General features: G+C 68.5%; 60 protein-coding genes and 1 pseudogene (2 of these 61 cut by a window edge). 18 read left to right on the top strand and 43 right to left on the bottom strand.

All coding sequences use genetic code 11. The annotated features are described in order from the left end of the window. The 3 genes from ABN401_RS02260 to carB form a co-directional block, all read left to right on the top strand. A protein-coding gene (locus ABN401_RS02260) for a TonB-dependent receptor domain-containing protein (protein WP_349683187.1) crosses the window boundary here: on the top strand, positions 1 to 1,105 show its end. 2,045 nt of this gene lie to the left of the window's left edge; the window shows 1,105 of its 3,150 coding nt (coding positions 2,046-3,150); the start codon falls outside the window, past its left edge; it ends in the stop codon at positions 1,103 to 1,105. A gap of 184 nt (positions 1,106 to 1,289) precedes the next feature. Continuing rightward, positions 1,290 to 1,604: a hypothetical protein gene (locus ABN401_RS02255; RefSeq protein ID WP_349683186.1), complete on the top strand. Its 315-nt coding sequence runs from the start codon at positions 1,290 to 1,292 to the stop codon at positions 1,602 to 1,604. A gap of 12 nt (positions 1,605 to 1,616) precedes the next feature. Continuing rightward, positions 1,617 to 4,919, top strand: a complete 3,303-nt coding sequence (gene carB, locus ABN401_RS02250; protein WP_349683185.1) for a carbamoyl-phosphate synthase large subunit — start codon at positions 1,617 to 1,619, stop codon at positions 4,917 to 4,919. 10 nt (positions 4,920 to 4,929) lie between these two features. Here carB and ABN401_RS02245 read toward each other — a convergent pair whose 3' ends face one another. Genes ABN401_RS02245 through ABN401_RS02235 form a run of 3 tightly spaced genes read right to left on the bottom strand, consistent with a single transcriptional unit; the run spans position 4,930 to position 6,602 of the window. Further along, positions 4,930 to 5,712, bottom strand: coding sequence for a sulfite exporter TauE/SafE family protein (locus ABN401_RS02245; RefSeq protein WP_349683184.1), 783 nt, complete (start codon positions 5,710 to 5,712; stop codon positions 4,930 to 4,932). 4 nt (positions 5,713 to 5,716) lie between these two features. Beyond that, positions 5,717 to 6,265 (bottom strand): rhodanese family protein, encoded by a 549-nt coding sequence (locus ABN401_RS02240; protein WP_349683183.1) that lies wholly within the window; start codon positions 6,263 to 6,265, stop codon positions 5,717 to 5,719. Between the two features lie 4 nt (positions 6,266 to 6,269). Then, entirely contained in the window at positions 6,270 to 6,602 is a 333-nt protein-coding gene (locus ABN401_RS02235) for an ArsR/SmtB family transcription factor (protein WP_349683182.1), read from the bottom strand. A 70-nt stretch (positions 6,603 to 6,672) separates the two neighbouring features. On the opposite strand from ABN401_RS02235, the gene ABN401_RS02230 reads away from it, so the two are divergent. Next, positions 6,673 to 7,563 carry an MBL fold metallo-hydrolase gene (locus ABN401_RS02230; protein WP_349683181.1) on the top strand — a complete coding sequence of 297 codons (891 nt, stop codon included), beginning with the start codon at positions 6,673 to 6,675 and terminating at the stop codon, positions 7,561 to 7,563. On the opposite strand, the gene ABN401_RS02225 is transcribed toward ABN401_RS02230, so the two are convergent. Continuing rightward, entirely contained in the window at positions 7,560 to 8,861 is a 1,302-nt protein-coding gene (locus ABN401_RS02225) for a dicarboxylate/amino acid:cation symporter (protein ID WP_349683180.1), read from the bottom strand. The two genes, ABN401_RS02230 and ABN401_RS02225, sit on opposite strands and share 4 nt — an antisense overlap. 53 nt (positions 8,862 to 8,914) lie before the next feature. Here ABN401_RS02225 and ABN401_RS02220 point away from each other — a divergent pair, with 53 nt between their 5' ends. Then, the gene (locus ABN401_RS02220) at positions 8,915 to 10,576 is read left to right on the top strand and encodes a DNA methyltransferase (protein WP_349683179.1); all 1,662 of its coding nucleotides are present in this window, start codon (positions 8,915 to 8,917) and stop codon (positions 10,574 to 10,576) included. Positions 10,577 to 10,609: 33 nt separating this feature from the next. Here ABN401_RS02220 and mnmH read toward each other — a convergent pair whose 3' ends face one another. From mnmH to ABN401_RS02200, 4 genes are read right to left on the bottom strand one after another with little or no spacing between them, the layout of a single operon-like run. Further along, a complete protein-coding gene (mnmH, locus tag ABN401_RS02215; protein ID WP_349683178.1) occupies positions 10,610 to 11,662 on the bottom strand; it encodes a tRNA 2-selenouridine(34) synthase MnmH in 1,053 nt (350 codons plus the stop codon). Further along, positions 11,659 to 12,699: a selenide, water dikinase SelD gene (gene selD, locus ABN401_RS02210; RefSeq protein WP_349683177.1), complete on the bottom strand. Its 1,041-nt coding sequence runs from the start codon at positions 12,697 to 12,699 to the stop codon at positions 11,659 to 11,661. The genes mnmH and selD overlap by 4 nt, the downstream gene beginning before the upstream one ends. Beyond that, on the bottom strand, positions 12,696 to 13,112 hold the full coding sequence (locus ABN401_RS02205; protein WP_349683176.1) for a type II toxin-antitoxin system VapC family toxin: 417 nt from the start codon (positions 13,110 to 13,112) through the stop codon (positions 12,696 to 12,698). The genes selD and ABN401_RS02205 overlap by 4 nt, the downstream gene beginning before the upstream one ends. Further along, positions 13,109 to 13,354, bottom strand: coding sequence for a FitA-like ribbon-helix-helix domain-containing protein (locus tag ABN401_RS02200; RefSeq protein ID WP_349683175.1), 246 nt, complete (start codon positions 13,352 to 13,354; stop codon positions 13,109 to 13,111). The genes ABN401_RS02205 and ABN401_RS02200 overlap by 4 nt, the downstream gene beginning before the upstream one ends. A gap of 94 nt (positions 13,355 to 13,448) precedes the next feature. On the opposite strand from ABN401_RS02200, the gene ABN401_RS02195 reads away from it, so the two are divergent. The 4 genes from ABN401_RS02195 to ABN401_RS02180 all read left to right on the top strand — a co-directional run bounded on the left by ABN401_RS02195 (position 13,449) and on the right by ABN401_RS02180 (position 16,009). After that, positions 13,449 to 14,114: a glutathione S-transferase gene (locus ABN401_RS02195; RefSeq protein ID WP_349683174.1), complete on the top strand. Its 666-nt coding sequence runs from the start codon at positions 13,449 to 13,451 to the stop codon at positions 14,112 to 14,114. Between the two features lie 56 nt (positions 14,115 to 14,170). Then, entirely contained in the window at positions 14,171 to 14,389 is a 219-nt protein-coding gene (locus ABN401_RS02190) for a hypothetical protein (RefSeq protein ID WP_349683173.1), read from the top strand. 163 nt (positions 14,390 to 14,552) lie between these two features. Beyond that, complete coding sequence (gene greA, locus ABN401_RS02185; protein ID WP_349683172.1) at positions 14,553 to 15,026, top strand: transcription elongation factor GreA; 474 nt, start codon at positions 14,553 to 14,555, stop codon at positions 15,024 to 15,026. Further along, on the top strand, positions 15,017 to 16,009 hold the full coding sequence (locus tag ABN401_RS02180; protein WP_349683171.1) for a mitochondrial fission ELM1 family protein: 993 nt from the start codon (positions 15,017 to 15,019) through the stop codon (positions 16,007 to 16,009). Before greA ends, ABN401_RS02180 begins: the two co-directional genes overlap by 10 nt. Here ABN401_RS02180 and ABN401_RS02175 read toward each other — a convergent pair. Then, positions 16,006 to 16,299, bottom strand: coding sequence for a glycine zipper domain-containing protein (locus tag ABN401_RS02175; RefSeq protein WP_349683170.1), 294 nt, complete (start codon positions 16,297 to 16,299; stop codon positions 16,006 to 16,008). The genes ABN401_RS02180 and ABN401_RS02175 overlap by 4 nt on opposite strands. Before the next feature lie 75 nt (positions 16,300 to 16,374). On the opposite strand from ABN401_RS02175, the gene trxB reads away from it, so the two are divergent. After that, positions 16,375 to 17,382 carry a thioredoxin-disulfide reductase gene (gene trxB, locus ABN401_RS02170; protein WP_349683169.1) on the top strand — a complete coding sequence of 336 codons (1,008 nt, stop codon included), beginning with the start codon at positions 16,375 to 16,377 and terminating at the stop codon, positions 17,380 to 17,382. 28 nt (positions 17,383 to 17,410) lie between these two features. On the opposite strand, the gene ABN401_RS02165 is transcribed toward trxB, so the two are convergent. From ABN401_RS02165 to ABN401_RS02145, 5 genes are all read right to left on the bottom strand, one after another. After that, positions 17,411 to 18,181, bottom strand: a complete 771-nt coding sequence (locus ABN401_RS02165) for a class I SAM-dependent methyltransferase (protein ID WP_349683168.1) — start codon at positions 18,179 to 18,181, stop codon at positions 17,411 to 17,413. A 193-nt stretch (positions 18,182 to 18,374) separates the two neighbouring features. Continuing rightward, on the bottom strand, positions 18,375 to 18,782 hold the full coding sequence (locus ABN401_RS02160) for a response regulator (RefSeq protein ID WP_349683167.1): 408 nt from the start codon (positions 18,780 to 18,782) through the stop codon (positions 18,375 to 18,377). A 62-nt stretch (positions 18,783 to 18,844) separates the two neighbouring features. Beyond that, positions 18,845 to 20,386: a sensor histidine kinase gene (locus ABN401_RS02155; RefSeq protein WP_349683166.1), complete on the bottom strand. Its 1,542-nt coding sequence runs from the start codon at positions 20,384 to 20,386 to the stop codon at positions 18,845 to 18,847. An 84-nt stretch (positions 20,387 to 20,470) separates the two neighbouring features. Next, entirely contained in the window at positions 20,471 to 21,673 is a 1,203-nt protein-coding gene (locus tag ABN401_RS02150) for a cell wall hydrolase (RefSeq protein WP_349683165.1), read from the bottom strand. A 99-nt stretch (positions 21,674 to 21,772) separates the two neighbouring features. Further along, positions 21,773 to 22,252, bottom strand: coding sequence for a Dps family protein (locus ABN401_RS02145; RefSeq protein ID WP_349683164.1), 480 nt, complete (start codon positions 22,250 to 22,252; stop codon positions 21,773 to 21,775). Positions 22,253 to 22,432: 180 nt separating this feature from the next. On the opposite strand from ABN401_RS02145, the gene ABN401_RS02140 reads away from it, so the two are divergent. Then, complete coding sequence (locus ABN401_RS02140; RefSeq protein WP_349683163.1) at positions 22,433 to 26,488, top strand: PAS domain S-box protein; 4,056 nt, start codon at positions 22,433 to 22,435, stop codon at positions 26,486 to 26,488. A 131-nt stretch (positions 26,489 to 26,619) separates the two neighbouring features. On the opposite strand, the gene ABN401_RS02135 is transcribed toward ABN401_RS02140, so the two are convergent. After that, positions 26,620 to 27,198 (bottom strand): nucleotidyltransferase family protein, encoded by a 579-nt coding sequence (locus ABN401_RS02135; RefSeq protein WP_349683162.1) that lies wholly within the window; start codon positions 27,196 to 27,198, stop codon positions 26,620 to 26,622. Further along, the gene (thiD, locus tag ABN401_RS02130) at positions 27,195 to 28,010 is read right to left on the bottom strand and encodes a bifunctional hydroxymethylpyrimidine kinase/phosphomethylpyrimidine kinase (RefSeq protein ID WP_349683161.1); all 816 of its coding nucleotides are present in this window, start codon (positions 28,008 to 28,010) and stop codon (positions 27,195 to 27,197) included. Before thiD ends, ABN401_RS02135 begins: the two co-directional genes overlap by 4 nt. 93 nt (positions 28,011 to 28,103) lie before the next feature. Between thiD and ABN401_RS02125 the strand changes: the two genes are divergently transcribed. Further along, positions 28,104 to 29,078, top strand: coding sequence for a YeeE/YedE thiosulfate transporter family protein (locus tag ABN401_RS02125; protein ID WP_349683160.1), 975 nt, complete (start codon positions 28,104 to 28,106; stop codon positions 29,076 to 29,078). 92 nt (positions 29,079 to 29,170) lie between these two features. Further along, entirely contained in the window at positions 29,171 to 29,737 is a 567-nt protein-coding gene (locus tag ABN401_RS02120) for a hypothetical protein (RefSeq protein WP_349683159.1), read from the top strand. Between the two features lie 15 nt (positions 29,738 to 29,752). Here the strand turns inward: ABN401_RS02120 and folP are convergent, their stop codons facing one another. The 10 genes from folP to tolB form a co-directional block, all read right to left on the bottom strand. Beyond that, positions 29,753 to 30,556 carry a dihydropteroate synthase gene (gene folP / locus ABN401_RS02115; RefSeq protein WP_349683158.1) on the bottom strand — a complete coding sequence of 268 codons (804 nt, stop codon included), beginning with the start codon at positions 30,554 to 30,556 and terminating at the stop codon, positions 29,753 to 29,755. Beyond that, positions 30,556 to 30,858, bottom strand: a complete 303-nt coding sequence (locus ABN401_RS02110) for a winged helix-turn-helix domain-containing protein (protein ID WP_349683157.1) — start codon at positions 30,856 to 30,858, stop codon at positions 30,556 to 30,558. The genes folP and ABN401_RS02110 overlap by 1 nt, the downstream gene beginning before the upstream one ends. Before the next feature lie 2 nt (positions 30,859 to 30,860). Then, positions 30,861 to 31,496 (bottom strand): hypothetical protein, encoded by a 636-nt coding sequence (locus tag ABN401_RS02105; RefSeq protein ID WP_349683156.1) that lies wholly within the window; start codon positions 31,494 to 31,496, stop codon positions 30,861 to 30,863. 59 nt (positions 31,497 to 31,555) lie between these two features. Then, entirely contained in the window at positions 31,556 to 32,761 is a 1,206-nt protein-coding gene (locus ABN401_RS02100; RefSeq protein WP_349683155.1) for an acyltransferase family protein, read from the bottom strand. 113 nt (positions 32,762 to 32,874) lie between these two features. Next, positions 32,875 to 34,821, bottom strand: coding sequence for an ATP-dependent zinc metalloprotease FtsH (gene ftsH / locus ABN401_RS02095; protein ID WP_349683254.1), 1,947 nt, complete (start codon positions 34,819 to 34,821; stop codon positions 32,875 to 32,877). 57 nt (positions 34,822 to 34,878) lie between these two features. Then, positions 34,879 to 36,123, bottom strand: coding sequence for a tRNA lysidine(34) synthetase TilS (gene tilS, locus ABN401_RS02090; protein WP_490424181.1), 1,245 nt, complete (start codon positions 36,121 to 36,123; stop codon positions 34,879 to 34,881). Positions 36,124 to 36,170: 47 nt separating this feature from the next. Then, positions 36,171 to 37,022, bottom strand: coding sequence for a tetratricopeptide repeat protein (locus ABN401_RS02085; RefSeq protein ID WP_349683154.1), 852 nt, complete (start codon positions 37,020 to 37,022; stop codon positions 36,171 to 36,173). 40 nt (positions 37,023 to 37,062) lie between these two features. Beyond that, on the bottom strand, positions 37,063 to 38,187 hold the full coding sequence (locus tag ABN401_RS02080; RefSeq protein ID WP_349683153.1) for a DUF3667 domain-containing protein: 1,125 nt from the start codon (positions 38,185 to 38,187) through the stop codon (positions 37,063 to 37,065). Between the two features lie 76 nt (positions 38,188 to 38,263). Next, positions 38,264 to 38,815, bottom strand: coding sequence for a peptidoglycan-associated lipoprotein Pal (gene pal, locus ABN401_RS02075; RefSeq protein ID WP_349683252.1), 552 nt, complete (start codon positions 38,813 to 38,815; stop codon positions 38,264 to 38,266). 87 nt (positions 38,816 to 38,902) lie between these two features. Next, on the bottom strand, positions 38,903 to 40,315 hold the full coding sequence (tolB, locus tag ABN401_RS02070; protein ID WP_349683152.1) for a Tol-Pal system beta propeller repeat protein TolB: 1,413 nt from the start codon (positions 40,313 to 40,315) through the stop codon (positions 38,903 to 38,905). A 174-nt stretch (positions 40,316 to 40,489) separates the two neighbouring features. On the opposite strand from tolB, the gene ABN401_RS02065 reads away from it, so the two are divergent. Together ABN401_RS02065 and ABN401_RS02060 are read left to right on the top strand one after the other, a co-directional pair. Then, entirely contained in the window at positions 40,490 to 40,714 is a 225-nt protein-coding gene (locus tag ABN401_RS02065) for a CopG family transcriptional regulator (protein ID WP_349683151.1), read from the top strand. Beyond that, a complete protein-coding gene (locus tag ABN401_RS02060; RefSeq protein ID WP_349683150.1) occupies positions 40,711 to 41,151 on the top strand; it encodes a TA system VapC family ribonuclease toxin in 441 nt (146 codons plus the stop codon). Before ABN401_RS02065 ends, ABN401_RS02060 begins: the two co-directional genes overlap by 4 nt. Here ABN401_RS02060 and ABN401_RS02055 read toward each other — a convergent pair. From ABN401_RS02055 to ABN401_RS02005, 11 genes and pseudogenes are all read right to left on the bottom strand, one after another. Beyond that, a complete protein-coding gene (locus ABN401_RS02055; protein WP_349683149.1) occupies positions 41,148 to 41,975 on the bottom strand; it encodes a hypothetical protein in 828 nt (275 codons plus the stop codon). The genes ABN401_RS02060 and ABN401_RS02055 overlap by 4 nt on opposite strands. A gap of 3 nt (positions 41,976 to 41,978) precedes the next feature. After that, positions 41,979 to 42,437, bottom strand: a complete 459-nt coding sequence (locus ABN401_RS02050) for an ExbD/TolR family protein (protein WP_349683148.1) — start codon at positions 42,435 to 42,437, stop codon at positions 41,979 to 41,981. 3 nt (positions 42,438 to 42,440) lie between these two features. Beyond that, positions 42,441 to 43,193 (bottom strand): protein TolQ, encoded by a 753-nt coding sequence (gene tolQ / locus ABN401_RS02045; RefSeq protein WP_349683147.1) that lies wholly within the window; start codon positions 43,191 to 43,193, stop codon positions 42,441 to 42,443. Between the two features lie 131 nt (positions 43,194 to 43,324). Beyond that, entirely contained in the window at positions 43,325 to 43,774 is a 450-nt protein-coding gene (gene ybgC / locus ABN401_RS02040) for a tol-pal system-associated acyl-CoA thioesterase (RefSeq protein ID WP_349683146.1), read from the bottom strand. Then, positions 43,771 to 44,025 (bottom strand): BrnA antitoxin family protein, encoded by a 255-nt coding sequence (locus tag ABN401_RS02035; protein ID WP_349683145.1) that lies wholly within the window; start codon positions 44,023 to 44,025, stop codon positions 43,771 to 43,773. Before ABN401_RS02035 ends, ybgC begins: the two co-directional genes overlap by 4 nt. Next, entirely contained in the window at positions 44,003 to 44,278 is a 276-nt protein-coding gene (locus ABN401_RS02030) for a BrnT family toxin (protein WP_349683144.1), read from the bottom strand. The genes ABN401_RS02035 and ABN401_RS02030 overlap by 23 nt, the downstream gene beginning before the upstream one ends. Then, positions 44,275 to 45,294, bottom strand: a complete 1,020-nt coding sequence (ruvB, locus tag ABN401_RS02025) for a Holliday junction branch migration DNA helicase RuvB (RefSeq protein WP_349683251.1) — start codon at positions 45,292 to 45,294, stop codon at positions 44,275 to 44,277. Before ruvB ends, ABN401_RS02030 begins: the two co-directional genes overlap by 4 nt. Before the next feature lie 11 nt (positions 45,295 to 45,305). Continuing rightward, positions 45,306 to 45,923, bottom strand: a complete 618-nt coding sequence (gene ruvA, locus ABN401_RS02020) for a Holliday junction branch migration protein RuvA (RefSeq protein WP_349683143.1) — start codon at positions 45,921 to 45,923, stop codon at positions 45,306 to 45,308. Positions 45,924 to 46,063: 140 nt separating this feature from the next. Then, positions 46,064 to 46,564: pseudogene (gene ruvC / locus ABN401_RS02015) on the bottom strand (crossover junction endodeoxyribonuclease RuvC); the annotation flags it as partial. Positions 46,565 to 46,654: 90 nt separating this feature from the next. Beyond that, complete coding sequence (locus tag ABN401_RS02010; RefSeq protein ID WP_349683142.1) at positions 46,655 to 47,206, bottom strand: energy transducer TonB; 552 nt, start codon at positions 47,204 to 47,206, stop codon at positions 46,655 to 46,657. A 15-nt stretch (positions 47,207 to 47,221) separates the two neighbouring features. Then, positions 47,222 to 47,995: a YebC/PmpR family DNA-binding transcriptional regulator gene (locus ABN401_RS02005; protein ID WP_349683141.1), complete on the bottom strand. Its 774-nt coding sequence runs from the start codon at positions 47,993 to 47,995 to the stop codon at positions 47,222 to 47,224. Between the two features lie 170 nt (positions 47,996 to 48,165). Between ABN401_RS02005 and ABN401_RS02000 the strand changes: the two genes are divergently transcribed. Next, the gene (locus ABN401_RS02000) at positions 48,166 to 48,354 is read left to right on the top strand and encodes a hypothetical protein (RefSeq protein ID WP_349683140.1); all 189 of its coding nucleotides are present in this window, start codon (positions 48,166 to 48,168) and stop codon (positions 48,352 to 48,354) included. Positions 48,355 to 48,364: 10 nt separating this feature from the next. Here the strand turns inward: ABN401_RS02000 and ABN401_RS01995 are convergent, their stop codons facing one another. Both ABN401_RS01995 and ABN401_RS01990 read right to left on the bottom strand, forming a co-directional pair. Beyond that, a complete protein-coding gene (locus ABN401_RS01995) occupies positions 48,365 to 48,691 on the bottom strand; it encodes a hypothetical protein (protein ID WP_349683139.1) in 327 nt (108 codons plus the stop codon). 97 nt (positions 48,692 to 48,788) lie between these two features. Further along, positions 48,789 to 49,226: an acyl-CoA thioesterase gene (locus ABN401_RS01990; protein ID WP_349683138.1), complete on the bottom strand. Its 438-nt coding sequence runs from the start codon at positions 49,224 to 49,226 to the stop codon at positions 48,789 to 48,791. A gap of 205 nt (positions 49,227 to 49,431) precedes the next feature. Between ABN401_RS01990 and ABN401_RS01985 the strand changes: the two genes are divergently transcribed. Both ABN401_RS01985 and ABN401_RS01980 read left to right on the top strand, forming a co-directional pair. Beyond that, the gene (locus ABN401_RS01985; RefSeq protein ID WP_349683137.1) at positions 49,432 to 50,565 is read left to right on the top strand and encodes a zinc-dependent alcohol dehydrogenase family protein; all 1,134 of its coding nucleotides are present in this window, start codon (positions 49,432 to 49,434) and stop codon (positions 50,563 to 50,565) included. A gap of 75 nt (positions 50,566 to 50,640) precedes the next feature. Next, complete coding sequence (locus ABN401_RS01980) at positions 50,641 to 51,150, top strand: DUF1993 domain-containing protein (protein WP_349683136.1); 510 nt, start codon at positions 50,641 to 50,643, stop codon at positions 51,148 to 51,150. On the opposite strand, the gene ABN401_RS01975 is transcribed toward ABN401_RS01980, so the two are convergent. The 4 genes in view from ABN401_RS01975 to cuyA are tightly spaced (each overlapping or abutting the next) and all read right to left on the bottom strand, a layout consistent with a single transcriptional unit that may run on beyond the window. Further along, entirely contained in the window at positions 51,147 to 51,995 is an 849-nt protein-coding gene (locus tag ABN401_RS01975; protein WP_349683135.1) for a ribokinase, read from the bottom strand. The two genes, ABN401_RS01980 and ABN401_RS01975, sit on opposite strands and share 4 nt — an antisense overlap. Continuing rightward, positions 51,992 to 52,930, bottom strand: a complete 939-nt coding sequence (locus tag ABN401_RS01970) for a nucleoside hydrolase (RefSeq protein ID WP_349683134.1) — start codon at positions 52,928 to 52,930, stop codon at positions 51,992 to 51,994. The genes ABN401_RS01975 and ABN401_RS01970 overlap by 4 nt, the downstream gene beginning before the upstream one ends. Beyond that, the gene (cuyB, locus tag ABN401_RS01965) at positions 52,927 to 53,592 is read right to left on the bottom strand and encodes a cysteate racemase (protein WP_349683133.1); all 666 of its coding nucleotides are present in this window, start codon (positions 53,590 to 53,592) and stop codon (positions 52,927 to 52,929) included. The genes ABN401_RS01970 and cuyB overlap by 4 nt, the downstream gene beginning before the upstream one ends. Next, a protein-coding gene (cuyA, locus tag ABN401_RS01960; RefSeq protein WP_349683132.1) for a D-cysteate sulfo-lyase crosses the window boundary here: on the bottom strand, positions 53,589 to 54,345 show its 3' portion. Its footprint extends 245 nt past the window's final position; 757 of the gene's 1,002 nt are visible here — the last part of the coding sequence; its start codon lies beyond the right edge, outside the window; its stop codon occupies positions 53,589 to 53,591. Before cuyA ends, cuyB begins: the two co-directional genes overlap by 4 nt.

The following is a 54,345-nucleotide window of genomic DNA, read 5'->3' as shown; positions in this document are numbered from 1 at the left end:
CGCCGAACTGCTGAGCTTCAATATCGCGGGCCGCGTCGGCGACTATTCGACCATCGGCGAGACCTCGACCTACAAGATCGACGGCATCTGGGCCCCCAGCCGCGACATCCGCTTCCGCGGCGGCTATTCGGTCGCGGTGCGCGCGCCCAACATCGGCGAGCTGTTCGCGCCGCTGAACTCGGCCGTCTTCCGCCCGAACGATCCCTGCGACATCGGCAATGTGACCCAGGGCAACAGCCCCTCCAACCGCGAGGCCAACTGCCGCGCCGATCTGGGCATCACCGGAACCTACAACTTCGTCGACCCCCTGACCGCGCGGTTCACGGGCCAGACGGGCGGCAACCCCAACCTGCAGGAAGAGGAAGCCGAGACCGTCACCTATGGTGTCGTCCTGACGCCGCGCTTCCTGCCGGGCTTCACGGCGACGATCGACTACTGGGATATCGCCATCGAGAGCGGCATCGCGGCGGTCTCGGCCCAGAACATCGTCGACAGCTGCTATGACGCGCCCGATCTGAACAACCAGTTCTGCGCCCTGTTCTCGCGCAATCGCAACCCGGGCCCGGGCTTCGGCGGCTTCAACTATCTGCTGCAGACCCAGCTGAACTTCTCGGGCATCGAGGCGTCGGGCGTCGACTTCAACCTCGGCTACACCCTGGACCTGGATCGGAACGGCGGCGATCGCTGGGGCACGCTGCGGGCCAATGTCTCGGGCACCTACCTGGAGGACCGCAACAACTTCCCGTTCGTGACCGACCCGACGCTGGCCAACCCGCAGAAGCTGGAGCTCGGCTTCCCCGAGTGGGGTCTCAACGCTTCGGTTCAGTGGGCGGTGCGGGACGTCACCGTGTCGTTCTTCTCCAACTACCAGGGCGAACAGGCGCTGGGCGCGACCGAGATCGAGAACGTCGCCAACTTCAGCCCCCAGTTCCTGGACGAGTTCTGGAGCCACAACGCCTCGATCCGCTGGGACTTCAAGGACAACTATTCGGCCACCTTCGGCATCAACAACCTGACCGACGAAGAGCCCTATTTCGGCACCGTGGCCACTCCGGTCTCGTCCGTGGGCCGGTTCTTCTTCTTCCGCCTGACCGGCCGCTACTAAGACCGACACGACAGACTGGAGAACAAGGGGGCGGTCCGGCGACGGGCCGCCCCTTTCGCATTCGCAGGGTCGTTCTTGCGTCCGCCTCTGACCCTCTCTAAACGGGCCGCTTAGCCGACAACCTGCACCGCCCGGCGACGCCCCTCGGCGCCGCGGGGCTTCCGCGCGCGAGAAAGACCGCCCCTTGCACGACGACGTCATCCGCCACGAGGACCGCGACGCCATGATCCGCGCCGCCCTGGCCGAGCATGGCGATACCGGCGTCACGCCGCGCCACACCCTGTTCTTCTTCCATGGCGACGGCGACCACGACGACCTGAACGAGGTCGCGCGCCGCGCCGGCTTCCTGACCCGGGGGCAGGACGACGCGACCATTCTCGAGACGACCATGGCCGTGGACGAAGCGGCCTTCGCCCCCGTCAGCGCCATGATGCAATCCTGGGCCGCGGCCTTCCAGCTGGACTACGACGGCTGGGAGTGCGCGGTCGTGACCAACTAGAGGGAGGCTGAGATGCCCAAGCGCACCGACATCCAGTCCATCCTCATCATCGGCGCCGGGCCGATCGTCATCGGTCAGGCCTGCGAATTCGACTACTCCGGCGTCCAGGCCTGCAAGGCGCTGAAGGCCGAGGGCTACCGGGTCATTCTGGTCAACTCCAACCCGGCCACGATCATGACCGATCCGGACATGGCCGACGCCACCTACATCGAGCCGATCACACCGGAGATGGTCGAGAAGATCATCGACAAGGAACGCCCTGACGCCCTGTTGCCCACCATGGGCGGGCAGACGGCGCTGAACACGGCCCTGGCGCTGGATGCCTCCGGCGTCCTGGCCAGATACGGCGTGGAGATGATCGGGGCCCGCGCCGAGGTCATCGACAAGGCCGAGGACCGGCAGAAATTCCGCGACGCCATGGACAAGCTGGGGCTGGAGAGTCCCCGCTCCAAGGCCGCCCATACGCTGGACGAGGCGCTGGAGGGGCTGGAGTTCGTCGGCCTGCCCGCCATCGTCCGCCCCAGCTTCACCCTCGCCGGCACCGGCGGCGGCATCGCCTACAACAGGGAAGAGTTCGAGGAGATCGTGCTGCGCGGCCTCGATCTGAGCCCCACCACCGAGGTGCTGATCGAGGAGTCGGTGCTGGGCTGGAAGGAGTACGAAATGGAGGTCGTCCGCGACAAGGCGGACAACTGCATCATCATCTGCTCCATCGAGAACATCGACCCGATGGGGGTGCATACGGGCGACTCGATCACCGTCGCCCCCGCCCTGACGCTGACCGACAAGGAATATCAGCGCATGCGCACGGGCTCGATCAACGTGTTGCGCGAGATCGGGGTCGAGACGGGCGGATCGAACGTCCAGTGGGCGATCAATCCGGCGGACGGCCGGATGGTCGTGATCGAGATGAACCCGCGCGTGTCGCGCTCCTCGGCGCTCGCCTCCAAGGCCACGGGCTTCCCGATCGCCAAGGTCGCTGCGCGTCTGGCCGTCGGCTACACCCTGGACGAGCTTCAGAACGACATCACCCAGGTCACGCCCGCCAGCTTCGAGCCGTCGATCGACTATGTCGTGACCAAGATCCCGCGCTTCGCCTTCGAGAAATACCCGGGCTCGGAGCCCCTGCTGTCGACCTCGATGAAGTCGGTCGGCGAGGTCATGGCTATCGGCCGCACCTTCCAGGAATCCATGCAGAAGGCCCTGCGCGGGCTGGAGACCGGCCTGTCGGGCTTCGACGAGATCGAGATCGAGGGCACCGAAACGATCGACGACGACGCCTCCATCCGGGCCGCCGTGATCCGGGCGCTCGGCCAGCCGACGCCGGACCGCATCCGCGTCATCGCACAGGCCTTCCGCCACGGCCTGTCGGTCGAGGAGGTCAACGCGGCCTGTTCCTATGAGCCGTGGTTCCTGCGCCAGATCGCCGACATCGTGCGCGAAGAGGGCCACGTCCGGGTCAAGGGACTGCCGAGCGAGGCCACCGAATTCCGCCGGCTGAAGTCCAAGGGCTTCTCCGACGCCCGCCTGGCCGCCCTGACCGGTTCGAGCGAGCGCGAGGTTCGACACGCCCGTCGCGGCCTGAATGTCCGCCCGGTGTTCAAGCGCATCGACACCTGCGCGGCCGAGTTCGCATCGGCCACCGCCTATATGTATTCGACCTATGAGACCGGCGCCCTGGGTCAGGTCCCGGTCTGTGAATCCGAGCCGACGGGGGCCAGGAAGGCCATCATCCTGGGCGGCGGGCCGAACCGGATCGGCCAGGGGATCGAGTTCGACTACTGCTGCTGTCACGCGGCCTTCGCCTTCGCCGACATCGGCGTCGAGTCGATCATGGTCAACTGCAACCCCGAGACCGTCTCGACCGACTACGACACCTCCGACCGCCTGTATTTCGAGCCTTTGACGGCCGAGGACGTGCTGGAACTGATCGAGGTCGAACGCTCCAAGGGCGAGCTGATCGGCGTCGTCGTCCAGTTCGGCGGCCAGACCCCGCTGAAGCTGGCCCATGCGCTGCACGAGGACGGCGTGCCGATCCTGGGCACGTCGCTGGACTCGATCGATCTGGCCGAGGACCGCGAACGGTTCCAGGTCATGCTGCACGACATCGGCCTGATGCAGCCGCCCAATGGCCTGGCCCGCAGCGCCGAGGAAGCCGCGCAGAAGGCTGATGAGGTCGGCTATCCCGTGGTCCTGCGCCCCTCATACGTGCTGGGCGGACGCGGCATGATGATCGTCCACGATCGCGAGCAGTTGGATCGCTATGTCGGCGAGGCCATGCGGGTCTCTGGCGACGACCCGGTCCTGATCGACCACTATCTGAACCGCGCGACGGAGGTCGACGTCGACGCCCTGTGCGACGACGACACCGTCTTTGTGGCCGGGGTGCTGGAGCATATCGAGGAGGCCGGGGTGCATTCGGGCGACAGCGCCTGCTCCATGCCGCCTCACTCGTTGTCCGACGCCACCGTCGCCGAGCTGAAGCGCCAAACCAAGGCCATGGCCCGCGCGCTCAAGGTGCGCGGTCTGATGAACGTGCAGTTCGCCATCGAGGAGCCGCACAGCGAGAGCCCCCGCATCTTCGTGCTGGAGGTCAATCCGCGCGCCAGCCGCACCGCGCCCTTCGTCGCCAAGACCATCGGCGTGCCTGTCGCCTCCATCGCCGCCAAGGTGATGGCGGGCGTGCCCCTGGCGTCTTTCGGCCTGAGGGACGCCCCCTATGACCACATTGCGGTCAAGGAAGCCGTCTTCCCCTTCGCCCGGTTCGCCGGCGTCGACACGGTGCTGGGACCCGAGATGCGCTCGACCGGCGAGGTCATGGGGCTGGACTTCAAGCGGCCGGGAGAGGCCGACATGGCCCCCGCCTTCGCCCGCGCCTTCGCCAAGTCCCAGATCGGCGGCGGAACAACCCTGCCCACAACGGGATGCGCCTTCGTGTCGGTGAAGGACGACGACAAGCCCTTCGTGGTCGAGGCCGTGACCCTGCTGCTGAAACAGGGGTTCGAAGTCATCGCCACGGGCGGCACTCACGCCTGGCTGGTCCAGCAGGGCCTGCCCGTCGGCCATGTGAAGAAGGTGCTGGAGGGCCGACCCAACATCGTCGATGCGATGAAGAACGGCGACGTTCAACTGGTCATCAACACCACCGAGGGCAAGCAGTCGCTGCAGGACAGCTTCAGCCTGCGCCGCACCGCCCTGATGCAGAAGATCCCCTACTACACGACCGTCGCCGGAGCCCTGGCGGCCGCCCAGGCGATCGGCGCGATCCAGGCCGACAGCCTGGAGGTTCGACCGATCCAGGACTTCGCCCACTAAGACCTGGACCTTAGAGGGCCATGACCGCGCGGATCGCGACATAGACGGCCACAATCAGGATCATGCCGGCGAACAGGCTGCGACCCAGGCCGGCATTGGCACCAAGGCGACGAGCGAGCGGCAGGCCGGCGACCGTGCCGACCACGCCGCCGGCCGTCATGGCGGCGACCAGGCCCGCGTCGACCCAGCCGGACAGGGCGTAGTTGCCGGCGGTCGTCGCCCCAAAGGCCGCGACGCTGAGCAGCGACGTGGCCTGGGCGGTCGCCAGACTCATGCCGGTGGAGGCCATCAGGCCGGGCACGATCAGGAAGCCGCCGCCGATGCCGAAGAAACCTGCGGCCGATCCGACGCCAGCGCCCGCGAGGCCCACGCGCGGCGCGATCGCCAGGTTCAGCCTCGGCTCGGGCCGGACGACCGCCAGGCGCGGGCGAAGCATGGACAGGCCCACGGCGGCCATCGCCACAGCGAAGATCAGCAGCAACTGCTGGCCGTCGATCATCTTGGCCAGCGACGAGCCGATCCAGGCCCCCGCCGCGCCGGTGACGGCGAACAGGGTGGCGCAGGGCCAGCGAACGCGCCCTGCCCGGGCATGGCCGGCCAGAGCCGTCAGGGCGTTCAGCGCGACACCCGCAGCCGAGACCCCGATGGCGACATGGGGATCGGCCACCCCCACGACATAGAGCAGCAGCGGCACGGCCAGAACCGACCCCCCTCCGCCGAACAGCGTCAGGAGAAGGGCGACGACGCCACCACTGAACGCCGCGAGCACGAGGGGCAGGAGATCGGTCGTCATGGCGTCACGCGGCCTTGGCCGTCGAGCCATAGGCGGCGCGGTTCCAGGGCATCACGGCCAGCAGCCGCGCCATACCGCAGAAACCCGTGGCCCCCGCGAAGAACAGGCCCGCGCCCACGAAGGCCGACAGCCCCCAGAAGGCGGGATGAACCACAAGACCGAGCGCGGCGCCCAGCAGGATCAGGCCGCCTGCCGTCATCTGAACCTGGCGCATCAGCTCGATCGGCTTTGACCGGTCGGTCTGGACCGCGAGACCGGCGGCCTTCCAGCCATCCAGTCCGCCCTCCAGCACGAAGGCCTCGCCCGGCACACGAGCCGCGAGGCGCGCACAGTTGACGCCCGTCCGATTGCCCGTGCGGCAGGTGTAGATGATCTGGCGTCCGTCGGGCAGCGCGGTCTGCATCTCCTCGAAGCGCGAGAGGGGGGCGGGGACGGCACCGGGAACGTGCTCGCGCGCGAACTCATCGGGCTCGCGGATATCGACCAGCACGGCGGCGCGAGACTTCAGGCGAGCGGCGACGTCGGCGGGCTTCAGCGGGGTCAGGACTGTCATGGGGTCAGGCTTTCTGCAGAGGGAGCGGAGGACAGTAGATTTCGGCGAGGACGGCGATGACCTTCAGCGCCGCCGGATCGGCAATGCGGTAAAAGATGGTCGTGCCTTGGCGCCGGGTGGCGACCAGGTTCTCGTCCCGCAGGCGAGCGAGGTGCTGGGACAGGGCCGATTGCGACAGGCCGACCAGCGGCAGGAGTTGCCCGACGGACAGTTCGGTCTCGCCCAACTGGCACAGGATCATCAGGCGCTTTTCGTTGGACAGGGCGCGCATGAGGGCGGCCGCGTCACCGGCGGCAGCTTCGAAACGGTCCAGTCCGATGGCTTGGATATCGATCATGTCGGGCAATATATGCGGACTTGCTAAATAAGCAATATCTAATATATTGGGCGTCACAAGGAGCCTTCTCATGACCCACGAGATCACCCCCGAAAGCCCTGTCGTCGAAGGATTCTTCGACCCCGCGACCCACACGGTCACCTACCTGGTCAGCGACCCGGCGACCCGACAAGCGGCTATCATCGACCCGGTACTGGACTATGATCCGGCGGCGGCCCGGACCTCGACCCGCTCCATCGACGCGGTGATGGCCGCCCTGAAGAACCAGGGGCTGACCCTGGCGATGGTGCTGGAGACCCACGCCCACGCCGACCACCTGACCGCCGCCCATCACCTTCGCGAAACCGAGGGTGCGCCCATCGGCATCGGTCAGAAGATCGTGCGGGTTCAGACGACCTTCGCCCCGATGTTCCAGGCCGACGACGTGACGCCGGACGGCGCGGCCTTCGACCGCCTGTATGCCGACGGCGACACCTTTGCCCTCGGTGACCTGACGGTCGAGGTGATGCACACCCCTGGCCACACCCCCGCCTGCGTCAGTTACCGGATCGCCGACGCGGTGTTCGTCGGCGACACCCTGTTCATGCCCGACTACGGCACGGCGCGGACGGATTTCCCGGGCGGGGACGCGCGCACCCTGTACCGCTCGATCCACCGCCTGCTGGCCCTGCCCGAGGAGACGCGGATGTTCGTGGGTCACGACTATCTGCCCCAGGGTCGCACGGAGTTCTGCTTCGAGACCACGGTCGGGCAGCAGAAGGCCGCCAACATCCACGTCGGCCGGGGCGCGAGCGAAGACGTCTTTGTCGCCATGCGAGAGACGCGGGACGCCACCCTGGGTGCCCCGCAGCTGATCCTGCCGTCGCTGCAGGTCAACATACGGGCCGGAGCCCTGCCCCCGCCGGACGCCAGCGGGCGTCGCAGCCTGGTGCTGCCGTTGAACGTCCTGGGCGCGGCCTAGATGCCCGCCGCTGCCTCGGGATCCGCCGAGGCGTCCCGCCCCTCCACGATCCGGGCCGCGGCCATGTCGGCGGTGACGTTGCCGATGGTGCGGAAGATGTCCGGCACCACCTCGACCGCGAGCAGCAGGGGCAGGACCTCCAGCGGCACGCCCATGACAATGCAGATCGGAGCGATGGAGGCGAAGAAGCTGACCTGCCCGGGCAGACCCACGGTGCCGATGCTGATGGCCAGGGCGGCGAGCCCGCCCGCCAGCATGGAGGACATCGTGATCTCGACCCCCGTCAGCCGCGCGACATAGATCACGACCGCCAGATTGGCGACGGTGGAGGTGATGCGGAACACCGCCACCGCCAGCGGCAGGACCAGCCCCGCCGTGGCGGTCGAGACACCCAGATGGCTGACCGAGCGCTCGACCATCACGGGCAGGCAGGCCAGGGAGGACTGGGTCGAGAAGGCGACGACAAGGGCCGGGGCCGTACCGCGCGCGAACCGGCCGAGCCCGATCCGACCCCAGATCACGGCCACGACATAGGTCAGCAGGATCAGGCCGATCAGGGCCAGACAGACCAGGGCGATGTAGTGGCCCAGCACCCCGGCCGCGCCGATGCCGGCCCGCAAACCCACCCCAAAGGCCAGGGCGAAGACGCCCAGCGGCGCCACGGCCAGCACCCACTGCACGATGACGATCATGGTCTGGGCCACGCCCTCGAAGAAGACGGCGACGGGCTGGCGCAGGCGGGTCTCCAGCCGGGTGGTGGCGAAACCGAAGGCGATGGCGAAGACCACGATGGCCAGGATGGCGTCGTCGGCCGCCGCGCGGATCGGGTTGGCGGGAGCCAGGCTGGTCAGGAAGGCCCCGAAGCCTCCGCCGCCGACGCTCTGGGCCACCTCGGCGGCGCCGCCGGGGGGCGCTCCGGCGATCAGGGCGCGGGCCGCCCCCTCGGCGATGGGCCAGATCTCGTGCAGGCCCAGCGACGCGGCGAAGGCATAGATGGTGGCCCCGACCAGCAACACGGCAAAGACGCCGACAGCCTTCAACGCCAGCCGCCCGGTCGCGGCCGCGTCGGCGATGGAGGCGATTCCGGTGACCAGAAGGCTGAACACCAGGGGGATGATCGTCATGCGCAGGGCGTTGAGCCACAGCTGGCCCAGGGCGTCGATCAGGGCGACAGAACCGACGCCGCCGGGAATTCCATAGACCTGGGCCGCGGCCCCCGCCGCCAGCCCTCCGGCCAGGGCGAGCAGCACCCAAAGGCTGAGGGAGGTGAAGACGGCGGCAGTGCGGGAACGGGTCATGAAAGCGACGCTAGCCTTGCCACCGGCGAGAGAACAGGGCGAATGTCCCGGACATGCAGACGCCCGCCGCCAACACCCTGTTCTATGGCGACAACCTGTCGATCCTGCGCGAGCACATCGCGGACGACAGCGTGGACCTGATCTATCTGGACCCGCCGTTCAACTCGAATGCCAACTACAATGTCCTGTTTCGCGCGCCAGGCGGTGAGCAGTCGCAGAGCCAGATCGAGGCGTTCGAGGACACCTGGCACTGGAACGTGTCGGCCGAGCGCGCCTATGCCGAGGTGCTGCAGTCGGGCACCAGCGACGCCGCCAACATGCTGGCGGCCATGCGGTCGTTCCTGGGGACCAACGACATGATGGCGTATCTGGCCATGATGGCGGTGCGGCTGATCGAACTGCACCGGGTGCTGAAACCGACGGGCTCGCTCTATCTCCACTGCGACCCGACGGCGAGCCACTATCTGAAGCTGCTGCTGGACGCGGTGTTCGGGCCGACGAACTATCGAAACGAAATTATCTGGAAGCGTCAGACAGCGCATAGCGACGCCACAAACAAGTTTTCGGACGTCTCCGATGTCATCCTGTTTTATGCCAAAAGCCCGCTATTCAAGTTTAAGCCAGTTCATGTCGCCCATGACCCCGCCTATCTGACGAAGTTCTACAGGCATGACGATGCCGACGGCCGTGGCCCCTACCAACTCGACAACACCACAAGTCCGAATCCGCGTCCCAACATGATGTACGAATGGATGGGCTATCCATTCCCCAGCAAGGGCTGGCGCTATGAGCGCAAGACTATGCAGCGTCTCCACGACGAAGGACGACTGCATTATCCAGTTTTCAAGGATGGAACGCCTGACTACAGCAAGCGCATTCGGCTGAAGCGTTATCTGTCTGAGCAGACGGGCTCGATTGTCACTAATGTTTGGACTGACATAAACCCTCTTCACGCCGGAAGCGCCGAACGCCTCGGCTACCCCACCCAAAAGCCCCTCGCTCTGCTCGAACGCATCCTCGCCGCTTCGTCGAACGAGGGCGACGTCGTGCTCGACCCCTTCTGCGGCTGCGGCACCACGGTCCATGCGGCCCAGAAAATGGGGCGGCGCTGGATCGGCATCGACGTCACCCATCTCGCGGTCGGCCTGATCCAGCGGCGGCTGAGGGACGCCTTCCCCTTGGCCGAGTTCCAGGTGCTGGGCACGCCGCGCGACCTCGGGGCCGCCAGGGCGCTGGCCGAGGCCGACAAGCACCAGTTCCAGCTGTGGGCCCTGTCGATGATCGACAACGCCGTGCCCTACAAGGGCGGACGTAAGGGGGCCGACGGCGGGGTGGACGGCTATGTCTATTTCCAGGTCACGACCGATCGGGGCGAGGGCAAGGGCAACCGCACCGATACCGGCAAGGCCATCGTCTCGATCAAGGGCGGCGGCGTCACCGACAGTCAGGTCAAGGACCTCATCACCACCGTCGATCACGAGGGCGCGCAGATGGGCCTGTTCGTGACCCTGTTGCCCCCCACCAAGCCCATGGTGACCCGCGCCGCCGCCGGCGGCTTCTACGAGGCGGGCGGCCGCACCTATCCCAAGGTCCAGATCCTGACCATCGAACAGCTGTTCGACGGCAAGCGACCCGAGATGCCCTGGCTCGATCCGTCGGTGTTCAAGAAGGCCAAACGCGAGGCCGGGCCGGACAAACAGGGGACATTGCTGTGATCGTCGGGCCCCCGGCGGAACACCAGCGCGCCGTCAGTCCACCTTGATCAGCCCGGCGATCGCCTCCGCCGCCCGGTCGAGATCGGCGTCCGACAGACCTGCCATCTCGACCCGTCCCAACAGGGGCCGCGCCCGGTGAGCGGACTGGCGACGATAGGCCGGGTCATAGTGATCAGCGATGAGGGCGCTGGCGAGGGATTGCGTCTGTCCCGCTCGGGCCAAGGCCTTCCAGGCGGCGACCGTCTCCTTCGAATGATGCGGCGGCAGACGCGACAACGCCGCCTCCAGCGCCTCGGCATCCGACGCGATGTCCGCATAGCTCAAGGCCGAGAAGGCCGCGCGAGCCTCGACCGGGGCGGACAGTTCGATGACCGACGCGGCCCCCATTGCGGCCCACAGGGCGGGCGGGACGGTGCGGGCGCCGATGCGGCTGGACTCGGCCTCGACGACGACGGGGCGCGTCGGATCGAGCCCTTCCAGCGCCGTGAACAGCCGGCTCTCGAACAGCTTCTGCGACGGCTGGGGCCGGTCCTTCAGCGCGCCGAACAGGGAGCCGCGATGTTCCGCCAGACCTTCGAGATCCAGCGTCTGCACACCACGCGCCGCCAACCGTTCCAGCAGAGCCGTCTTGCCCGAGCCGGTGCCCCCGTCGATCAGCACCACCGCCCAGGCCGCCGGGCCGTAGAGCGTCGCCTGCACCCGGCGTCGCCAGGTCATGTAGCCGCCGTCCAGCACCGTGACCGGCCACCCGATCTGGTCCATCACCGCCGCCATGGCCCCCGACCTCTGGCCGCCGCGCCAGCAGTGGACCAGGGGCCGGAACGAACCGTCGCGATCGGCGAGCGCATCGTCGAGATGGATGGCGATGTTGCGGGCGACCTTGGCGGCACCCAGGCGGCGGGCCAGGAACTTCGATCGCTGGACGTAGATGGTGCCGATCTCGGCGCGTTCCACGTCATCGAGAACCGGCAGGTTGATCGCTCCGGGAATGTGGTCGTGGGCGAACTCGCACGGGCTGCGGACGTCGATGATGGCGTCGAAGCGCGCGCGGGCGGCGGCGGACAGATCGGTCGTGCGCCGGATCAAGCGACCCGCACTCCGTTGCCCGGCACCACCCGACCAACGACGGCGGCCTGGTCGAAGCCGGCGGCCCGGATCATGGCGAGCACCTCATCGGAGGCGTCCTTCGCCACGCTGACCAGCAATCCGCCCGAAGTCTGCGGATCGGTCAGGAGATCACGTCGCCAGTCTTCGAACCCGCCCGGCAGGGCCACCCCCGCGCCATAGCTGGCCCAGTTCCGCCCAGAGGCCCCCGTCCGGACACCGTCGCGGGCCAAGGCCTCGACACCAGACAGCAGCGGGACGGCGTCAGCCTCGATCTCAACCGCCAGACCCGACCCGCGCGCCATCTCCAGCGCGTGGCCCAGCAGGCCGAAGCCCGTTACGTCGGTCAACGCATGGACCGTGTCCAGCTCTGCCAGATCGGCGCCGACGCGGTTGAGCCGGGTGGTCGAGGCGATCATGGCCGCATAGCCCTCCTCGACCAGCCGCCCCTGCTTGTAGGCCGCGCTCATGACCCCGACGCCGAGCGCCTTGGTCAGGATCAGGACGTCGCCGTCCCGTGCGCCCCTGTTGGTGCGGACGCGGTCGGGATGGACGAGGCCCAGGGCCACCAACCCATAGATCGGCTCGACGCTGTCGATGGAGTGGCCGCCCGCGACGGGAATGCCCGCCTCGCCGCAGACGCTGGCCCCACCCGCCAGAATGCGGCCGATCGTGTCGGTGGACAGGACGCCCACCGGCATGCCGACCAGGGCCAGTGCCAGGATCGGCCGACCGCCCATGGCATAGACGTCGGACAGGGCGTTGGTCGCCGCGATCCGGCCGAAGTCGAACGGGTCGTCCACCACCGGCATGAAGAAGTCCGTGGTCGCTACCAGGGCCTGCTGGTCGTTCAGGCGCCACACTGCGGCGTCATCGCTGGTCTCGGTGCCGACCATCAGATCGGCGAAGGTCGCCGCCTGGGGCATGGCCGCCAGGATGTCGCGCAGCACCCCCGGCGAAAGCTTGCATCCACAGCCGCCGCCATGGGCCAGCGAGGTCAGGCGAGGTTCGGAGGTCATGGAACGAAGTCGGCCAGGGAAACGATATGCGCCGACAAGTCAGGCCTACCTCCCACGGCCTCCACGAACGCCTCGTCCGCCGTGAGCAGGCGGCAACCCCGATCGAGCGCCAACGCCAGGAACAGGCAGTCGTAAAGCGGATGGCTCAATCCGATCGCCAGTTCCAGGGCAATGGGGAGCAGCGGCCCGGTCGGCACATCGCGCACCGGTGCCTGTGACAGAACCTGCAGGTAATGGGCGGCCTCGTCTGGCGTGATCTCACCCCTCCTGACGGATTTGCGCAAGCCGTTGCCCGCTTCCACCCGCCAGAAGTCCGGCGCGGTCAGAGCCAGGGCCATGATCGTGCGCGCGCGGTCGCTTCCCGCCTCGTTCAGCACCCATTTCAGAGCGACCGAGGTGTCGAGAACGATCAAGACTCGTCGCGCATTTCGCGAACGAGGACTTCAGAGGGCGTGAACGTACGGCCCGTCTGCTGCTCATGGATCGCATCGATCATGGCGCGAAACCGATCGACCTGCCTCATCCGTTCGGCCTCCAGAGCGTCTTCCAGCAAGGCGCGATGCTCGGCCTCGACGCTTCGCTGGTTGGCGGCGGCGCGCCGCTTCAGCGCCTCCACCGTATCGTCGCTGATGTTCCGCACGAGCAACTGGGCCATGACGGCACGATATCATGCGCTATCGCCGTTCTCAACCCTTGCCCGCCCCGGCGTCAACTCCGCTATGGTGACCCTTCGTCCTCGGAGGCCACCCATGATCGTCGTCCATCACCTGAACAACTCTCGCTCCCAGCGCGTGCTGTGGCTGCTCGAGGAGATGGGCGTCGACTATGAGGTCAAGCGCTACGAGCGTGACGCGGCGACCATGCTGGCCCCACCGGAACTCAGAGCCATCCATCCGCTGGGCAAGTCACCCGTGATCCAGGACGGAGACATCCTTGTCGCCGAGACAGGGGCCATTGTGGAGTATCTGCTGGACAGCCACGCGGGCCACGGCCTTCGCCCCCAGCCCGGCACGGCGGACGGGCGTCGCTTCACCTACTGGCTGCATTATGCCGAGGGCTCGGCGATGACGCCGCTGCTGCTGAAGCTGATCTTCGGGGCCCTCCCGACCCGGTCGCCCGGGCTGGTCCGGCCGATCGTCAAGGCGATCTCCGGCAAGGCGCAGAGCGGCTTCATCGATCCGCAGATCGCATCCCACACCGCCTATTGGGAAGCCGAGCTGACCAGGTCGCCGTGGTTCGCCGGGGACCGGTTCAGCGCCGCAGACATCATGATGAGCTTTCCATTGGAGGCCGCGTCCAGCCGTGCGCCGTATGGCCCTGACAAGCCCCGGCTCAAGGCTTTCCTCCAGACCATCCACGCCCGCCCGGCCTATCAGCGGGCGCTGGAACGGGGCGGACCCTACGCCTACGCCTGAGAGCTCTCCGTTGAACTCGGGACAGATCGGCGCGTTGGGAACCCATGCGCCCACGAATGTCTCACATCGCCTCCGGCCTGGCCGCCGCCGTCCTTCTGCTCATCGTCTTCATGGCGGCAGGCGTCGTCGTGGTGGCGGCCCTGGCTGCCGCCATCGCGGCCGGCCTGATCTCCCTGATCGCCTATCGGGTGGCCCGAGGGGCCCTGGCGCGGGCGGGGCAAGAGCGGCGGATCGCGCAGGACACCCAGCCCGCCGTGCCGCCGCCGGCCGCCTGACATCGGACGCGGGGTTGAGTTCCGGGCGAGTTCGCCCTAGCTTCTTCGGCCGGTCGCGCGCGCCCAGCGACCGCAGTGTTCCCGTAAATCGTCTTTCCCAGTCCTTCTCCAGACAGCCGGCTTTTCCGGATGTCCGGGCGACAACCAAGAAAATCACGACCACATGGAAAAAGTGCCCATGACGTCCGAGGGCTATCGCACCCTCGACGCCCAGCTCAAGCAATTGAAGTCCGTGGAGCGGCCCAGCGTCATCGCCGCCATTTCGGAAGCGCGTGAGCACGGAGATCTGTCCGAAAACGCCGAGTATCACGCCGCCAAGGAGCGGCAGGGCTGGATCGAAGGTCAGATCGCCGAGATCGAGGACAAGATCAGCCGCGCCCAGGTCATCGACGTGTCCAAGCTGGACGGCGACCAGGTCAAGTTCGGCGCCACCGTGACCGTGGTCGACGAGGACACCGAGGAAGAGGGTCGCTACCAGATCGTCGGTGAGCACGAGGCCGATGTGAAGCAGGGCAAGATTTCCATCGCCTCGCCGATCGCACGGGCGATGATCTCCAAGGAGGTCGGCGACGTGGTCGAGGTCAATACCCCCGGCGGGGTCAAGGCCTACGAAATCCTCAAGGTCGAGTGGAAGTAGGCGCCGGCCCCCTCTCCATCCGCGTCGTCACAGACGGCCGGGCGGGCATCGAGAACCAGGCCCTGGGCCTGGCCGAGGCCGTCGCCCGGTTGACCCCTGCCACGATAGACGTTCGCCGCGTCCAATGGCGGCCGGCGTTCGACTGGCTACCGGTCGCGCTCAAGGCCCCCGGAATGCTGGACGCCTCGTCCAACCTGTCCCTGCCCAAACACGGCGAGCCGTGGCCGGACCTGTGGATCGCCGCCGGACGCGCCAGCCTGCCGCTCTCACTGGCCGCCAGAAAGCGGAGCGGCGGGCGCACCTTCGTCGTCCAGGTCCAGGACCCGCGCATGGACCCCGACCGCTTCGACCAGGTCGTGGCACCGGCCCACGACGGCCTGACCGGTCCCAATGTGGTCAGCGTCACCGGTTCGCCCCATCGCATCACCGCCGAGGCCCTGGGCGAAGCCGGCCCAGCCTTTGCCGCCCTGCTGGGGCCTCTGCCTCGCCCGCGCGTGGCAGCGCTGATCGGGGGGCGGTCCAGGGTCTTTGACCTGACGGCCGATCATGCGGTCGTGCTGGCCAACAGGATCGCGGGGGCGGTCGAGGGGGCGGGCGGATCGCTGATGCTGACCTTTTCGCGGCGCACCCCAGAGGCGGCCGAGAGAGTGATGCGTGACCGTCTGTGCGGTATTCCAGGCCTGATCTGGGACGGCGAAGGCGCGAACCCCCTGTTCGCCATACTGCATTTCGCCGACCACATTCTGGTCACCGAGGACAGCGCGAACATGGCGGCCGAGGCGGCCTCGACGGGCAAGCCCGTCCACATCCTGCCGATGGTGGCGCTGAGACCGCCTGGCAAGTTCGCGCGGCTGCATGCCGACCTGCGCGAACGGGGGGCGTCGCGGCCGTTCGACGGCCGGCTGGAGACCTGGACCTACGAGCCTCTCGCCGAGACGGCCCGCGCGGCGCGCGCCGTGCTCCAGGCCATGACGCAGACCTAGTCGCCGCCGCCGCCGTCGCCGCCGCCATCCGATCCGCTGTCGTTGTCGCCGTGATTGTCCTTGCCGCTGCGCCCGCCCCCGTCGCCGATATAGGCTCCGGACGACCCGTCGCCGCCCTCCCGGCTTCGGCCCTTCTTCTTTTGCCCGGCGTCCAGCGACGCCCCGATGGCGACGCCGAGCGCGAGGCCCACGGCGATGCCGATGGGCAGGTTGCCCAAGGCCACGCCCATACCCGCGCCTATGGCCACGCCCAGCGCGATGCCGACCCCGATGTAACTGCGTCCTGACATGATCTCTGTATCTCCCGAAGCGCGTGCGGCGAACCTACCATCGCATCGACGGGAATCAGCGACTAGATAGGTGTCATGACCAGTCTCAGAACCACGCGCGTCGCCATCATCGGATCCGGCCCAGCCGGCTGGACGGCCGCCATCTATGCCGCGCGCGCCAGCCTGAACCCGATCGTCATCGCCGGCATCCAGCCGGGCGGACAGCTGACCATCACCACCGACGTCGAGAACTATCCCGGCTTCGCCGAGACCATCCAGGGACCCTGGTTGATGGAGCAGATGAGACACCAGGCCCTGCACGTCGGCACCGAGATCATCGAGGACATCGTCACCGCCTGCGACCTGTCGCAACGGCCCTTCCGCCTGACGCTGGATTCCGGCGCGGAAATCCTGGCCGAGACCGTCATCATCTCGACCGGGGCCCAGGCCAAGTGGCTGGGTCTGGAATCGGAGGCCCGCTATCAGGGCTTCGGCGTGTCCGCCTGCGCGACCTGCGACGGCTTTTTCTATCGCGGCAAGGAGGTCGTGGTGGTCGGCGGCGGCAACACCGCCGTCGAGGAGGCGCTGTTCCTGACCAACTTCGCCGCCAAGGTGACCGTGGTGCACAGGAAGGACGAGTTCCGCGCCGAGAAGATCCTGCAGGACCGGCTGTTCGCCAATCCGAAGATCGAGGTGGTCTGGAACCACCAGGTCGACGAGATCCTGGGCCAAAGCGACGGCGTGGCCTCCAATGTCACCGGGGTCCGGCTGAAGCACGCCCAGACAGGCGCGCCGCACGAGCGGGCCTGCGACGGCGTCTTCATCGCCATCGGCCATGCGCCGTCGTCGGAGCTGTTCCAGGGCCAGTTGGAGACCAAGGCCGGCGGCTATCTGGTGGTCAAGCCGGGCACGACCCAGACCAACGTCGAGGGCGTCTATGCCGCCGGCGACGTCACCGACGACGTCTACCGCCAGGCGGTGACGGCGGCCGGCATGGGCTGCATGGCGGCGCTGGAGGTCTCACGCCTGCTGGCGGAGGAAGACCACGCCCGCGCCCACAACCCGATCAGCCACCGCGAGGCCGAGAAGATCGGGGCCTGGTGAAGGTCAGCGATCGATATGTCGACCACGATCAGGCATCGGGCCGAAGATCGAACTTCTGCGTGCGGATCAGGCCGGCATCTGCGACGCCCACCTGGTGTCCAGGAAGTTCGAGAACGACCTGCATCTGATCGGGGGCGAAGGAGAAGGGGGGCCGTTCGACATAAAGCCCTGATCCACTCGCGAGGCGGATCCCTCCGCCATGCACCTTGTCGACGTTCGGGGCATTCATTTTAGAATGAGAAGGCACATGTTCAGTAATTAGAACGATCTTGTACTGGTTCAACTTTGACAGAACTTTTGACACCTGTTCGTTCGACAGGTGCTGCAAGACTTGCCTCACAAGACAGACATCTCCATCCGGCAGATCATCATCGACGATGTCGAGGCAGCGGAATTTTACATTCGGACCCGAATACTGCGACTGGAGATGCTGAACGAGCTGTGGAACGACATCGACGCCGGAATAGCTGTCGCAAGACGCGAGAACGTGCCGCCCGATCTGAAAGTCCCCGCAACCCAGATCCACGACACGCCGCTGGCCCGCGGGCATATCCGCCAGAACCCGCGACACCAGCCCCACATAGGGTTCGACGATGGAGGCGGTGTGCGATCCCGTTCCGGAGTGGAACACGCCGCGCTGCCCGCCCCAAAGGCCCTTCGAGTAGATCTCGGAGAAGACGGCCTGCGGTGATCGATCGAGGTTGCGCGCATCGTAAATCTTGCGCCGAACCAGTCCGTAGATTTCGACCAGGCCCGGTGGGGCAATCTTTCTTGCGAAACGCCGCGCCTGGGTGATCATAGATCGAGCCCATAAAGCGAACGGGGACATCGTCAACAGAGTCTCGTTCGCTGAACACCGAAGCGTGGCTCGTGTGTCGCGCTTCACACAGGCCAAGCATTGATCGTCTGAACGCTTGGACCATCAAACAATCCGGCGACGCGGTTGAAAACCTGGCTCAAGCAGGCGAATGGCGTCGCCTCACCGACAGGGCTCAACCAAACAGCTGTAGCTCTGGCGGCGCGTACTCGACCGGCACCCCCTGTCGGCGACGCAAGGCGTAATCGACCGCCGTCTGCACCGCGCGTTCGTCTGTGGGCTTGGTCAGCACGCCGACCGTGCCGGCCACGCCGTCGCGCACCATGCCGGGGTTGGCCGTCATGAACAGCACAGTGACGCCCATGTCCTGGCCCAGTTCGCGACCCAGATCGATGCCCGTAGGACCGTCCGAGAGATGGATGTCGACGAGCGCCAAATCCACTTGGGTTTCGGCCGCCATCTCGCGCGCCGTGCGCGCATCGGCCACGGTTCCGATCACCTCATGACCCAGGTCCTCCAGCACGAAGCGGAGTTCCATGGCCACCAGGGCCTCGTCCTCGATGATCAGGATACGCGCAGTCATGGCCTTTTCAGTTCTGGTGTCGATGTCTGTACGGTAGCGAACGCAAGCGAGGCTGTTTCGTTTCAGCCGGTCTTCAGGGCGGCCCTGCGACGCGACAGCGCAGTCGCGGGCAGGTCGGCCTCCACAACCAAACCCCCTGGCAGCCATCGACGTTCCAGTCTGCCGCCCAATTGTCCCTCGACGGACAGTGTCGCCAGCGAAGAGCCGAACCCCGCCCGGGTAGGCTCTCCGGCCACGGAGGGGCCTCCAGTCTCCGACCATGTCAGAATGAAGCGATCTCCCGCGTTGCGCGTCTGCAACAGGACGCGACCCTGGGGCGTCGAAAGCGCGCCGTATTTGGCGGCATTGGTGGCCAACTCGTGAAACAGCAACGCCACCGAGGTCGCCGCCTGGTCGTCGAAAGTCGCGTCGTCACCGTCGATGATCACCCGCGACATGCCTGCGTCATCCGCATAGGGCTTGAACAGAGCGGTCAGGAAGGTGTGCAGGGTAGTGTCGCCCACCGTGGGCCTCGACACCTCGGAATGGGGTCGGACGAACTCGTGCGCGCGAGCCAGGGCGTTGATGCGGTTGCGAACTGCGCCAGCGAAGGTCTTGGCCTCCGGATGCTCGCGCGCGGACAGGGCGATCAAGGCCGACACGACGGCAAAGATGTTCTTGATGCGGTGGCTAAGCTCCTGGCTCAGCAGGTCCTTGCCCTGCTCCATCCGCTTGAGATCGTCGATATCGGTGCAAGTGCCGAACCAGCGGGTGATCTTGCCGTCGGCATCGCGGATCGGCGTCGCCCGGCCGAGCGTCCAGCGGTAGATGCCATCGTTGCGGCGTAACCGATATTCTATCTCGTACAGCTCGCCCGTGGCCAAGGATTCCTGCCAGCGCGCCCATGCCCGCGCGCGATCCTCGGGATGGAACATCCCGTTCCAGCCTTCGCCATCCGTCGAGCCGGGGGGCACGCCGGTGAACTCGTACCACCGGGCATTGTAGTAGTCGTGGAAGCCGTCAGGCAGGGTCGACCAGACCATCTGAGGCATGGAATCGGCGATGGCGCGGAATTTCGCCTCGCTTTCAGCCAGGGCCTGGACCCCCTCCTCGCGCTCCCGGATGGCGCGGCGCAACTCGAACTGGGCCATCACCTGGCGCGACAGCACCTCGAGCATGCGATTCTGAAGCTCTGTGACACCCTTGGGTCGCGGCTGAACGTCGTGGACGCACAGGGCCCCCAGCGCCATGCCCTCGGGCGTGCGCAGCACCCTGCCGGCATAAAAGCGCAGATGAGGCTCGCCGGTGACCAGCGGATTGTCGGCGAAGCGAGGATCGGCGAGGGCGTCCGGAACGACGAGTTGGTCCTGAGCGCCGGCGATCGCGTGGGCGCAGAACGAAACCTCCCTCGAGCTCCCGGTCATTCCCGACGTGCCCAGCGCCGCCTTGAACCAGGCGCGGTCCGCATCGACGAGATTGACGAGGGCGATAGGCGCGTCGAAAGCCTCGGCCAGCAACAGGGCGATGTCGTCGAACGCCTGTTCCGATCCGGTGTCGAGAATCCCGTACGCCTCTAGCGCCTTCAGGCGCTCGGCTTCGTTGGCGGGCAGATCAGGTGCAGGCACTTAGGGCTCCAAGCGGGGCCGTGAGCCCGACCGATGATTAATGCTCGAGCTTGAAAGCCGTTGCACGACGCGGTGAGGGTCAGCTCACGAGGCCGGCCGGCCTACTTCTTCCACCGACATGGGCACGACGCCGGGCGCGGGGGTGACCGGTGCTGCAGGCGCAGGCGCTTCGAAGGCCGAAAGGCGAGCGTTGATGGCGGCGATCTCATCGGTCGTCGGCGGGCGCCGGCCACCCAGGCTGGCGACGCCGACAACGCGGGTCTGGCCCTCGAACTCCACCGTTCTCAGGTTCGCTCCGCCGTCGGCCAGGATCTGGGCATCTGAAGCGTCGAGATCAGCCAGTTGGGTCTCCGGGGCGCGCAAGCGCGGTCGGGCGAAGCGCGCCTCGTCGATGACGGGCTCTCGCCCGGAGTACGGACGACCGAACGCGGCAGTCTCTCCCGCCAGACCCTTCCAGCGATAGAAGATATGGGCCCCGATCTGGGTGATCTTGGCCAGGGTCGGCGACCACCAGGGATGCACATAGTCGGCGTGATAATGGGTCGCGGTCCCGACGTCCGCGGCGACATGCCCGGCCAGCGCCCGCTCGGCCACCACCCGGGCGCGATTCCACGCCCAGGCGACCGGCTGCTGTGACAGCGATCCGTCGCAGGTGAAGCTGAACTGGCATCCGGTGACGCGCTCGGCCCCTTCGAACACCACGCCGCACACCGAGTTGGCGTAGTTGGGATCGCGCACGCGGTTCAGGATCACCTGAGCGACGGCTTCCTGACCCTTGGTGCTCTCGAGGGCGGCCTCGTAATAGATGCCCTGGGTCAGGCAGCGCAGGGCCCTCGCGCGGTCGGCAGGGGTGGCGGGGTCGAAGACGAAGGGGCGGGCGGGCCGAAGCGCGCCCATCGCAGCCGGCATGGCCGCGTTCAGCCGCTGAGCATCCCGTCCGCTGGCCCCAAGTTCGAATCCAGGCTTGCCCGCCAGCGTCAGGCTTTCCCAGCCGGGCGTCAGGCCGAGCGGGGCGGCCTGGGGATCATTGGGATCGAAACGCGTCGCTACAGCCAGCTGCGCCGCATCCATCCGCCCTGACAGGATGGCCAACCCGCGCGCGGACATATCACCGCCGGTCAGCCGGGCAATGGCCTCAGCGGTCCGCTCCACTTCAGGCCGAACGCCGGAACTCGCCGCCATGGCAACGCCCAGCGCCGCGAGCGCCGCGGGGGCGGCGGCCAACAGCCGACGCCCGGGAAGCTGATCGCGCAGCCAGTCGACGACCTTGACGGGGTGCAGATGCATTCAGGCTTCATCTTCGCGGCGCTGTGCGCCCGGGGATGGGCCACCTAACGCGGATTCACGGCCATTTTCGGACAGGCGCTTGTGATCGCCTTCCTTAGGCTAGCGACCGCCGAGGGTCGAGCGAAGCATCCAGGCGAACTTCTCGTGCGCGCCGAGACGCTGGGTCAGGAGGTCGACCGTCACGTCGTCGCCGTCATCGTCGGCGGACGTCAGGGCCGCTCGGCAGGTGGCGATGACCGTCTCGTGGTCCTTCATCAGCTCCTTCAGCATGGCCGTGGCATCCTTGTCGGGATCACCGTCCTTGATGGAGGTCAGATTGGCGAAGGTCGAGTAGCCCTGCGGAGCATACTCGCCCAGCGCGCGGATGCGCTCGGCGATCTCGTCCAGGGCTTCCCAGATGTCACGGTACTGCTGTTCCAACAGGTTGTGCAGCGTGAAGAATTCGGGGCCCCGGACGTTCCAGTGATAGCCGTGGGTCTTCATATAGACGGCGAAGCTGTCGGCGAGGACCTTGGTCAGCTCGCGCGCCACGTCCACGCGTTCGGCCTTGGTCAGCCCGGTATCGATGGTGGTGGTCATGGGTCGCTCCTTGAGTGGGATGGGCTATGGCGTCAGGTAGGCATTTGCCACCGGCCCGCCAACCCCGATGCGGGGTATGCGAAGTCTGGTGGAACGCGGTCGAAGCCAAAGCGTTGCGGTTTCGCGCGCGCGAGAGTTCGGGGGAGTCGTTTGCAGGACAGGGACGGTCGGAGCGGGGCGATGACGCCAGACGCCGTGCTTGCGCGACTGGCCAGAAGCCGCCCGCGATCCTGGTGGGTGAATGTGCTGATCGGGCTGGGTTTCGCGGCCGGCGGGCTGTTTGTCCGCTGGTCGGGCCAGGCCTTCTATGGCGAGGTCACAGGCTTCATCATCCTGTTGCCTGCGGTGATCCTGGCGGCCCTGACCGGGGGGCGGACGGCCGGGGTCGTGGCGACGATCGCATGCCTGCTGGGCGGTTGGGTCGTCGCCGGTTCGACGGCGGTCGGCTTCGGCGTGGCGAACGCGATGGGCCGGGTGGCCACCGTCAACTTCATTCTGGTGGGGTTGTTCTCGACCCTGGTCGCGGCCTCGCTGCGTAAGACCGTCCGTCAGCTGGACCAGACCATCGCCGCGCTGGGCGGCTCGGACGAGGCCCTGCTGAAAAGCGAGAGCCGGTTTCGCACCGCCGTGGCCGCCACGCGCGGCATTCTGTGGACCAACACGGCAGAGGGCCGGATGGAGGGTGACCAGCCCGGCTGGGCCTCTCTGACCGGCCAGACGCCACAGCAGTATCAAGGCTATGGCTGGTCCGCCGCCGTCCATCCCGAGGACGCACAGCCCACCCTTGACGCCTGGAAGATCGCCGTCACCCAGCGCAAGCCTTTCGATTTTCGGCACCGGGTCCGGACGGCGGACGGGTCGTGCCGCACCTTCGATATCCGGGCCGTGCCCACCCTGGACCGGGACGGGCGCATCCTGGAATGGGTCGGAGTCCATACCGACGTGACCGAGGCCCGCGACGCCGAGTTGGCGCTGCGCGAGAGCGAAGCCCGGTTCCGCCTGATGGCCGACACGGCCCCGTCGCCCGTCTGGCTGACCGACGCGGCCGGGGACGTCGAGTTCGTCAACAAGGCGCTGGAGACCTTCTACGGCAAGCCGGGAGAAACTTTCCTGGGGCAGGCGTGGAAGGCGTCGGTCCATCCGGATGACATCGCCGGCGTGGCCGCGACCCAGGCCGGGGCGCGAGAGACCCTCTCGCCCTATGGGTTCGAGTGCCGGTTCCAGCGACATGACGGCGTCTGGCGCTGGATGCGGGTGTCGGTCAATCCGCGCTTCGACGGCGAGGGCGTGTTCCAGGGCTACGTCGGAATGTCCTTCGACGTGACCGAGACACGGGTGGCGCTCGAGGCCCTCGCGGCGCAGGAGCGGCGACAGCGGTTCCTGCTTGAACTGGCTGACGGTGTCCGCGAGCTCGAAGACCCAGCCGCCATCATGGATCATGTGCAGAGCGTGCTCGGCCGACTGCTGGGCGCGTCGCGCGTGGGTTACGGCGAGTTCTCGCTGGACCGACAGACGGTCGAACTCATGCCCGACTGGACCGAAGGCGTCCCCAGCCTGGCAGGGATCAGACCCGTACCCGATCTGGGCGAACAGATCATGGCCGAGCTGTTCCTCGGTCTGACGGTGGCGGTCGATGATGTGACCAGCGACGCGCGCACCGTCGATGCCGTGGCCTCGCTCGCCCGACGAGAGATCGGGGGCTTCGTCACCGCGCCGTTGTTCCGCGCCGGCGAAATGCGCGCCTTCCTGTTCGTGCATTCGGCCCCGGCGCGTGCCTGGACGGCCGAGGACGTCGCCCTTATCCAGGACGTCGCCGACCGCACCTGGTCCGAGGTGGAGCGGGCCCGGGCCGAGGCGGAACTGCGCGAGAGCGAGGCCCGCTTCCGCGACATCGCCGACACCGCTCCGGTCCTGATCTGGGTCACGGCCCAGGACCGCACCCGCGCCTTCGTCAACCAGACCTATGTCGACTACAACGGCGGAACCTATGAGGAGGCCCGGCTGGCGGACTGGCGGGCCGTCATCCATCCTGACGACCAGGACCGGATCCTGGCCGAATCCGTGGCCGGAGAGGCGACCGGCAAGCCCTTCTCGCTCGAAGCGCGCTACCTTCGACAGGACGGGGTGTATCGCTGGCTGAAGTCGTTCTCGCGGCCGCGTCTCGGGGCCGGTGGCCAGGTCCTCGGCTTCGTCGGCGTGGCGTTCGACGTCACCGACATTCGCGAGAGCAACCTGCGGCTCTCGACCGCCATGGCCGAGCGCGACGCCATCCTGAGCCAACTGGCCGAAGGCGTGATCGTGACCGATCCCGACGGCGCGATCATCTTCGTCAATGAAGCCGCGCGGCGCCATCACGGGGTCGCCCGGCTGGACGTCTCCCCGGAAGACTACGCCGACGCCTATCAGTTGTTCACCGAGGACGGGCGTCCCTATCCGCCCGACCAGCTGCCGCTGACCCGAGCGGTCCGGAACGGCACGACGACCACCGACGCGCGCTGGCGCATCCGTCGACCCGATGGATCGGAGGTCATCGCCGTCGGAAACGCCCGGCCGGTCGTCACCGAGACCGGTGCCTCGATCGGCGCCGTCCTGACGTTGCGGGACGATACCGCCCGTGTCGAGGCCGAGCAGAGGCTGGCGGAGTCTGAGGGCCGTTTCCGGACCGTCGCCGACAGCGCCCCCGTGCCGATCTGGATGAGCGACGCGGACGGGAACGTGGTGTTCGCCAACCTCGCCTACCGGTCCTTCTTCAAGGTCCTCGACAAGCCCCTCAAGGGCGGCTGGACCGGCATGATGACGCCCGAGGACCGCGTCGCCTTCGAGGCCGACTACCGCCGCGCCTTCGACCGGCGCGAGCCGTATGACGGGGCGGTGCGTGTGATCCATTCCGATCTCGGCGTCCGCTGGCTGCGGAGCCAGGGCGTCCCCCGCTTCGACGCCGCCGGTCAGTTCCAGGGCTATGTCGGGGTCAATCTGGACGTGACCGAGGCCCAGCAGGCCGAACAGGATCTGAAACGCATCAACGAGCTGCTTGAAGACCGCGTCGGCGAGGCCCTGGCGGAGAAGGCGAAGGCCGAGGCCGACCTGATGCACGCTCAGCGCATGGAGGCCGTCGGCCGCCTGACGGGCGGGGTGGCGCACGATTTCAACAATCTGCTGACCGTGGTGATCGGGGCGCTGGACCTGATCCTGCGCTCGCCGGACGACGGGGCCCGCCGCCAGAAGATGGGCGAGGCGGCGCTCGCGGCGGCACGGCGCGGCGAGCGGCTGACGCACCAGCTGCTGGCCTTCTCGCGCCGCCAGACCCTGCGTCCCGAGGCGGTCGACCTGAACGCCCTGATCCGCCAGAGCGACCCCCTGTTGCGCCGCGCCGTGGGAGAGGCCCTGGACTACCGGCTCAAGCTGCGCCGCGGCGGAGCCCGGGTGATCGTCGATCCGGCGCAGTTCGAAGCGGCGTTGCTCAATCTGATCGTCAACGCCCGCGACGCGATCGCGGAGAAGGGTGCCGGCGACGGCGGCGCGATCGCGGTCCAGACGCGCCATTGCCGGATCGAGGCCGGCGAGGTGGCCGACGTGGAGCCCGGCGACTATGTCTGCGTCAGCGTGGCCGACACGGGCGCAGGCATGGACGAAGAGACCATGCGTCGGGTGTTCGAGCCCTTCTTCACCACAAAAGCCGTCGGCAAGGGCACGGGGCTGGGCCTCAGCCAGGTCTATGGCTTCGCGCGCCAGAGCGGTGGCGGCGTGCGGCTGGACTCCACCTCGGGCCAGGGCACGACCATCGACATCTACCTGCCGCCCGCTGCGGCGGTGGCGGATGCCGAAACGGAGCCAACGGCCGCAGAGGCGGGACCCACGACCGGCAGCCTGCTGCTCGTCGAGGACGATCCGGGCGTGGCGGCGGTGGCTTTCGACCTGCTGACCGAGCACGGCCTGAGCGTCACCCTGGCCGAGAACGGACCCGAAGCCCTGGCGCGGCTCGAGACCGCGACATTCGACATCATGCTGACCGACGTGGTCATGCCTGGCGGCGTGTCGGGAATCGAGCTGGCCCGCCGCGCTGCTGATCTTTATCCGGCCATGCGGATACTGCTCGCCTCGGGCTACGCCGGAGACGATGTCGATGACGATCTGGTCGGGGCCGCCTGGCCACTGTTGCGCAAGCCTTACTCAGGCGAAGAGTTGTTCCAGGCCCTCGGCCGGGCGAAGGCGGCGCAACAGGAGACGGCAGCCTAGAGCGTGATCGGTTGAGGTGGAGTCGCTTCGCGACTCCGCTGATGCCGTGAATCAGGGTCCAGGATCCAGCGAGAGCGTGATTCACGCTTTCGGCGGACCCACGCTGTGGGTCCTCCTTGACCGATCATGCTCTAGGCTGGGTCGATGACCTGCACCTCGGGCCAGCGGGCCAGGGCGCCGGCGACGGCGCGCTCCCAGCCCCGCGCCCGGGGACGATTCGGATTGGGGCGGATCACGCGATCGAAGACCTCGATCAGACCGAACGGCGCGGCGACCGACAGGCTGGCATCGGGCTCCAGACGGATGCCGACGGCGAAGGCCGGGGCGACGAAGCGGCCCAGGGCCTCGTCGGTGCAGGACAGGGGCGCATAATCCTCGCCGAACCGGTCCTTGAACCACAGGTGGACGCGGGCCTGGTTGCGGACCTCGACCTGGCTCCTGAAAGGCTCCTCGAAGGCGGCGGCGACCCGTCGGATCACGACATCCTCGGCGTCCCACGAGGTGTCGGGATCGAAATAGCCGAGGTCGTAGTCCTTGCGTCCATAGCCCACCGGGCGACCACCCAGAGCGTTCCAGACGGTCTGGTAGACGGCCCCGGAGAAGGCGCGCCAGTCGGGCAGATCCAGCGACCGGGCCACGGTCAGGACGTGCATCAGGTCCGGGTCGGCCCGCACCATCCGGTCCAGCCGCGCCTCGAGCGTCGCGCTCACCGCCGGTCCCTCAGGGGCCAGCCGTGGTCGAGGGGGCCGTGCCCGCCCCCCAGACCCGGAGCCCGGCGGATCGCCTCCGACACATAGGCCCAGCCGTGGGTCACCGCCGTCTCCAGGGACCAGCCCTGCGCCAGGCCGGCGGCGATGGCGCTGGCCAGGGTGCAGCCCGTGCCGTGGGTCGAGGTCGTCTCGATGCGCGGGCCCTCCAGCAGGGTCTCGCCGGCGGGCGTCATCAGCAGATCGAGCACCGTCGGCCCCGGGACATGGCCGCCCTTCATCAGGACGGCGCTCGCCCCGAGCGCCAGGAGGGCGTCTCCCGCCCGACGCTGGCCATCGAGATCGGCGACCGGAACGCCCGTCAAGGTCTCGGCCTCGGGGGCATTGGGCGTCAGCAGGGCCGCGCGCGGGATCATCAGCGACCGCACCGCCCCCACCGCGTCATCGTCCAGCAAGGGCGCCCCGCCCTTGGCCACCATGACCGGATCGACGACGACGGGCGCGCCGGCGGTATCCAGAATGGCCGCCACCCGCTCGACCACGGCGACGGAGCCGAGCATGCCGGTCTTGATCGCGTCGGCGCCGATGTCGTCCAGCACCGCCCGGGCCTGGGCCTCGATCAGATCCAGCGGCAGGGGATGGACACCGTGGACGCCCAGGGTGTTCTGGACCGTGATGGCGGTGATGGCGGTCGCGGCGTACCCGCCCATGGCGGTCACGGCCTTGATGTCGGCCTGGATCCCCGCGCCGCCGCCGGAATCCGATCCGGCGATGATCAGGACGCGGCCACGCGGTGACGACGGAGCGGAGAACATGCGGCTCCATGCGGCGCCGGCACCGGACCCGCAAGTCCGCGTAGCCTTTCATCGTCAACCGACGAACAGGTCGGATGGGGGAGCGTCGACCGAATGATACAAGCCATAGGCCTGGCCAGCCTGGCCGCCGCCAGCGCCTTCGTCATGGGCTATGCGCTCAACCAGGGCAGCACCTGCGCGGTCCTCGCGGCCCGTCAGGTTCTGGAGGAGCGCCGGCCGACGATGCTGCTGGGGTTCGCGGTGGCCGCCGCCGCGGCCGGGCTGGTATGGCTGCCGCTGGCGTGGGCGGGTCATGTGGCACTGACGCCGGATCGCGCCCTGGGGTGGGGCCTGATCGCGGGAGCCGTCCTCATCGGGGCCGGGGCCGTGCTGAACCGGGCCTGCCTTCTGGGCAGCATCTCCAGGATCGGCGACGGACGGCTGAGCTATCTCGGCCTGCCGATCGGTCTGGCGGTGGGATTTCTCCTCGCCGACGCGGTGTCGATCCGGCCTTCCGACGTTCGGCCCAATCTCCTCGGTCACCCCTCCGAGATCTCGGCCCTGGTGGTGGCCGGCTTCACCGTGATGCTCTGGACCGGCTGGGCCGCCATGCGAGCGTTGGGCGACGGGGCTGTGCAGGGCCGCTGGTCCGGCCGGATCGCGATGGTCGTCCTGGGGATCGCCGGAGCCCTGCTGTTCGCCGCCGCCCCGGGCTGGACGCTCGCCGACGCCATCCGGATCGCGATCCCGCAAGGTTCCATGACGCTCATGGCGGCCGGCGCTCTCGGCCTGGCGATGTTCGCCATCCTTTGCCTGGGGGCCATGCTCTCTGGCCTCCTTCGACGATCGTTCGTTCTTCGCTCGCCTCGGCCTGTCCCCTTCCTGCGCTCCGTCGCCGGAGGCGCGGTCATGGCCCTGGGCGCGAGCCTGATCCCGGGCGGAAACGACAGCCTGCTGCTCGCGGCCGTTCCGGGGGCGACCCTGGCGGGGCTCGTTGCCCATCTGATCATGTCGGCGACGGTGTTCGCCCTGTTGGCCGCTACGCGAGGCGTTTCAGGGGCGAGCGATTTCGACCAGGCCGCCCCGTGACGCAGACGGGGTCGCCGACCCGTTGCGACCACCGTCCAGCCAAGCTTGTATGCGGACGTCGCCGGGGTCGGCGGCGCCGAGGGCTGATCGCGATGTCACAACCCACAGAGCCCCGCCGGAAGATCACCCTGCTGTGGGTGGTCGAGAGCCTCAGCACCGCTTCGGGCATCGCCTTTCTGGCCAGCGCGATCGCGCACGCCACGGCCTTCCACATGACGTGGGGGCTGAACTACTTCGCCGTCGCCTCCCCCACGGATGTGGTGATGGGCGCGTTCAACCCCTTGCTGCTCGTCCTGGGCCCCGCCGTCGCCATCATGCTGGCGGGGGCCGCCGTGACGGTGGCGATGAACGTCGCGCGAGAGGGGCCAAAGGCGGCGTTGGAAGGCGTCGTCGAACGGACGGTCGGCCTGTTCACGCCGCTGCGTCTGCTGGTGCTCAGCCTCGCGTCGCTGATGGTGGTGGTCGCCTTCTCGGACGTCTTCGTGCCTCGACCCGGTCGTCCGCCGAGTTGGCTCTATACGGGTCTGAGCGCCGACGCGCCGAGTTGCGCCGGCGCAAGTGTTCAGTGGCTCGGCAGTCAGTCGGCGATCCTCGACTGCGGGGGCGAGGTCCGCGTCGAGCGCCGCGATGCCTTGAAGCTCAGGGTCGCCCGCGCCTGAGGGGATGCCCGTCGCTCAGGCCGTCTCCACCGCCGCCTGCACCTTCAGCGCCTGGACCGTCTCGCGCACATCGTGGACGCGGATGACGGCGGCCCCGCGACGGGCCCCCTCAAGGGCCAGGGCGATGGAACCACCCAGGCGGTCGGTGGCCTCGGCGGCGGACGGGTCGATGTTGCGGATCATGCGCTTGCGGCTGGCCCCCAGCAGCACCGGAAAGCCCGTCGCCACCAGCCGGTCCAGTGCGGCGATCAGGGCCAGGTTGTGCTCCACCGTCTTGCCGAAGCCGATGCCGGGATCCAGCGTGATCCGGTCGCGCGCCACCCCGGCCGTCATCGCCGCCCCGGCCCGGGCGACCAGGTGATCCACGACCTCGGCGACCACGTCGTCATAGCGCGGCTCGACCTGCATCGACTGGGGGTCACCGAGCATATGCATGAGCACCACCTCGCAGCCGAGATCAGCGGCGACATCCACGCTTTCAGGGGCGAAGGTCAGAGCGGTCACATCGTTCCAGATCGAGGCCCCGACGGCCATGGCGGCGCGCGCGACCTCGGGCTTCATCGTGTCGACGCTGATCGGGCCGTGCCAGCGGGCGTGGACGGCCTCGATCACCGGGACCACCCGGACGATCTCGTCCTGGGCCGAGACGGGCTCCGCGCCCGGGCGGGTGCTCTCGCCGCCGATGTCGAGGATATCCGCCCCGTCGCCGATCAGCTTCATGGCCTGCGCCAGCCCCGCCTCAACGGTCGCGTGCCGGCCGCCGTCCGAGAAGCTGTCGGGCGTGACGTTGACGATGCCCATAACGCGGGGACGCGCCATCAGGACCCGCCGCCGATCAGGCGACCCAACGCCTCCAGATAGGCGGCGAAGGCGGTGCGGCCCTCCGGTGTGATGGCGATGCGGGTCAGGGGCTTGTTGTCCTTGAAGCTCTTGTCGATCGAGACATAGCCCGCCTCGTCCAGCTTTTTGAGATGGACCGACAGATTTCCCTGCGTCGCCTCCAGCACGGTCTTCAGCTCGGTGAAGTCGGCGGCCTCGACGTCGGCCAGATAGACCATGATCCCCAGCCGCAGGCGACCGTGGATGACCTCGTCGATCCTGCCGAGATCGGCCAGGCCCATCGTCAGATGGTGCCCCGCGCATCGCGGAACATCACCCATCCTGGCAGGGCGAACAGGGCGAACAGGGCGACGGTGCAGACGCCCAGATACCACAGCGGTTCGCGCACCAGCAGGCCCAGCGCCACTGCCGTGGCCCAACCGCCCAGAGCCGTCGCCAGCATCCAGACCTTGCGCTTCAGGGTCCAGGCCATGAACCAGGCCGCCGCCTGAAGGGCGAAGACGATCGCGGCGTAGTACAGCCAGACCGCGAAGTCCTGATCGCGGGCAGCGCCGACGCCGAAGATGATGACGACAGCCAGATTCGCCATGCCGGTGGCGCTGAAGGCCGCGTTGAGGGTCCGGGTCGCCATCGGACCGCGATTGGCCCCTCCGTCCTTGCGGTCTTTCAGGATCGCCCAGGCCAGGACGCTCAGGAAGGCGACGCTGATCCCGACGACGAACGCCAGGTTCGCCAGATCCGGCCAGTCGATCAAGCCAGTCGCCTGGCCGACGTGAAACAGACACTGAAGCCCGTACAGCAACCCCCCCGCCAGATAACAGATCGCCAGGGTCATCGGCGGCCGGCCACCGCCCTCGACGATGGCGCGCATGAAGGCGAGGTCGTCCTCGGGCGAATGCAGACGGGGTTTGGCGCGCATGTTCGATCTCCTGACGCCGGCTCGTCCTTCGGGTGGACGAGCCGGCGGGACTTGGCAAGCTATTCGGCGGGAAGCGGCGCGGCGTCCGGATGCGGCTTGCGCCAGGGGACGCGACGTCCGTTCAGCCAGGAGCCGATGAAGGTGTGACGGACCAGCAGTTCGTAGCTGAGCAGACTGACCGCCATGACGCCCGCGACCACAGCCGCCAGCTTGGCGAACCACGGCCAGGGCTGGGCCAGAAGCAGGACCTGGGCGGCCATCACCAGTGGCAGGTGGACGATGTAGACCCAGTACGAGGCGTCCGCGAGATAGCGGCGAACGGGGCTGTGACGCGAGGCGAACCGCAGAGCCAGGCCGACGAGGGCGAACGTGGCTGACCACAGGGCGATGGCATAGGTCCAGGCCGAAGTGGCCTTCATCGCCGGGTCGATGACGGGCTCCAGCCGGGGGCCGAGCCCTCCGGCGAGATAGAGAGCGGCGGCCCCGGTCGCGACCGCCACGACGGCGAACACCGGCCAAGCACCCTTGATGCGATCCAGCAGGTCGCGGCGGCGATTCAACAGGGCACCGACCGCATAGGCCAGGCCGAAGGTCGTCAAGGCCACAGCGTTGGGGACCAGCCCCGTGTCCGGCGTCGGCACGCCGAAGAACACGATCCAGTCCGGATGGCTCCAGAAGGCGAACGCCAAGGGCGCGGCCAACAACGCGGGGCTCCAGGGACCGACCACGGCGCCGGCGATCCGGTCCGCCAGCCGGCCGGTGCGGCCGGATCGATCGAACGCGGTCAGGGCATGCAGCGCCAGCCGCGTGACATAGAAGATCAGCAGGACCCAGAGGAACCACAGATGGGTCAGGGGAAAGGTCTCGAGCGTCAGGGGCGGCGGCGGTGGACCGTCGGTCGGCAGGGTGCCGCCGTTGTCGATGGCGACCTTCCACAACAACACGGCGATGATGGCCGGGAAGACGACCCACCACATCCCGAACAGGCCCCCGCCGACGCGGTTCAGCCGATCCCGGGCGAAGCGCGGCCAGCCCATCCGCCCCAGCATCAACTCCCCGAACAGGCCCGCGATGAGGAAAAAGGTCGTCATCCGGAACAGGTGGATGACGAAGAAGACCAGACTCGCGCCCTGGGACGTCTGGGCATCCGTCGCGATCCAGATCGGAGCGGGGATGTAGGCCATCGAAGCGTGCAGCACGACGCCGAGAAGCAGGGCCCCTCCCCTCAAGGCGTCCAGGCCGTGCAGGCGGTCGGTAACGGTCACGAGACATCTCCTCTATCGAGGGCCTGCCGATACCATAGACATGTTTGTTATGCAAACATGTCTGGAGAATGAAAGCCCGCGCGGCGAACCGGGCGGGCTTTCCGGCCTTGCGGCTAGTGGACGGTGCGGTGCTCTTCCGACGCCACCACCGTGACGCCTTCCGACACCGGCGTGACCGGCACGGACACCGACGGGCCCGAGTTCGGGAAGTTGTTCTCGTCGCGGTTCGGGGCCGCGCCCTTCTCCAGCAGGTCCTTGATCTCCTCGCCCGACAGGGTCTCGTACTCCAGCAGGGCCTGCGCCAGCTTCTCCAGGTCCTCGGCCTTGTCGGTCAGGATCTTGCGGGCCTCGTCCCAGCCGGAGGTGACCAGCTTCTTGACCTCGGAATCGATGATCCGCGCGGTCTCCTCCGAGATGTTCTGGCTGCGGGCGACGGAGTGGCCGAGGAAAACCTCCTGCTCATTCTCGCCATAGGCGACCGTGCCCAGCACGTCTGAGAAGCCCCACTGGGTGACCATCCGCTTGGCCAGCTTGGTCGCCTGCTGGATGTCCGAGGACGCGCCAGAAGTGATATTTTGCTTGCCGAAGATCAGCTCCTCGGCGACCCGGCCGCCCGCCATGATGGCGATGCGGTCGATCATCTGCTGGTACTTCATGGAATAGCGGTCGCCTTCAGGCAGCTGCATCACCATGCCGAGCGCCTGTCCACGCGGGACGATGGTCGCCTTGTGGACGGGGTCCGCCATCTTGACGTTCATGGCGACGATGGCGTGGCCGCCCTCGTGATAGGCGGTCAGGCGGCGCTCCTCCTCGTTCATGGCCATGGACTTGCGCTCGGCGCCCATCATGACCTTGTCCTTGGCGTCCTCGAAGTCGCGGTGCGTGACCATGCGACGGTCCTTGCGGGCCGCCATCAGGGCCGCCTCATTGACCAGATTGGCCAGATCGGCACCCGAGAAGCCGGGCGTTCCGCGCGCGACGGTCTTGACGTTGACGTCGGCGGCCAGCGGCACGTCCTTCATGTGAACGCGCAGGATGCGCTCGCGGCCCGAGACGTCCGGATTGGGCACCACGACCTGGCGGTCGAAACGGCCGGGACGCAACAGGGCCGGGTCCAGAACGTCGGGACGGTTGGTGGCCGCGATCAGGATGATCCCTTCGTTGGCCTCGAACCCGTCCATCTCGACCAGCAGCTGGTTCAGCGTCTGCTCGCGCTCGTCGTTACCGCCGCCGAGGCCCGCGCCCCGGTGACGACCCACGGCGTCGATCTCGTCGATGAAGATGATGCAGGGCGCGTTCTTCTTGGCCTGTTCGAACATGTCGCGCACCCGGCTGGCGCCGACGCCGACGAACATCTCGACGAAATCGGAGCCGGAGATGGAGAAGAAGGGCACGCCCGCCTCGCCGGCCACGGCGCGGGCCAGCAGGGTCTTGCCGGTGCCCGGAGGGCCCACCAGAAGCGCGCCCTTCGGGATCTTGCCGCCCAGGCGCTGGAACTTGCCGGGATCCTTCAGGAAATCGACGACCTCCTGCAGCTCCTCCTTGGCCTCGTCCACGCCGGCGACGTCCTCGAAGGTCTTGCGCCCCTTGTGCTCGGTCAGCAGCTTGGCCTTGGACTTGCCGAAGCCCATGGCTCCGCGCGCCCCGCCCTGCATCTGGCGCATGAAGAAGATCCACACCCCGACCAGGAGCAGGATGGGCAGCAGGCCGATCAGCAGCCCCTGCCACCAGGCCTGGCGCGTCGTCTTGACGTCGACCTGGGCCCCCGAGGCGCGGATGGACTCGATCAGGCCCTCATTCGGGTAGGGGGTGGTGGAGGTGAACCGGGTATCGTTCTGATAGACGCCGGTGATCTGGTCGCCGCGCACGGAGACCGACTTGATCTGCCGGGCCTCGGTCGCCGTGACCAGCTGGGAATAGGAGATTTCCTGCGGCCGACTCTGGGCCTGGGCGCCTGCGGGCTGTCCGGGCAGGGTCCCGCCGTTCTGGCTGACGGCGGCGTAAACCGCCAGAAGGCCCAGGATGATCACGCCCCAGATGGCCAGATTGCGAAGGTTCATCGGTTCGAAGTCCTCGTCGCCGACCGCCCGGCCGGCATGGGTTTCACTCAATCGACATCAAAATAGGTCAGACGGCGGCGTTTCGCCATGGACGGTTCGCGTCAGGTCCTTTTCCTGCGTCGTTTCGCCCAGAGCCAGCATCAGGCGGCGGGGCCCGAGATTCAGGACCCTGGCCGCACGCCATGCAAGAACCGGGCGATCGGACCCGTCCCGGATCAGGACCGGCAGGGCCCCGCGCGCGGCGGCGGGCGATCGGGCGACGAGGGCGCGGTCGGCGTCCGACAGTCCCGCCAGCAGGCCCAAAGCGGGCACGACGCTCCAGCCATCTTCGGAAGCGGTGATCTCGTAACGGCCGTCCCAAACGGCGGGTCGATCCGGGTTCAGGCGCAGCTGGACGGACGCTCTGCGGCGGAACTCGCCTGCCTCGCGCATGACGACAACCCGGCCCGGCGTCGCCTCGATCCGAGCGCCCGCGAGCGTCGCCGTGAAGGGGAGTTCGGCCGCCAGCCTGGCCTCCAAGGCCGTCAGTCGGTCGGGGCGCGGCGGGCGGTCGTGACCGGCCGCACAGAGGACGGTCTGTCCCAGGCGGATCACGCCATCGAACCCCTCTCCCAGAAGAAGCGGGTTTGGGCTTCCCGACGCTGTCACGCGGTCGTTTTTACCCGAAGGCACAGGGGGCTCAGCCCTGGCCGGATCACGGTCCGCCTTCACAGCGGGGGCGTTCAGCGATCTGCGGGCCGCACCCCGCCCGAACCCCTCATTTCCTGGGTCCTCGATCCAGTCCCGGCCCCTTGCCCGCAGCAGGTCCCGCAACGCCTGACGCCGCTCCTCCAGCATCGGCCGCAGCAGCATCAGCCCGCGCCCCTCCGGCCAGGCCGGGCTGGGCGACCACTCCCGCAGTCCCCCCAGCGTCGAGCCCCGCGCCCGCATCCAGTCGCCCTCGGCCACATCGTCGGCCGTGTGCCCGAACAGGACCACCAGCGCGCCGGCCTCTCGCGCGGCATCGGCGATCAGGGCATGGCGGGCGCGACGGGCGGCGGCGGGCAGGCCGCTCTCGGGCGTGACGCCGTCCCAGCGGCGCTCGACCCAGTCGGCGCCGACCGAGCGCGCGGACGATTGGCAGCGACGCGACCAGTCGGGGCTATCGGGGTTCAGACCGTGATCGACGGTGATGGCCAACAGACGGCGGCCCGCCTGCCGGGCCCAGACGGCGGCGATCTCCAGCAGAGCCAGCGAGTCGCCCCCGCCGGACAGGGCCAGGGCCAGCGGTCGCGAGGTGTCCCGCTCCAGCCGGGCGTCCAGCCGCGCGAGTACCCGGCGCTCCAGTTCGGCGGACGGGTCGTCCCGGCTCAGCGACAGTTCGCCTGGGCTCGCGTCTGGCTCGCGATGGCGCGCAGCCCCGGAGTGGACGTCTCGGCATAGCGCCGGTCGTATTCCCCCAGAGCCGCGCAGGCCTGGGCGTCGCGGTTGGTGGCCTCCAGACCGCGCGCGAGCTTCAGCGTCACCTCACCGGCCCAGCCTTCCGTCGGCCAGCCCTGCAGCGCCTGGGCGTATTGCTGGACCGCCCCGGCCTGATCGCCGCCGGCGCGGATGATGTCGCCGATCCGCCAGGTCGCCTCGCGGCCCGACGGCGTGTCGGCCCAGGTGGAAGCGACGAGCTCCAGCGCCGCGCGACCGCGAGCCGGATCGGTCGTCAGAAGGGCGCGGGCGGCGGCGAGGTCCGACACGGCGTCGCCGGTCGGCGAGCGGGCGGCGGCTTCCTCGGCCTCGCGCGCGGCGGTCTCGGCGGCCTCACGAGCCTGCTCGATGGTGCCCAGCCTTCCCTCGGCGTCGGCGAGACGGGCACGCAGGGCGGCGTTGTCGCGATCGCTCTCGTCCAGCTGGAAGGTCAAGCGTTCCAGATCGGCGTTCACCCGCTGAACCGTCCGCTCCATGTCCTGAAGCCTGCGATCCATGATCGAGACCCGGCCCTGGAGCGCGACCAGCTCAGGATCGGATTCGACCAGAACTGGCTCGCCCTGCGCGTTTCGCTGCGTGATGGCGCGTTCCAGTCGTCGGACATTGCGGTCCAGATTGTCGAGACGGCGCACGTCCCACTGGATCCCCGGCAGGGGTTGGGTCTGGGCCACCACCGCGCCGCCGATGACGCCGACGGCGACGGCGGCGAGGGCGAGTGTCCGCAAGGTCAGATGTCTGTTCATGCCGGCACAGGTTCCACCGATTTGGGGCCGCCGCAAGGCGTCAGAAGCCCAGGCCGAACAGGATCACGCCCACCAGGAACAGGGTGAACACGAACAGGCTGAAATTCAGCAGCAGGAAGGTCCGCCACAGGGCCGAGAACCAGCCCAGCGAATAGGTCCCCTTAAGCTGGGCGAACATGTGGACGGGGACCGCGAGGGTCAGCAGCCCGGCTATCGAACCCACCGTCGCCTCCCACCAGCCGCCGTCATTGCCCGCGATCCAGTCGAACAGCGACAGACCCATGGTGAAGATCGCCATAAAGGTGAGCGAGTAGAGCACGAAGACACCGTGGTCATACCAGCTGAACCCTGGTTTCCACGCGAACATCAGCCAGACGAAGGGAATCGACAGGGGCACCAGCAGGAAGGCGAATTTATAGAGCGTCTGCTGCGCCTTGTAGAAGGCGAAGTCGGGGTTCGACAGCTTCTCAACGACCTTGTCCCTGAACTTCTGATCGCCGATGCCGACGGTGACGTTGCCGCTCTTGGCCGCGTCGGCGACGCTGGCCTGCCAACTGCCGGGGGTCAGGCCATCGGTGCGCGGACCCGCCGACTGCGCCGCTTCGAGATCCGCCAATCGGGATTGCGCGCCGATCAAGCCGCCACGAAGTCCCGCCGCGGTCGCCTCCGCCCCTGGTTCGCCTTCAGCGGCTCTCGCCTCTGCCTCGGCGACAGACTCCTCCAGATCCGAGATGGCCGCCCGTGTCGCCGCGATCTGGTCGTCCAGAGACTCCACCTGGATCGCGTCCCTGCCGCTGAAACTGAGCAGGAAGAACATCAGGAAGACGGTGAACAGGAACAGCGCCAGCGGCGAGACGTAGCGCGTCCGCCTGCCCTGGATCCATTCACGCGTCAGCCGACCGGGGTTCAGCAGCAGCAACGGCAGGGTCCGCCAGATGCGGGCGTCGAAATGCATGACGCCGTGCAGAAGCTCCTCGCCGAGGTGCAGCAGGCTGCGATGCACATGGGTGGGCTGGCCGCAGTTCGAGCAGAACTTGCCGGAGACAGGCTCACCGCAATCGGTGCAGACATCGAGATGGTCGCCGGCATGGCCCGTCGGCTTCTCGACCGCGGATGCGATCAGGCCTCCGGTCGCGGCACCGCCCGCTGCGTCGATGTCCACCATGCTCGCCCCCGGCTTCGCTCAGCAGCCAGTGTGACGCGCTGCACAAGACCGGGCAAGCCGGGGCGAGGAGCCGGGCTTAGTTGGCGCCGGACACGATCGCGGTGTGGCCGTTGCGGTTCCGGGCCCAGGCTTCCTCGCTCGCGCCCTGGGCGATTGGGCGTTCCTTGCCGAAGCTGATGGTGTCGATCCGGCCGGCCGAGACGCCGCGCTCGATCAGATAGTTGCGGATCGATTCGGCACGGCGGGCGCCGAGCGCCAGATTGTATTCCCGCGTGCCGCGTTCGTCGGCATTGCCTTCGATCCGGACGGTGACCTGCGGATAGCGCTGCAGCCACTGGGCCTGGGCGTCGAGACGCGGATAGGCCTCCGGGCTGACGGAGTAGCTGTCGAGGTCGAAGTAGATGCGGTCGCCGACGTTGACGACGAAGTCCTGCTGGCTGCCGGGGGCCCCGGCGCCGATGCCGCCGCCCTCGATGCCGCCGGTGCCCGGGCCCGGATAGGCGGGGACGTTCGTTCCGGTTCCGGTCTCGCCCGTCGCGCCCTCGACGGGGCGACGGGGCGCGCAGGCGGCCATGGCCACGACAGAGAGGCCGATCAGCACGACCTTGGCGGTGCGGGATGCGGTCATCATCAGAGCGTCTCCTGTGTGTGTCTGGCGGCGTCGAAGGCCAACATAGGGCCCGCGCGCCGGAATGGCATGTTTGAAAAGGTCGGATCAGGCATCGCAGGCGTCGGGATCGCCGGCCCCGAGATTGGCGGAGGTTTCGTCCAGCAGCGGCGACCAGGCAGGGTCCGAGCCCCGACCCTGATAGCCGGACTGGGCGATGACGCGGCCGGACAGGTCGACCATCCACAGATTGGTGTCCCCGCCCCGCGTCTGCCTCGAGAACATCAGGTAGCGGCCATTGGGGGCCCAGGACGGACCCTCCTCGAAATAGGACCGGCTCAGCATCCGCTCACCCGAGCCGTCCGGCGCCATGACCCCGATGCCGAACTGGCCACCGCCCGACTTGGTGAAGGCGATCAGGTCGCCGCGCGGGCTCCAGGCCGGGGCGGTATAGCTGCCGCCGCCCCGCGAGATCGGCCGCTGGCCCGAGCCGTCGGCGTTCATGACATACAGGCGTGGCGTGCCCGATCGGTCGGAGTTGAACACCAGTCGCGATCCGTCGGGGCTGAACGAGGGCGAGGTGTCGATGCCCGGATCGCTGGTCAGGCGCGACAGCCGCCGCGTCTGAAGGTCCATCACATAGACGTCGGTGTTCCCGCCCCGGATGATCGAGAAAGCCACCTTGGACCCGTCCGGCGAATAGCGCGGCGCCAGGGGCTGGCCGTCGAACTCGCCCAGGTTCTCGCGACGGCCCGTGGTCAGATTGTACAGATAGATGCGGCTGTAGTCCTCGCCCAGCGCCATATAGACGATCTCGTCGGGGTTGGACGAGAAGCGCGGCGTCAGGATGATCTCACTGCCGTCGGTCAGGAAGACAGGATTGTATCCGTCCTGATCCACGATCGCGAGGCGCGACAGGCGGTTCAGCTCGGTGCCGCTTTCGGCGACGTAGATGATGCGGCTGTCGAAGAAGCCGCTCTCGCCCGTCATGCGCTGATAGACGACGTCCGCGATCTTGTGGGCGATCCGCCGCCATTGCTCGGGCGTGGCGATGAAGTTGTAGCTGACCAGCTGGCACTGGCGATACGGATCATAGAGCCGAAAGCCCACGTCGTTGCGCCCGTCCGGACGCGGCGTGACCGAGCCATACAGCACCGCCTGCGCCCCGATCTGGGTCCACTGAGGGAAGTTCGGCGCATTGGCCAGGGTCAGGCCCGTTTCGATGAAGCTGGCCGGATTGATGGGCTCGAAGAAGCCCGAACGGCGCAGGTCGCCCGACAGCACCTCGGCGATCGACGCGCCGTTCTGACCGCTGAAGGGGGCGACGGCGATCTGGAAGGGACGCAGCACGCCCTGATCGATCTCGACCTCGATCGGGCCCCCGTTCTGGGCCGGCTGCTGGCGCGCCTGCTGCTGCGACGGGCCGCCGTTCAGGCTCTGCGTCGCGCTCTGGGCCTGCACCAGGGTCGTCGCGGCGAGACCGAGCACGCACACCGTGGAGAGAAACAGATTCAGACGCATCGATGGCTCCAGGTCGTCGAAGGCGAGAGGTCCCGGCCCTTATCCATGGGCCGTGTGACAAACGCCAGCTTGGCGCGGATTGGGGCGAGATTCGGGACGGCAAGGATTGCCGGGCATGCGACGTCAGGGATCGACATCATTGATGCGTGATGCGTGATGCGTTAGCCTGGGGCCATGAGAACAACGCTCACCATCGATGACGATGTCTTGGAGCGGGCTCGCGCGATCGCCGATTACGAAAACCGCTCTATCGGTGAAGTGGTGTCCGAGCGGCTTCGCAAATCGTTCGCGGCTCCCGGTCCCGCCCTCGACACATGGAACGGCTTCCCACAGTTGCCGAAGCGCGGTGCCGTCGTGACGATGAAGATGGTCAATGCCGCGCGGGATGAGGAGGATTGATCCATCTCCTCGACGCAAACCTCCTGATCGCGCTGATCGACCCGGATCACGTCCACAGCGCCTACGCCAAGGCGTGGTTTGAAAGAACGGTTGATGAAGGCTGGGCTACATGCCCGATGACCGAGAACGCCTTTGTCAGGATCGCTGGCAAGCCGTCCTACAAGATGCCCGGCACCTTTTCGGACATGGCGGAACTTCTGGTCCGGGTACGCGCCCGGCCGGGCCATGTGTTCTGGCCAGACAGCATCAGCCTCGTGTCCAATCCGTTGATCGACACGCGCCGCATCGCGGGCCACGGCCAGATCGCCGACGTCTATCTGTTGGCCTTGGCTGTCCAGAACGGCGGCAGGCTCGCCACCTTCGACCGGCGCATTGCCGCCTCCGCCGTCAAGGGCGGAAACGAAGCCCTTGTCGTCATCGAGAGCTCTGACGCTTAGCGGTTCTGGCAGACCGTCTGGGTAATGTACGACGGTCGGAAACGACCTCCGGGGAAGTTCGATGGCACATCGAAGACGCCGCGCTCTCGGAAAGCGCGCAGCACACCGTCAGCCGCCACACGGTAGATCGGATCGGATTGAGGAGAGACCAGGGTCGGACCGGCGACGACACGACCATCGACAGAAAGCGTGACATCGAGAACGACCCTCAAATCCCTACGCTCGCAGACGGACGCAGGCCACGCAGGGTCAACTTGACGAAAGATGGCAGCGATCTGCGGGCCCGTCGCTTGCGAAGCCCGCCCCTGCCCCTGCTGACCCGTGGGCGCGCGGGGCCCGGGCGTCGGCGCGGGACGGCGCGGCCCGGCGAGGGCGTCGAGGTCCAGCGGCGCGGTCGGCTGGGTCGGAGCGGGACGCGGCGGGGTGGGCCTGGGCGGCGTCGGACGCGGCGGTGTCGGCCGGGGAGGCGTCGGGGTCGGGGGTGCGGGACGCGGCGGTGTAGGTCGTGGCGGGGTCGGGCGCGGCGTGGGCGCGGGCCGGGGCGCGGGCGGTGCCGGAACCGGGGGCGTCGGTCCCGGCGGCGCGGGCTCTGGAATGGCCTCCTCGGGCGGGGCCGTGGCGGCGTCCTCGGTCACGAGTTCCTCCGCCGGATTGTCGGCGGCTGCGGCCTCGATCACTTGGGACGAGACGATCGACACGGGCACCGAGTTGATGATCGGCGTGATCTCCTCGCGCTCGGCCCTGGGCAGCAAGAACAAGCCCGCGACGCCCACATGCAGCAGGATGGCACCCAGGATGGCCGGAGAGGGAGCCCGCGCCGCCATGGCTCAGCCCTCCGCCTCCGGGGCGGTATCGGTGATCAGGTTCAGCTTGGTGAAGCCCCCGGCCGAGAGCCGCGCCATCACCCGCGCCACGGCCTGATAGGGGGCCCGGCCGTCGGCGCGAACGAAGACGGACAAATCTTCGCGCTCGGTCTCGCCCGCCGCGTCGGCGACCCGTTCGAGCAGGGCGTCATAGGCGGTCTCGTCGCGCTGGACGAAGATGGCCCCTTCCTGGTCGACGGACACGGTCACCGGCGGCTGGTCGGTCTCGACCGCGCTGGCCTCGGTCTTGGGCAGTTCGACCGGAACACCCACGGTGAGCAGCGGCGCCGAGATCATGAAGATGATCAGCAGAACCAGCATCACGTCCACCAGGGGCGTGACGTTGATCTCCGACAGCGGCCGCTTGCGCGCCCGGCGTCGGCCGCGCACATGGCCGCCTCCCGCGCCTCCACCCATGGCCATGGCTCAGACGCTCCGCCGGATGCCGAGGTCGGACGGCGGCGGCGGCGGAACGGGAGCGCCACCGCCTCCCAGTCGGCGCGCCACGGCGGCCTGCAGATCGTCGGCGAAGCTCTCCAGCCGACCGGTGAACTTGCCCGCGTCGATCGAGAACTTGTTGTAGGCGATATAGGCCGGGATGGCGGCGGCCAGGCCGATGGCCGTGGCGAACAGGGCCTCGGCGATGGCCGGGGCCACAGTGGTCAGGTTGGTGTTGCCGGCCGCCGCGATGGCGCCGAACGCGTTCATGATGCCCCACACCGTGCCGAACAGGCCGATGAAGGGCGAGGCGGTGGCGACCACCGACAGGACGCCCAGCCCCTCCTCGATCCGCTGGCCCTCGCGCGCGATCAGACTGTCCAGCGCCCGGTCGATGCGGGTGATCAAGAGGTTGCCCTGGGTATCGGTCAATGGCCCCTTGGACCGGGTCTCGCGCCAGTCCGCCAGGGCGATGACCAGCATCCGCGGCAGGGCGTGGCTCGGCTCCGGCCCGGCCTGGGCGGCGACGTCTTCGAGCGACCGGCCCGACGAGATGGCCCCCTCGAAAGCGTCGGCCTGGCGGTTCAGGGCGGCGAAGCGGAACGCCTTGTCGATGATGATGGTCCAGGACCAGACCGAGGCGACGGCCAGTCCGACCATCACCGACTTGACCACCCAGTCGGCGGCCATGAACAGGTGGACCGGGTTCAACAGGCTGGCGTCGGCGACTTCGGCGGTCATTCACGGGTCCTTTGAGCGCAGGCACGGCCTATCGAGCGACCGCCCATGGCCCTTCTAAGGCAGATCGGGCCGCCAAGTCCCTAACGCGGACTGCCGGAACCTGACGACACTGAGCCTGTGGCCTCGAAGACTCAGTGGATCGGCGCCAGCCACGGCCTGACCGCCTCGACCAGCGCGGGCGACGGACGCCTGGGCCTTCCGTCCAGATGGATGCACACCGCCGTCACCTCGGCCCGGCACAGCGCCTCGCCGTCCCGCTCGATGACCTGGGAAATCATCAGCCGGGGCCCCTTCACAGCATCGTATCGGGTGCGCACGGTCAGGGCGTCGTCGATCCGCGCGGGCCTGAGGAATGTCAGCTTCATCTCGGCGATGACGAAGGCCGTCGGGGCCTCGCCCTCCAGCAGCTGGGCATGGCCGATGCCGATGGCGCGCAGGAAGTCCGACCGCCCCCGCTCGAAATAGCGGACGTAGTTGGCGTGATAGACCACGCCGGTGAAGTCGGTGTCCTCGTAATAGACGCGCACCGGCAACAGGTGATCGCGCCCGTCGAACCGGCCGGAGGTGGGGGTGTCGGTCACGCCGCGCGCTTGGCTTTCGCAGCCTTGACCAAAACGTCGGCCATCCGCTCGCGCCAGTCGTCGCCGTCGAGGGCGAACGCCTTGATGGTTTCTGCGGGAAGCTGGAGCCCGACCTCGCTGACTTCCGTCAAGCGAGCGTAGGCCGCCGGAGAAAGAACCTCTCGGGCCGGTCGCATCCGTTCGATGTCCCGATCGGTCAGTTCGGGATTGTCGAGGTCCAGCGCGGCGTCAGGAGTTTCTGAGTTCGTCATATTTCTTCACCTCGCGCGGGTTGGCCCGCCGCAGGCTTATGATCCAGGTCACATCCTCGCGTTCCGTGTAGATCACGACGTGAACACGACCCTTGATGGGCAGATAAGCATACCACCGTACCTCGCCATAGTCTCGACGGTCGTCCAGGGCGATGAAGGCGGAAGCCCAATCCCCCTCTGCGACATCCCCGAGCGACAGGCCATGCTTGGCCCGATTGACGGTGTCCTTACCGGCGTGAAAGCCGATGCTCACTCGAACAGCCCCGCCTGGGACGCTCCCGTCGGCTTCGGCGGCTCCGTCAGACCCAGGTGGGCATAGGCCCGGGCGCAGGCCATGCGGCCGCGCGGCGTGCGCTGGATGAAGCCCTGTTGCAGCAGATAGGGCTCGATCACGTCCTCCACGGCGTCGCGGGCCTCGGCGATGGCGGCGGCCAGGGTGTCCATGCCCACCGGCCCGCCGCCATAGTTCTCGATCAGGGCCTTGAGAAAGCGGCGATCGTTGGCGTCGAGGCCCGCCTCGTCGATCTCCAGCCGCGCCAGGGCCCGGGCGGCCACAACGCGGTCGATGACGGCCGCGCCCTCGGCCCCGGCGAAGTCGCGCACGCGCCGCAGCAGCCTACCGGCGACGCGCGGCGTGCCCCGGGACCGGCCGGCGATCTCCCTCGCCCCCTGATCGTCGATCGGGGTGCCCATCTTTCGGGCCGCGCCAGTGATGACCCTGACCAGTTCCTCGGGTGTGTAGAACTCCAGCCTCAGGGGGATGCCGAACCGGTCCCTCAGCGGCGTCGCCAGCAGACCCGCCCGTGTGGTGGCCCCCACCAGCGTGAAAGGGGCCAGGTCGATCCGCACCGAGCGCGCCGAAGGGCCCTCGCCGATGATGAGGTCCAGCACATGGTCCTCCATGGCCGGATAGAGGATCTCCTCCACCGTCGGAGCCAGCCGGTGGATCTCGTCGATGAACAGGACGTCGCGCGGTTCCAGGTTCGTCAGGATGGCCGCGAGGTCCCCCGCCTTGGCCAGGATCGGGCCGCTGGTGGCCCGGAAGCCGACGCCCAGTTCGCGCGCCACGATCTGGGCCAGCGTCGTCTTGCCCAGTCCGGGCGGGCCGAACAGCAGAACGTGGTCCATCGCCTCGCCGCGCCCGCGCGCCGCCTCGATGAAGACCTTCAGATTGCCCTTTGCCTGCTCCTGCCCGACGAAGTCCGACAGGGTCTGGGGCCGCAGGGCGCGGTCGTAGGTTTCGCCTGGCGCCGCCTGTGGCGAGATCATCCGGTCGTCCGTCACCGTCCCAGCTCCTGCAGGGCCGCGCGGATGACCGCCGACAGCTCGGCCTCGTCACCCAGACGGATCAGCGCCTGATCCACGGCGCGCCGGGCGTTGACCTCGGCCACGCCCAGGCCGAGCAGGGCCGAAACCGCCTCTCCCGTGACGCTGGGCGCGGGGGTCACGACCTCCGCATGGGCCCCGGGCGCGGACGGCGTGAAGGAGACGTCGCCCAGCGGCTTGCCCTTCAGTTCCGTGACGATGCGCAGCGCCAGCTTCGGGCCCACGCCGTTGGCGCGCCCCACCGCCGCCTTGTCCTCGCGCGCCACGGCGGCGGCCAGTTCTCCCGGCGGCAAGACATCCAGCACCGACAGCGCCGCCTTGGGTCCGACACCCTGGATGGCCAGCAAGGTCGTGAAGGCCCGCCGCTCGTCGCGTGTCAGGAAGCCGTAGAGGCGCGGCCCGTTCTCGGCCGACCAGCTCTGTTCGACGTGCAGCGTCGCCTCGTCGCCGGGCGCGGGAAGCCGCTGCAGCGTCCGCGCCCCGCACGCCACGACATAGCCCACGCCCGCGCAGTCGATCAGGCAATGCCCCTCCTCGACCTCGGCCAGGACCCCGCGCAGCCGGCCGATCATCAACTTCTCCTCCCTGTTCGCGAAGCGAATGGGGAGGTGGCACGCAGCGAAGCGGAGTGACGGAGGGGTCGAGTCCGTCCGTTGTCGTCAAGGTTGCCAGCCCCAAACTCCGCAATCACCTCGCCCCCTCCGTCACGGCGCGAAGAGCGCCGCAGCTGGGCGTGGGTGATGGCCACGGCCAGGGCGTCGGCCGCGTCGGCCTTCACCTCGCCGCAGGTCGGGAGAAGCCGCTTCACCATGAAGGTGATCTGGGTCTTGTCGGCGTGGCCGGCCCCGACCACGGCCTTCTTGATCAGGTTCGGCGAATACTCCGCGACCGACAGCCCGGCCCGAGCCGGGGCCAGCATCACCGCCGCCCGCGCATGACCCAGCTTCAGCGTCGAGGCCGGATTGACGTTGACGAACACCTCCTCGATCGCGGCCTCGTCGCAGGCATGCGCGGCGCAGACCTCGCCCACCTCATCCAGCAACCACAGCAGGCGTTCTGAGAGCGGGAGGGTGTCCGGCGGACTGACCACGCCGTGCGCGACCCACGACAGCCGCGAACCCTCCGACACCACCACGCCCCAACCCGTGCGCCGCAAGCCGGGATCCAGCCCCAGGATGCGGGTCGCCCCGCTGTGAATCGGTGTGTTCGCCATCCGTTCCAGTCATGCCGCAAACAGGGTTAGCGAGCAATGAAGGTCCCCTTGCATCGAATGTGCTGCCGGCTGGCCAATCCGTTCCTCGGTTCAGCCCGCGCGTGGTCGATCCGGCGAGAAGCGGATGGCGAAATTCACCCGACCTTCGACGGGCTCGCCATCGATCAGGCGGGGTGTCAGGCGCGCGAGAGCGGTCGATCGCAGCGCCGCCTCGCCGAATCCCTGGCCGGAAGGTGTCTCGCGGATGATCTCGCAATCCGACAACCGGCCCGTCGCGTCGACGCCGCAGGCGAGCGCGACCGTGGCCGAGACCATGTCGCCTTCGTCTGTGACGGGGTAGTCCGGGCTGGGAACCGCCAGCCAGCGGGGCGGCGTGACCGCGCGACCCTCCGCGTCGAGGACGAGAGCCGGGGCGGCGGCGGGGAGATCAGACGCCACCGGGGCCGCGGAACTGGAATCGTAGGCCACCGAGGTGCGCGCGCGGCTCCGCTCTATGGCGTCGGCCAGCGCGCCGGACAGGTCGTTCAGCCTCGAGGCCGCGGCGGCGGCCAGGGCCACGACGAAACCGATCGCCACGAGCCAGGCCAGGACCGCGACCCAGCGGTTGGACGATCCGGGGTTGGCCACGCCATCGTCACCCATGCCCGTGCCCGTGCCCTAACCGCCGAACTTCGCCAGGTCCTCGTCCGAGATGTCTTCGTTGGAGTAGACGGCCGAGACATCGTCCTCGGCGTCCAGGGCATCCAGCAGCTTCATCAGGGTGCCGACCGCGTCGCCGGTGACCGGGACCTCGGTCTGCGGCTTCCAGACGATGGCGGTCGATTTCGGATCGCCCAGCACCTTGGACATGGCCTCGGCCACCTCGTTCAGGTCCTCGAAAGCGGTCCAGATCACATGGCCGGGCGCGTCCTCGTAGATGTCGGGCTTGACCAGGTCGCTCTCGACGTCCTGGGCACCCGCCTCGATAGCGGCCTCCATGACGGCGTCCTCGGTGCCCGCCTCGGCCGGGTAGTGGATCTTGCCCACCCGGTCCCACATGAAGGCGACAGAGTTCATCTCGCCGAGCGCCCCGCCGTTCTTGGTGAAGGCCGCCCGGATGTTGGACCCCGCGCGGTTGCGATTGTCCGTCAGCGCCTCGACGATGATGCCGACGCCGCCCGGGCCCCGACCCTCGTAGCGGATCTCCTCCATCGTATCGACGTCGCCGCCGGCCGCCTTGTTGATGGCGCGCTGGATCACGTCCTTGGGCAGACTCTCGGCCTTGGCGTTGTTGACCGCCAGGCGCAGGCGCGGGTTCAGGGCGGGGTCGGGCATGCCCGACTTGGCGGCCACGGTGATGTCGCGCGACAGCTTGGAGAACAGCTTGGAGCGGACCGCATCCGCGCGCCCCTTGCGGTGCATGATGTTCTTGAATTTGGAATGGCCGGCCATGGGGCTCTCTTGGTTGCGCTACCGCTCGGGACGCGGTCCCTCGCTGCTTGAGCGCGGTCGCCTGTGCGGGAAGAGGCGCATCTAGCCGATGGGTGAGCCTGTGTCACGACGGTGCCGGAACCGTCGCGCTTGGCGCGGGTTGAACCCGCGATCCCTCACGGAGCCGCATCATGTCCGCCGCCGACGACTATTACGAAGACGCCACCGAGGACAACGACGCCGAAATCGTCGAGTGGTACGCCGCGCGCCCCGTCACCGTCTCGACCGCCGTCGCGACCGGATCGATCGTCGCCGCCTTCACCCTGGGTGTCCTGACCGCCGTCGGCGCGCTGGCGCTGCTGGGCTATATGGACGACTGACGCGAGGTGCCTATTGCGGCGTGACCGTCGCGGAGGCCTGGGCCGGGGTCTCGGTCGTGGTCGTCGAACCGTTGGCCTGAGTGGCCTGGGCAGCGCGGGCCTGCTCTTCGGCGAGGCGAGCCGCTTCCTGCTCCTCGCGTTCGAACTCGGCGTCCAGGCGGGCGTTCTCGATCTGGCGCTGACGCCGGGCGCGCTCGGCCGAACGCTCACGCGCGCGTTCGGCGATGGATTGCGGCATTTCGGTCGCAGAGACCGGCGCGGCCGCCACGGGCGCGGTCGTCAGGATCGGCGCGGTCAGGGCCACGCAGAGCGCCAAGCGAGTCAGGGAGGGGATCATGGGGAGGCCTCACAAGGGTTACGAGGACGTAACAATCCGGCCTACATGAAAGTTTGGCAATCTTTCTGTCAAGAACGTGTTTCGCCGCGCTGCCTCGTCAGGTCCTCAGAGAGTCCAGAAAGCCGCGCATCCCGTCACTGAGCGGCACGGGCCGGTTGCTCCCCCGGTCCACATAGACGTGGACGAAGAAGCCGACCGCCGCGGCCTCGTCTTCGTTCTTCTTGAACAGGCCGATCTCGTAGCGGACCGACGACGTGCCGACATGCGCGACCCGCACCCCCGCCTCGATCTCGTCCGGAAAGGCCGTCGGCGAGAAGTACCGGCAGCCTGTCTCGGCGACCAGACCGATGACCTTGCCGTGATGGATGTCCAACTGACCCGAGACCACGAGCAACCGGTTCACAGCCGTGTCGAAGAAGGAATAATAGACGACGTTGTTCACATGTCCGTAGACGTCGTTGTCCATCCAGCGCGTCGAGATCGCCTGAAAGCGGCGGTAGTCATTGCGGTGGGTGCGTTCGATCGTGCCGGCCATGGTGGTCCTTCTTCTGGCGCCAACGCTCGGCGCGCGGCGCCTCGCTGCTTGAGCGCGGGTTCCTCCAGCGCCTCCGGGTGCGCCTGGGTCTAACGCTCGGTCTTGGCCTCCGTCGCGTCAAGCGCCTATCGAGGGTTCGTCGAACTATCCGCGCCCGAGTTGCGAGCGACCGCGTCGCGATCGCTGGGTCACGAAGAGGACCGTCATGCCGCCGATCACCGCTCGCGCCGCCATCCTCCGGGCCTCGGGTTCGCCCCGGCCCTATGCCGAGAGCCGACCGCTGGCGATCGAGACGGTGACCCTGGACCCGCCGGGTCCGGGCGAGGTCCTGGTCGCGATCAAGGCGGCGGGCCTTTGCCATTCGGACCTCAGCGTCATCAACGGCGACCGCCCGCGCCCCCTGCCGATGGCCCTGGGCCATGAAGCGGCCGGGGTCGTCGAGGCGCTGGGCGAGGGCGTGTCCGATCTGGCGCTCGGCGATCCTGTCGCCATGGTCTTCATGCCGTCCTGCGGGCATTGCAGCCCGTGCGCTGACGGTCGCCCTGCCCTGTGCGAGCCGGGCGCGGCGGCCAATGGCAAGGGCGAGCTCCTGTCGGGCGGCCGACGCATCCACCGGGAAGGCGAGGCCGTGAACCACCACCTCGGCTGCTCGGCCTTCGCCGAACGCGCCGTGGTGTCGCGACGCTCCTTGGTGAAGGTCGACCCGGACCTGTCATTCGAAGAGGCGGCGCTGTTCGGCTGCGCGGTCCTGACCGGGGTCGGGGCCGTGGTGAACACCGCCGGGGTCCGCGCGGGCCAGAGCGTTGTCGTGGTCGGGCTGGGCGGCGTGGGACTGGCCAGCGTCCTGGGGGCCCTGGCCTGTGGCGCGTCGCCGGTCGTGGCGGTCGATCTGTCGGAGGACAAGCTGGCGCTGGCCCGGACGCTGGGGCCCGTCCACACCGTCAACGCCGCCGACCCCGGCGCTGTCGATCAGGTCCGTGCCCTGACCGGGGGCGGCGCGGACGTCGCCGTGGAGATGGCGGGATCGGTGCGGGCGCTGGAGGCCGCATGGAAGATGACGCGGCGGGGCGGCCTGACCGTCACCGCCGGACTGCCGCCGCCGGACGCCGCCCTGGCCGTCAACGTCGTCTCCCTGGTCGGCGAGGAGCGGACGCTGAAGGGATCCTACATTGGCACCTGCGTGCCCAGCCGTGACATCCCCCGCTATATCGCCCTCTATCGTCAGGGCCGGCTGCCCGTCGACCGGCTGATGAGCGGGACCATTCCACTGGAGGACATCAACACGGGCTTCGACCGGTTGCACGCCGGCGAGGTGGTCCGGCTGGTCGTGACCTTCTGACGAACGCGACGTCCCGGACCGTGACAGGCCGTCGGCGGAGGCCTACCCCCACCCCAGCGTCAAACGGAGACTCCCATGGCCACCGAACTCTATGACCTGACGGTCGTGCCCTTCACCCGGGGCCTGCGCGCCCTGTCGGCCTTGCTGGACAAGGCCGTCGCCCATGCCGCGACCCAGGGCGTCGATCCGGAGACCTATCTGGCGCTTCGCGTCATCGACGACATGAACCCCCTGATCAAACAGGTGCAGACCGCCTGCGACAGCCCCAAGCTGTGCATCGCCCGGCTGTCCGGGATCGCCGCCCCGGTGAACGACGATTCCGAGGCCACGATCGCTGAGCTTCAGACGCGAATCGCCGACACCCTGGGCTACATCGCCTCGGTCCCGCGCGAGGCGATCGACGGGCAGGAAGCCCGGGAGGTGACCCTGACCTTCCCCGGCGGCGAGATGAAATTCCTGGGCCAGCCCTATGTCACCGGGTTCGCCATCCCGAACTTCTATTTCCATGTGACGACGGCCTACATCCTTCTGCGCGGAGCAGGCGTGCCCGTGGGCAAGCGGGATTACATGGGCGAGCGGGTCTAGCCGAGGAGCAACGCTTCGACTTCGGCCCGGCTCGGCAGCGACGGCTGGGCCCCGGGCCGGGTGGCCGCCAGGGCTCCGGCCGCGCAGGCGAAGGCCAGGGCGGCGTCCGGTGCCAGTCTCTCCCGCAGGGCCACGACGATCGCGCCGACAAAGGCATCCCCGGCCCCGGTCGCATCGACGACCTCGACCCGCGGCGGGGCTGCGCGAGCGACCTCGCGCCCCTTCTCAAACATCACCGCCCCCGCCGCGCCCAGGGTGACGACGACCCGGCCGCCACCGGCATGCAGGGCGTCTCCATAGAAGGCCGCCTCGCCCTCGTTGACGATCAGCAGGTCGGCCCGGCCCAGCAGGGCCTCCGACACCGGCGCGGCGGGGGCCAGGTTCACCGCGACGAACCCCTCGGCCCGGGCCGCCGCCGCCTCGACCACGGCGACCGGCAGCTCCAGTTGCAGGATCAGGGGCCCCTCGATCCGCGCGGGCAGATCGCCGACGCCCATGCCGTGATTGGCTCCGGCCGCGACCACGATCTGGTTCTCGCCCGTCGGATCGACGGCGATCAGGGCCACGCCGGTCGCACGCTCGCGGTCGACGCGCACCCCGGTCAGGTCGACCGCCCCGGCCCGGAGCGACGCCAGCGCCTCGTCCGCCATGGCGTCGGCCCCGACCCTGCCGATCAGGGACACCGTGGCCCCCAGCCTCGCGGCCGCCAGTGCCTGGTTCGCCCCCTTGCCGCCGGGATGCCGGGCGAGGGCCGCGCCCGTCACCGTCTCGCCCGCGAGCGGCAGACGCGGCGCGGTGGCGACGATGTCCAGATTGATCGAGCCGATGACGGTGAGGCGCGTCATGGCAGGGTTCCCAACCTCTGGGCGATCAGGTCGAAGACGCCCGCGGCGTTCGCCTCCACCACCCAGTGGTGACACGCCGCCGAGGCCTCGACCCGGAACTCCACGGCGGTGTGGCCCCGGGTCAGGTCGCTCTCGGTCTCCACCGCGATCCGGCAGGGCACGGCCCGGAACAGGTCGGGGCGCAGCAGCCAGGCGACCGTACAGGGGTCGTGCAGCGGGGCCCATTCCCAGCCGACGATGCGCCGCTCGACGTCCTGCGAGAACCGCAGCAGCGACGCCGTGGTCTGCGCGCAGTTGCCGGGCTGAGCCTCGATCGCGGCGATCCGCGCCCCGGTCCCCCGGACCTGGTGGGTGGCGTCCAGCCCGAGGGCCGTCACCCGGCACCCGGCGGCGAAAACCTCGGCGGCCGCCTCGGGGTCGGCCCAGATGTTGAACTCGGCGGACGGCGTGATGTTGCCCCCCTCCGACCGCGCCCCGCCCATGACGACCACCGGCCCCAGTCGCTCCGCCAGCCGGGGCTCGGCCCGGAGCGCCAGCGCCAGATTGGTCATCGGCCCCATGACGGCGACGGCGACGGCGCCGGGTGGTCGGGCGATGACCCGCTCCACGATCGCCTCCACCGCCCCGCCCGGCTCGGCCGGCGCGTCCGGCTCGAAGGTCTCCAGTCCGCCCAGGCCCTCGGCACCGTGAAACTCGGCCGCCTCGGCGCGAGGGCGTCGCAAGGGTCGATCAACCCCGGCGAACACCGGCACGTCCTCGCGCCCGGCGATCTGCCGAAGGATCCGGGCGTTGCGGGTCGTCCGTTCCAGCGAGACATTGCCGGCGACCGTCGTGATGGCCAGCAGATCCAGTTCCGGCGACCCGAAGGCCAGCAACAGACCGACCGCGTCGTCCACGCCCGGATCGCAATCGATGATCAGGCCCCGTCGCGTCACGCCAGGCAGGCCCTGACGCAGGCGGCGGCCAGCACCTCGGCGGAATCGACCAGGGGCTCAGCCAAATCTTCGGCGGCCAGCAGCAGCGGCACCTCGGTGCACCCCGCGATCACCGCCTGGGCCCCGGCCGCGATCAGCCCCTCGCCGAGCCCTCGCATGGCGGCCCTCTGCTCCGTCCCGGTGTCGCCGCGCTTGACGCCATAGACGCAGGCCATGAAGCCGTCGCGCGCCTCGCTCTGCATCACCACGGGCTCCAGTCCCGCCACCTCCAGCGCCCGGCGATACAGGGCCTCCCCGCCCGGCGTGGCCAGGACCCCGATGCGCCGCGCCCCCGTGGCCCGGGCCGTAGCGACCGTCTCGGCGATCATGTCGATGAAGGGCAATCCGGCCGCCTCGATTCCCGCCTTCTGCCCATGGGCGGTGTTGCAGGGCATGGCCAGGACCTGGGCCCCCGCCGCCTTGAGCCTCAGCGCCATGGCCTCCAGCTCGGCCTCGGCCTCGCCCGGCCGGGTGTTGCGATCGGGGACCTGGGGGTTCAGGTCCATCACGACGCGAATGTGATCGGCGTCGCCTTGCGCCGGCGTCAGGGCCTGGACCCGCGCCAGAAACGCCACCGTCGCCGCCGGCCCCATGCCGCCGAGAACACCCAGGATCTTGCTCATGCGAACATCGGCTCCAGTTCGCCCTGATAGCCGAACAGGCCCTGGGCCCCGCCGGTGTGCAGGAACACGACCCGCTCGCCCTCGAACCGCCCGGCGCGCGCCAGGGCGATCAGCCCCTTCATCGCCTTGGCGGAATAGACCGGGTCCAGCACGATGCCGTCGGTGCGGGCCGCCAGCATCAGGGCGTCGGCCACGCCCTGGTCGATCAGGCCGTAGCCCGCGCCGACATAGTCGCAGTCTGCCACCACCATGCCGGGCGTGATGCAGCCCGGACGGCCGAGCAGGGTCGCGGTCTCTTCGGCCAGCTTTAGGACATTGGCCTCCTGTTTCTCCTTCGGCGCGCGCACGCCGATGCCGAGCACCGGGATGTCCGCCCCCATGACCGCCAGCCCCGCCACCAGGCCCGCGTGGGTGCCGGCGCTGCCCGTGGCGGTCACGATGCGATCGACGGCCAGGTCCAGCTCGTCGGCCTGAACCACGATCTCGCGCGCGCAGTCGACATAGCCGAGCGCGCCGATCGGATTGGAGCCCCCGCCCGGGATGACATAGGGCCGGCCGCCGCGCGCGCGGACCTCGGCGGCGGTCTTCTCCAGCTCGGCCGGCATGTCGGACCCGCCGGGCACGGAGCGCACGCTCGCGCCGAACAGATGGTCCAGCAGCACATTGCCGTTGCGGGTGTAGTCGATGGCCCTCGATCCCGTCCGCTCCTCCAGGATGACCTCGCACTTCAGGCCGTGGGCGGCGGCGGCGGCG

It is taken from the genome of Brevundimonas aurifodinae, from assembly GCF_040195595.1.
GTDB lineage: Bacteria > Pseudomonadota > Alphaproteobacteria > Caulobacterales > Caulobacteraceae > Brevundimonas > Brevundimonas aurifodinae.
The sequence above is the reverse complement of the archived record's forward strand: the minus strand, read 5'-3'. Positions and strand labels throughout refer to the sequence as shown.

Bases quoted from the DNA above. Each gene is read 5' to 3' on its own strand.
- carB (WP_349683185.1), top strand. From the start codon at position 1,617: ATGCCCAAGCGCACCGACATCCAGTCCATCCTCATCATCGGCGCCGGG.
- ABN401_RS02245 (WP_349683184.1), bottom strand. From the start codon at position 5,712: ATGACGACCGATCTCCTGCCCCTCGTGCTCGCGGCGTTCAGTGGTGGC.
- ABN401_RS02240 (WP_349683183.1), bottom strand. From the start codon at position 6,265: ATGACAGTCCTGACCCCGCTGAAGCCCGCCGACGTCGCCGCTCGCCTG.
- ABN401_RS02235 (WP_349683182.1), bottom strand. From the start codon at position 6,602: ATGATCGATATCCAAGCCATCGGACTGGACCGTTTCGAAGCTGCCGCC.
- ABN401_RS02230 (WP_349683181.1), top strand. From the start codon at position 6,673: ATGACCCACGAGATCACCCCCGAAAGCCCTGTCGTCGAAGGATTCTTC.
- ABN401_RS02225 (WP_349683180.1), bottom strand. From the start codon at position 8,861: ATGACCCGTTCCCGCACTGCCGCCGTCTTCACCTCCCTCAGCCTTTGG.
- ABN401_RS02220 (WP_349683179.1), top strand. From the start codon at position 8,915: ATGCAGACGCCCGCCGCCAACACCCTGTTCTATGGCGACAACCTGTCG.
- selD (WP_349683177.1), bottom strand. From the start codon at position 12,699: ATGACCTCCGAACCTCGCCTGACCTCGCTGGCCCATGGCGGCGGCTGT.
- ABN401_RS02200 (WP_349683175.1), bottom strand. From the start codon at position 13,354: ATGGCCCAGTTGCTCGTGCGGAACATCAGCGACGATACGGTGGAGGCG.
- ABN401_RS02195 (WP_349683174.1), top strand. From the start codon at position 13,449: ATGATCGTCGTCCATCACCTGAACAACTCTCGCTCCCAGCGCGTGCTG.
- ABN401_RS02190 (WP_349683173.1), top strand. From the start codon at position 14,171: ATGTCTCACATCGCCTCCGGCCTGGCCGCCGCCGTCCTTCTGCTCATC.
- greA (WP_349683172.1), top strand. From the start codon at position 14,553: ATGGAAAAAGTGCCCATGACGTCCGAGGGCTATCGCACCCTCGACGCC.
- ABN401_RS02175 (WP_349683170.1), bottom strand. From the start codon at position 16,299: ATGTCAGGACGCAGTTACATCGGGGTCGGCATCGCGCTGGGCGTGGCC.
- trxB (WP_349683169.1), top strand. From the start codon at position 16,375: ATGACCAGTCTCAGAACCACGCGCGTCGCCATCATCGGATCCGGCCCA.
- ABN401_RS02165 (WP_349683168.1), bottom strand. From the start codon at position 18,181: ATGATCACCCAGGCGCGGCGTTTCGCAAGAAAGATTGCCCCACCGGGC.
- ABN401_RS02160 (WP_349683167.1), bottom strand. From the start codon at position 18,782: ATGACTGCGCGTATCCTGATCATCGAGGACGAGGCCCTGGTGGCCATG.
- ABN401_RS02150 (WP_349683165.1), bottom strand. From the start codon at position 21,673: ATGCATCTGCACCCCGTCAAGGTCGTCGACTGGCTGCGCGATCAGCTT.
- ABN401_RS02145 (WP_349683164.1), bottom strand. From the start codon at position 22,252: ATGACCACCACCATCGATACCGGGCTGACCAAGGCCGAACGCGTGGAC.
- ABN401_RS02140 (WP_349683163.1), top strand. From the start codon at position 22,433: ATGACGCCAGACGCCGTGCTTGCGCGACTGGCCAGAAGCCGCCCGCGA.
- thiD (WP_349683161.1), bottom strand. From the start codon at position 28,010: ATGTTCTCCGCTCCGTCGTCACCGCGTGGCCGCGTCCTGATCATCGCC.
- ABN401_RS02125 (WP_349683160.1), top strand. From the start codon at position 28,104: ATGATACAAGCCATAGGCCTGGCCAGCCTGGCCGCCGCCAGCGCCTTC.
- ABN401_RS02120 (WP_349683159.1), top strand. From the start codon at position 29,171: ATGTCACAACCCACAGAGCCCCGCCGGAAGATCACCCTGCTGTGGGTG.
- folP (WP_349683158.1), bottom strand. From the start codon at position 30,556: ATGGCGCGTCCCCGCGTTATGGGCATCGTCAACGTCACGCCCGACAGC.
- ABN401_RS02110 (WP_349683157.1), bottom strand. From the start codon at position 30,858: ATGGGCCTGGCCGATCTCGGCAGGATCGACGAGGTCATCCACGGTCGC.
- ABN401_RS02105 (WP_349683156.1), bottom strand. From the start codon at position 31,496: ATGCGCGCCAAACCCCGTCTGCATTCGCCCGAGGACGACCTCGCCTTC.
- ftsH (WP_349683254.1), bottom strand. From the start codon at position 34,821: ATGAACCTTCGCAATCTGGCCATCTGGGGCGTGATCATCCTGGGCCTT.
- ABN401_RS02085 (WP_349683154.1), bottom strand. From the start codon at position 37,022: ATGAACAGACATCTGACCTTGCGGACACTCGCCCTCGCCGCCGTCGCC.
- ABN401_RS02080 (WP_349683153.1), bottom strand. From the start codon at position 38,187: ATGGTGGACATCGACGCAGCGGGCGGTGCCGCGACCGGAGGCCTGATC.
- pal (WP_349683252.1), bottom strand. From the start codon at position 38,815: ATGACCGCATCCCGCACCGCCAAGGTCGTGCTGATCGGCCTCTCTGTC.
- tolB (WP_349683152.1), bottom strand. From the start codon at position 40,315: ATGCGTCTGAATCTGTTTCTCTCCACGGTGTGCGTGCTCGGTCTCGCC.
- ABN401_RS02065 (WP_349683151.1), top strand. From the start codon at position 40,490: ATGAGAACAACGCTCACCATCGATGACGATGTCTTGGAGCGGGCTCGC.
- ABN401_RS02055 (WP_349683149.1), bottom strand. From the start codon at position 41,975: ATGGCGGCGCGGGCTCCCTCTCCGGCCATCCTGGGTGCCATCCTGCTG.
- ABN401_RS02050 (WP_349683148.1), bottom strand. From the start codon at position 42,437: ATGGCCATGGGTGGAGGCGCGGGAGGCGGCCATGTGCGCGGCCGACGC.
- tolQ (WP_349683147.1), bottom strand. From the start codon at position 43,193: ATGACCGCCGAAGTCGCCGACGCCAGCCTGTTGAACCCGGTCCACCTG.
- ABN401_RS02035 (WP_349683145.1), bottom strand. From the start codon at position 44,025: ATGACGAACTCAGAAACTCCTGACGCCGCGCTGGACCTCGACAATCCC.
- ruvB (WP_349683251.1), bottom strand. From the start codon at position 45,294: ATGATCTCGCCACAGGCGGCGCCAGGCGAAACCTACGACCGCGCCCTG.
- ruvA (WP_349683143.1), bottom strand. From the start codon at position 45,923: ATGATCGGCCGGCTGCGCGGGGTCCTGGCCGAGGTCGAGGAGGGGCAT.
- ABN401_RS02010 (WP_349683142.1), bottom strand. From the start codon at position 47,206: ATGGGTGACGATGGCGTGGCCAACCCCGGATCGTCCAACCGCTGGGTC.
- ABN401_RS02005 (WP_349683141.1), bottom strand. From the start codon at position 47,995: ATGGCCGGCCATTCCAAATTCAAGAACATCATGCACCGCAAGGGGCGC.
- ABN401_RS02000 (WP_349683140.1), top strand. From the start codon at position 48,166: ATGTCCGCCGCCGACGACTATTACGAAGACGCCACCGAGGACAACGAC.
- ABN401_RS01995 (WP_349683139.1), bottom strand. From the start codon at position 48,691: ATGATCCCCTCCCTGACTCGCTTGGCGCTCTGCGTGGCCCTGACCGCG.
- ABN401_RS01990 (WP_349683138.1), bottom strand. From the start codon at position 49,226: ATGGCCGGCACGATCGAACGCACCCACCGCAATGACTACCGCCGCTTT.
- ABN401_RS01985 (WP_349683137.1), top strand. From the start codon at position 49,432: ATGCCGCCGATCACCGCTCGCGCCGCCATCCTCCGGGCCTCGGGTTCG.
- ABN401_RS01980 (WP_349683136.1), top strand. From the start codon at position 50,641: ATGGCCACCGAACTCTATGACCTGACGGTCGTGCCCTTCACCCGGGGC.
- ABN401_RS01975 (WP_349683135.1), bottom strand. From the start codon at position 51,995: ATGACGCGCCTCACCGTCATCGGCTCGATCAATCTGGACATCGTCGCC.
- cuyB (WP_349683133.1), bottom strand. From the start codon at position 53,592: ATGAGCAAGATCCTGGGTGTTCTCGGCGGCATGGGGCCGGCGGCGACG.